Origin of the sequence: Lacinutrix himadriensis (genome assembly GCF_001418105.1) — a bacterium.
Lineage (GTDB): Bacteria > Bacteroidota > Bacteroidia > Flavobacteriales > Flavobacteriaceae > Oceanihabitans > Oceanihabitans himadriense.
Genome location: NZ_LIQI01000019.1, coordinates 346,028 through 403,698, shown reverse-complemented (window position 1 = coordinate 403,698; position 57,671 = coordinate 346,028). Strand labels below are relative to the sequence as shown.

Here is a 57,671-nt window from a genome sequence, read left to right as displayed (position 1 = left end):
AAAATACCAACATGAATATCTAAGTTGTTTATAGTGTTAATAACCAATTCTAAATCATCTTCAGTTACTAATTCTTCGTCATACATACGTTTTCCTAGTAAAAAACCTATCATGTAATTTTGAGTTGGTTTGCTTTTAATATATGCATTCAGGTTTTTGGGGATAGGTTTAATTAAAGATATAAATTCAGAACGGTCTTTAATAAAATAATATTCAGAGATTAATCTGTCAATAGGGTTTCGCAACAACATAAAAATATTATAGTTGTCATATTTGTTATAGTTTACGGGATTAAAAATGTCATTAGAATTTGATCGTTTTGTTTCATATAAAATATGACGATAATTAAAATCCGGCTTTGTTTGCCATTGGGTTTTATTCATCACACAATTTATGGTCGTGCCTCCAGTTTTAGGAATGTGAATAAAAATATTTTTTGAATGCATAGCAACTAAATTTAAAATTTAAAGATACTATTTTTTGAGTGATGAATATTTGTTGGTTTGCTTACCTTTGTTGCTATGCAATTAGAGCTTTCTTTTATTATTCCTGTGTACAATAGACCTCAAGAAATTGAGGAGCTTTTGCATAGCTTCACATTATTAAAAACCAATGTTAAGTATCAAGTAGTTATTGTTGAAGACGGTTCTACAATACCTTCTAAAGAGGTGGTAAGTAAATATGAAGACCAATTAGATATTGCATATTACTTTAAGTCCAATTCAGGTCCTGGGGATTCTAGAAATTTCGGTATGCAAAAAGCCACAGGAAACTATTTTATAATTCTAGATAGTGATTGTATTTTACCAGCAAACTATTTAAATGCTGTTGTTTCTAGTTTAGAAAAGGAATATGTAGCCTGTTTTGGTGGTCCAGATGCTGCAGATGCTTCTTTTTCAAACCTGCAAAAAGCAATTAATTTTGCAATGACTTCGTTTATTACCACAGGTGGAATTAGAGGAAATAAAAATAGTGTAGATAAATTTCAACCTAGAAGTTTTAATATGGGGATTTCTAAAGAAGCCTTTTTAAAAACTAAAGGATTTGGATCCATCCATCCGGGAGAAGATCCAGATTTGTCTATACGTTTATGGAAACTTGGTTATACAACCAAATTAATTCCAGAAGCTTATGTGTACCATAAAAGAAGAATTTCTTGGTCTAAATTTTATAAGCAAGTATTTAAATTTGGCATGGTAAGACCAATCCTTAATACTTGGCATCCACAAACAAAAAAGATAACATACTGGTTTCCTAGCCTTTTTAGTTTAGGTTTCATTCTTGCCGTAATTTTAAGTTTTTACCATTTTAAAGCATTACTATTTGTTTATGTTTTATACTTTGGTTTGGCATTTGTTTTAGCTATATTAAAAACAAAAAATATTATAATAGCAATACAGGCTATGCTAGCAATTTGTATTCAGTTTTTTGGTTATGGTTACGGTTTTATAAAATCGACGATACTTGTTGGTTTGTTAAACAAAAAACCAGAAGAACAATTCCCTGAATTATTTTTCAAGAAATAATGGTGAAAAAAATTAAATCAGAAATACTATCCTTTATAAAGACTAAGAAAATCAATATCTTTTTATTGTTTTTAGCTTTAGCTTTTGGAATTTTATTACTTACAAAATTATCTAAGAGTTATACAAATACCTTTGTTTTTACTATTGATAAAATTAATATTCCAGAAGAAGAAGTCATTATTAATGATAGTAGTCAAGTACTAGAAATTACTCTAAAAACGTTTGGTTTTGATTTGTTACAATACCATTTTTCGAAACCTAAAGTTAGTATTGATTTTTCGAAGCATATTGATAAAACAGATTCTGCGTATATCTGGAGCAAAAACAAAGCCTTTGCAGCATTACATAAACAGTTTAGTAAAAAGATAGAGTTGGTTAATATCGTTCCAGACAGTTTATGGTTTACTTATGATGTAAATGCAGTTAAAACAGTTCCTATTAAATTACTGTCTAAAATAAGTTATAGTCCTGGATATAATCTTACCAATACTATTGTTTTACAACCAGATTCTGTTAAAATTATTGGCGCAAAAGCCTTATTAGATAAAATAGATAAAATTGAAACAGATACTGTTGTTTTAACGAATGTAAAACAAGACATTTCAAAAATCACAAATTTAAAATTTCAAGGCTTAGACAAAGATTTAAAGTTTTCTGTCAATAAGGTTGGTTTTAAAGCTAAAGTTGAAAAATATACAGAAGGAACATTGCCAATTACGGTACAGATAATTAATGTGCCAATAGATGTTAAATTGAAGCACTTCCCAAAAAAAGTAAATGTATCGTATTATACAAGCTTGGCTAATTTTAATACTATAGAAGCTAAAGATTTTAGAGTAATTTGCGACTACAGTAAATTAGTAAAAGGGCAATCTTATTTAATACCAGAGCTCGATAAAATACCAGAATCTGTTAAGCATTCTAAAATCAAGCAAGATTATATAGAATTTATTATTGCAGAATAAACATCTATAAATAATATCGTATATGAAAATAGTTGGACTTACAGGAGGAATTGGTAGTGGTAAAACCACAGTAGCAAAAGAATTTAAAAAACTAGGCGTACCTATCTATATTGCAGATGATGAAGCCAAGAAACTCATGAATAGGTCTAAAGTGATTAGACGAAAGTTAATAGCGCTTTTTGGCGAAGATGCCTATAAAAACGATGAGCTCAACCGACCTTATTTAGCGAAAATTATTTTTAATGACCAATCTCTACTGCAAAAAATGAATGCCATTGTGCACCCAAAAGTGGCTAGTCATTTTAAAAGATGGTTAAAAAAACAAGATGCACCATACGTAATTAAAGAGGTTGCTATTCTATTTGAAAACGGAAGCTACAAGCAATGCGATTACATCATAACAGTTACTGCTACAATAGAAACGCGAATAGCACGTTTGTTAAAAAGAGATGAAACTACCGTGTCTAAAATTGAAGCTATTATGAAAAATCAATGGCAAGACGAAGACAAAATAGCATTGTCTCAATTCGTTATTCAGAATGATATTTTAGAAAACACTGTTATTCAGGTTCAAAAAACCCATAATCAACTACTTAAATCTATTATAACTCTATAATTTTAACATTTCTGTTAATGTAAGGTTAAAAGCGATAACACCTAAATGTTAAAATGTTAATTTTGACCAGATGAGCAAAAAACTATTCATCTTACTAATTATCTTAATGAGCTTATCGCTTATCGGAATTATTTCTGTACAGGCGTATTATATAAAAAACTCAATAGATAATAAAAAGGAGCAGTTTACATTTAATGTAAAAAAAGCATTGAGTTATACTACTGCTACGATAGAAAAGAATGAAATAGATAAGTATTACACTTTGTATCAAAAGCTTGCAGAACAAAAAAAGCAAGCAGATACGGTAGCAATTAGAAACTTATTTATAGTACAGCAAAATCAAAACACTAACGAAACGATAGTGTATAAAAGTGGAATTTTTGAAGAGAATTACGCATTGTCTTCCGCGTTCTTTGACATAGGTTTAGATAGAGATAGTATTAATATTCAAAAAATAATAAGCAACTCAGAAACCAAAATTTATTCTAATGCTAACGGAGCAGATATTGATTTAAATAGAAATCCAGTATTGAGTATTTCAAATTCTGGAAGACTTACCGAAGCCGAAAAAATAAATTTTGAAAAAGCTTCTAGAGTGATGATGAGTAGAGTGCCTATTCATCAAAGAGTATTAAAAAAACAACTGAATAGATTATTGAAAAAACAGCTTAGTGAAGATAATATTAATATCGATTTTCAATATGCTATTTATGATAATGATCTTGCAACAAAAGTGCATAGTGAATCTTTTGAATTACAAAACGCATCGACTTTTAGTGTACCAATTTTTGAAAATGAATTAAACGAAAATAATTATAGATTACTCGTTAATTTTCCGGAGCATAATAAATTTATTTGGTCTTCGGTAATTACCATGATGCTATTGTCTGTAATATTCACTTCGGTAATTATTATAGCTTACGCAAGTGCATTATTACAACTTTTTAAGCAACGTAAAATTTCGGAGATTAAAACAGATTTTATAAATAATATGACGCATGAGTTTAAAACACCAATTGCGACTATAAACTTGGCTTTAGACGCGATACGAAATCCGAAAATTATAGACGATAAAGAAAAAGTGCTACGTTATCTTGGAATGATAAAAGAAGAGAACAAACGCATGCATGCACAAGTAGAAAATGTGCTAAGAATATCTAAACTTGAAAAAAATGAATTAAACATTAGTAAGGAAAATGTAGACTTGCACGACCTAATAGAAGATGCAATTACACATGTCGCGTTAATTATTGAAGACAAGAAAGGTTTCTTGAAAACAAATTTAGCAGCAAATAAGACTTCGGTTTTAGCAAACGACACACATTTTACTAATGTAATCGTAAATATTTTGGATAATGCAATTAAGTATTCTCCAGAAGCACCAGAAATTGAAGTTTCTACAGAAAATGTAGGAGAAAATATTTTATTGAAAATTAAAGACCACGGAAGTGGTATGAGCAAAGTAGCTCAAAAACGTGTTTTTGAAAAATTTTATAGAGAACACACCGGAAATATACATAATGTAAAAGGTCATGGATTAGGTCTTGCGTATGTAAAAAGAATGATTGAAGATCATGAAGGTCATGTATCTGTAGAAAGTGAAAAAGACAAAGGAAGTACTTTTACCATAAGACTTCCGCTAATATCATAAAGCTATGAATGAACAACAAAAGAGGATATTACTAGTAGAAGACGATCCAAATTTCGGAATTGTTTTAAAAGATTATTTAATGATGAATGATTACGAAGTTACACATGCCAAAAATGGTATGGAAGGCTTTGAAAAATTTAAAAAAGACGACTTCGATTTATGTATCTTAGATGTAATGATGCCTTATAAAGATGGTTTTACGCTAGCAAAAGAAATACGAGAGAAAAATAAAGAAGTGCCAATCATTTTTTTAACTGCAAAAGCAATGAAAGAAGATGTGCTTAAAGGATATAAAGTTGGTGCAGACGATTATTTAAATAAACCTTTTGATAGTGAAGTGCTTTTAATGAAAATTAAAGCAATAATTCAACGTAAAGGTTCAGACACTGTTACAGATAGCAAACAATTTGAGTTTAAAATTGGAGGTTTTGATTTAAATTCTAAACTTCGTTTTTTAACCTATAATGGAGGAGATCAAGTAAAACTTTCTCCAAAAGAAAATGAGCTTTTACGCATGTTAGCTTTACATGAAAATGATTTAATGCCAAGAGAATTAGCGTTAACCAAAATTTGGAGAGACGATAATTACTTTACTTCTAGAAGTATGGATGTATATATCGCGAAGTTGCGTAAATATTTAAAACTAGACCCTAAAGTAGAAATACTAAATATTCATGGGGAAGGCTTTAGATTGGTAGTGAATACCGAAGCTTAAATTATAAGATATTAAGAATAAAAAAATCCAGCGTTTACGTTGGATTTTTTTTTGCTCTCTACTTTCTTAAAAAGGAGTATCATAATTTTTAAAATGAATTATTCTTCAGTTTTGAAATAATAACGCCAACCTCTTTTTCTTCAAATTTAGCGATGGCTTGTAATACAAATTTTAGGATTCTAGATTTTGGTGCTTTTATAACTTCAGATAATTTTAAAACTAGTACATCTATTTTAGCTATAGCTTCTGTATTCGTATTATTCCCTAAAGACCATAACAAATTAGCACTGTTCCATGCTTGTTGTCTTGCTTTTCGCATGCTGAAATCTATAATCTTCTCATCCGTATTTTTACCAATAATATCTAACAAAAACATAAGACGAGATACTTTGCTTAATCGGTCTTGCATTTCATTAACAATATTGAAAAGAATATCATTTACGGTGTTAAAGTCTTTTTCAATATCTATTAAATTTTCGCCTTGCATGGTTGCGCTAGTAGAAATGCTTAAATCTAAATTAATATGTGCATTCATGCCTAAGAGAATGTGCTGTAATATAGTAAGGCCTTCGCTTTTGGTATGAAACGCAAATTCCCAACATTTGCTTATTGGTTTATTATGGATGTAATTGTTATAGGGGTTTATTATGGATGTAATTGTTATAGGCATCTAAATAAAGGTTAGCAAAAGCAACGTCTAGTTTTTCTAGGCGTGTATTATCTTCAAAGTTTTGCAGTTGTATTTCTTTTAAAATTTCGGCAGTAGTTCTTCTGTAAATAAAGGCGAATAAGCCAATTCTATCATTATTAGCTATCGATTGCTCTATGATGATATCTAATTGATCTAGAACTTCTGGAATGGTGGTAGGACGCTGCATAGAATGGATTATTATGCAATTAAGATAATCAATTACCAATAATTAGTATTCCTTTTTATCTGTAGATTTTTCTATAGAGCTTGCATGGTCCTTAATTATATACCATTTTCCTTCTATTTTTTGAAGTGCATAACTAACATACATTCTATTAAAATATGGTTTTCCATCGCGTTCTGGTTCTTTATATACAATCTCTGTAATAGCGATACCAAAGGATTCTCCAATTTTGGTGTTTAATATTTTGGTTTCAAAAGTCCAAGGTGCTTGAACTGCAAACCAATCTTCATGGTATTTCATAAAGGCATCTACCGTATTTGTGATTTCGGTTTGAGGTAAAATAAGTTGCATGTTTCCTTCAGGAGAAAGTGTGCTTTTTAAGGCATTTAAGTCTTTATTGGATACCGCGTCTAAATGCTTTTGCATGGTTTCTACAAAAAACATTTCATTTTGTACTTCGTAATTTATAAGCGGATTTTTATGCTCTTTTTGAACACAAGAAAGAAAAAGTGAAAATATGAAAAGGGTAATATAGAATACCTTATTCTGGATGTATCTCATGGGTTACTTTTTTAATTATTGTTTCTAAATCCGATTCGTAGTCAAACCACAAGGTGTTTTCATTTCTTTTAAACCAGGTAAGTTGTCGTTTTGCAAATCTGCGAGAATTCTTTTTTATTTCGCTAATGGCGAATTCTAAAGTCCACGCTTCACTAAAATAATTAAAAATCTCTTTATAACCTACAGTATTTAAGGCGTTTAATTTTTGATAAGGCGTTAGCTCTTTTACCTCTTCTAATAAACCTTCTTCTAGCATGATGTCTACACGTTTATTTATACGGTTATAAATAATCTCACGATCTGCAGTTAAGCCTAAAGTAATGGTTTTAAAAGGTCTGTTATTTTTATCTTTATTTAAAAAAGAGGCATATGGTTTACCAGTACCAATACAAACCTCTAGAGCGCGAATAACACGTTGCGGATTCTTTAAAGCGATGGTATTATAGGTTTCTAGGTCTAAGTCCTTTAATTGTTCCTGAAGCGATTCTAAGCCTTCTTTTTCTAATTGCGCATTTAGTTTTTCTCGGATGCTTTTATCTACCTCTGGAAAATGATCTAAACCTTTGGTAACTGCGTCTACATATAAACCAGATCCACCAACCATAATCACCACATCATGATTTGTAAATAATGCTTCTAGTTTTTGTATCGCATCTTTTTCAAAAGCACCAACGCTATATGCGTCTTGAATAGATTTATGATGAATAAAATGATGGGGTGCTGCTGCTAATTCTAATGGAGTAGGTGCTGCAGTACCAATTTGCATTTCTTTAAAAAACTGTCTCGAGTCTGCCGAAATAATTTCGGTATTAAAATGTTTTGCGAGTTTAATGCTGAGGTTTGTTTTACCGATAGCAGTTGGACCTACAATAGAAATTAATGTTTTATGTGAAGTTGTTGGTTTGATAATTTGCTTATTTGCTGGTAAAGATACTTGTTATTAGTAATAAACAAAAGCGTTAAGGATGGAAGTGGCATCCTTTTTTGTTTATCAGAATATTACTGTACTTAAAATAGATTTAAAGGATAGCACAAAGCTTGTCTTAATGCTGCTTTAAAACAAAAAAGATATAACGGAAAGCCTGGTGCTACGAAGCCTTTGCGTAGTAGTAAACGCCCAGAAATTAGATATGTAAATTATGTCCGCAATTATAACAATACTCTGCCTTGTCTTTGTGTTTATCAGCTAAACAGTTTGCGCATATCTGCGAATTGACATCTACTTTTGAAGGATGTGTAGGCAATGGCGAAGCGGTATTAGGGTTTTTTAAAGGCTTGTCATCTTGCTTCGAATATTCTGCAGATACAATTCCTGTTGGTACCGCAATAATACCATAACCCATAATCATAATTAAGGAAGCAATTATTTGTCCTAACGGCGTTTGTGGTGTGATGTCTCCAAAACCAACGGTAGTAAGGGTTACAATACACCAATATACACTTTTAGGAATGTTGTCGAACCCATGTTCTTTTCCTTCAATTAAGTACATTACGGTTCCTAGAATTATTGTGATAATAATTACAGCAAGCATAAAAACCGAAATTTTTGCTCTACTGGCTTTTAATGCTGCAACCAAATGGTTAGATGCAGATAGAAAACGTACCAGTTTTAAAATTCTAAAAACACGTAATAATCGAATTGCTCTAAAGGCAACAAGTGCGTGTGTACCAACAAATATTAAGGATAGGTATTTTGGAATGGTGGACAGTAAATCGATAACCCCATAAAAACTAGTTACATATTTAATGGGTTGTTTTACCGAAACGATTCTTAGTATGTATTCTATGGAGAATAGGACAGTAATAATCCACTCTGAAATATTAAAAAACGTGTGATATTTTTCGTCTAGCGATTCTATGCTTTCTAGCATAACCAGAAGTATACTTGCTAGTATAGCAATAAGCAGTATAATATCGAATAGTTTTCCTTCGGGAGTATCTGCTTCATAAATAATTTCATGAACTTTTGCTCTCCAGGAACTATGTGGTTTTTTTTCAGGCATGTATCAAATGTACTAAAAAAGATTTATTACTTTCTTTTTAAAACAATTGTACTATTGTTTTGTATGTTCACAACAGTACTCATTATTTCTTTTAAATACGGATAAAACTCTTTAACGTATATTGCTCTATTAAAGTTAAGTTTAAAATACATTATAATTTCATTGTCTTTAACCGTAGTTTTAAAAACTAAAAGGCCTGCGTTTTCTGGTAATTTAACCGAAACATCTTTGGGCGTTTCTGCAATTTCGAAGGCGTCATCTATTGCTATTTTGTATGAGTATATAAAAGCATCTTTATAGCCAAAGTCTATGGGATACGATCTTTCTTGAAGTTTAAAAGGGTTTTCTTCAAAGAATTTAAAGAGGAAAGGATCTAGGTAAATGTTCTCCCCAATTTTATCTACTTCATAATTTATTTTAAAATTTTCTTTAAATTCTAAGCTGTTTGGTTCTGCTGTTTCGGCTTGATATTCGGAAATAGTAAAATTTTTATATTTTTCTATTAATTTGTTTTGATGTTGGTTAGCATTTTTAAAGAAAGATTTTTTTTCTGATAATGCATGATGGCCGGATGTTATATGGTTAACATCTCCTGTAATATTTAGCGCTTCATCTAAACTAATATTTACTCTGTATCTTGAATTAGATCTATATGCATCCTCAATATCTATCCATTTACTTCCATTTTTAAAATCTAAAAGTCTTCCATATTGATTTAAACATCTAAAAGGTAATTGACCAAAGTTTAAAAAGCTGTCGGTTGCATCTAAAAAATAGATTTTGTTGTTAATAGTAGCTTGTACAATTAAATAATTAAAATCGGAGATTACAGGAAAAACGGTTGTTGGTAATCCGTTTCTTCTAGTAGATAATAAAATGGGTTTTACTTGAATATTGTTTTGTTCTAGTAAATTATGAAGTAAGATATTAATCTCTGACGCACTACCAGATTTTACTTTTATTGCGTTTTTTATAGAAGTGTCACCAAAAAGATCATACTCTTGATTCCAGGTATACTTGTTTTTAACAGTTTCAAAAATAGCTTTTGCTTTTTTTAATGTGTCTGTCTGACTAAGAATAGATGCTTCTAAAATATCATTGGAAGGAACATTTTTATTAAGTTGCTTACCAATATTAGGATCTGATTTTATTTCTTTATCTGTAGTTTTCCAGTTTTTAGTAATATTGTCTATGCCTCCTTCAAAATCTCTGTATATTTTTAATTCATATTCAATTCTAGCAAGGTAATTATCCCTTGTTGTCATGTATTTTTCATCAATAAAAGCAGGGATATCTTTCATTACATATACATAATTTGAACAATTAGCACTTCCTCCATTTCCGGCTTTTAAACAATATTTTACAATCTCAGAAGTATTGGTCGTCAGTTTTTTTCCGCCTACAAGTTTTATGTTGTACTCGTAATTACCAGGAATACTTGCATGATATTCGCTATGTAATTTTGGTATCTCACTTTGAAAATTCCAACCTTTATATTTATATATGAAAGGAGATTCTAAAGTGTAAGAATACGTTAAAACAGATCCTTCCTTTATATTTGGAAAGGTGAACTTTATTATGGTATAATTATCATTGTATTTTTCTTCAAAAATGTCACTTTCTTTTAATTGAGTTTTAACAACCTTGTTATCAATCAAATTAGTTGTAGTAGCATTTATATTATTTATTTTAACCTTTTTATCATCACTATTGTACAAATAAATCGAGATGTTTGCATGGTCAAACCCTTTTCTGTTAAAAATTTTTAATTTTTGTTTAAACTCGGTATTTAGCTTAAAACTATGTTTGTCTACATAGCTATTTCCCAGTTCGTAAATAACTAATGCATTAGCTGTAGAATCTTTTTCAAATGTATTGGTTTCAAGGTCGCTTCTGCTTATAGCATAGTCATTTGATTGAAATTTTTGGGATTGTGCAAAAGTACTAACGGTAATAATAAAGAATAATAGCAGGTATGTACTTTTCATTTTAATCTAAAGTTAAAATTTTCACTCTTTTATTTCTCCTTAAATAGCTTTTAATAATATGCTGTGTGTCTTTATTATTTTCCATTGGCGTAATTATGGACTCTAGGACATTTATATTATTTATTTGATAGTTTAAATTGTAAAACCCGATACCTTTAAAAACACCATTTTGTATAAGTATTGCAGCACGTTCATCTACTTCACGACCTCTATCTACTATTACAATGTTCTCGTTAGTAAAAGCATTTTTATCTATAAGCTCTTGCACACGTTTGTTATATGTTTCTGGGTTTTCTTCTTGTACACAAGCACCTTCGCAGGTTTTTACGCTATAATTAAAACAGCTTGTTTTTGTTTCGTATAAGCCGGTAAGTTTCTGACAAAGATTGTACTCTTCCACGCGACTAAACATAAAACTTTTTGCACTTTGTCTATTGTTAAAAGTGGTTATTGGTTTTTTTCTACCATCGACTTTATCAATCTTTAGGTTGATGTAGCCTTTTTCATCTTCAAAGCTATAAAGTGCGTGTGTGAAAACCGTTTTTCTTAGTGCTTTGTTATAAATGGGCTTGTTTTGTTTTATGGCTTCGCTTTCTTTTAATAAAGCAACTAACTCGCTACCACAAGCTTCATAAGTTACTGTTGCAACTTGTAGTTGTATTTTTTTAGATTTATGCGAAGTACCCGTAAAATGCTGATTAACCCGTTTTCTAATATTCTTACTTTTACCAATGTAAATAATTTCGCCATCTTCTTTATGCATAAAATAAACGCCAGTTGTAGATGGTAAAATTTCAATAATATTTAAAAGTCTAGATTCTACTTGGTTTTTAGGTTCTTGTCGAATAGATTCTTGAATAATGTTTTTCTTCAAGTCTTTATCCAATAACATTTTAAATAGCTTCACAGTTGCAAAAGCATCTCCCGAAGCCCTGTGTCTGTCGGCAATAGGAATTCCTAAAGCTCTGGTTAGTTTTCCCAAGCTGTAAGAAGGTTGATCTGGAATAAGGTCTTTAGAAAGCTCTACCGTACAAAGTGTTTTTCGTTTAAATTCGAAACCTAAACGTCTAAATTCTGTACGTAAAATTCGGTAATCAAATTTAGCGTTATGTGCAACAAGAATAGTGCCTTCGGTAATTTCTACAATACGTTTTGCTACCTCGTAAAACTTAGGAGCATTACGTAACATATTACTGTTAATACCTGTTAGGTTGACTACAAATGGTTGTATTTCGCGCTCTGGATTTACTAAACTTATAAATTGATCTACCACTTCATGACCATCATATTTGTAAATGGCTATTTCTGTAATACCTTCTTCATTATACTTTCCACCAGTGGTTTCTATGTCTACTATTGTGTAAATAAGTGTATTTTTTTATTTGTTTTTCATTTATTCGATGTGTTAAAAACGAAAAACTAATTATTATAATTTCTGTCTCCAAAGATACTACTTCCAACACGAACCATCGTGCTTCCACAATTTATTGCTAATTTAAAATCGCCACTCATTCCCATAGAAATAGTAGTAAGTTTATGGTTTACTTTTTTTAAGTCTTCGAATATGGATTTTAATAGTTGAAATTCGCTTCGGATTTGTTCTTGGTCTTCGGTAAATGTAGCCATTCCCATAACGCCAATAACAGTAATGTTTTTTAATTCTGAAAATTCTGAAGATTGTAATATCTCGGAAGCTTCTGCTGCAGTCATTCCAAATTTAGAGTCTTCAGAAGCTATTTTTATTTGTAATAAACAGTCAATGTTTCTATCGTGTTTTGCTGCTTGTTTGTTTATTTCTTTTAGCGTTTTAAAGTTCTCTACACCATGAATTAAACGTACAAAATGCGCCATGTATTTAACCTTATTGCGTTGTACATGACCAATCATGTGCCAAGCAATGTCTTTTGGCATTTCGTCAAACTTATCTACCATATCCTGAATCTTGTTTTCGCCAAAAATGCGTTGACCGGCTTCATAGGCTTGCATAATGTCGCTTACAGGTTTGGTTTTAGAAACCGCAACAAGGGTTACGTTTTCTGGGACTTGTGATTGTATGTCTTGTAAATTTTTTGTGATGCTCATACTTATTTCCTGCGTTGACAGGAGTCTTATTAATGTTATTGACTTGTTTTATTAGTTCATGAGATTCCTCGACTGCGCTCGGAATGACAACTAGTGTCTTCTTACTTTTTATCTTTTGCTATAAAACTTAAAACTCATAAATAGTAACGCCACTTCTCAGTTTCGGTTCTATGTAGGTGCTTTTTGGAGGCATTTTTAAACCATCGTCTGCAATTTGTTTCATCTCTTTTATAGTAACAGGAACCATACCAAAACCAACGGCAAATTCGCCAGTATCAATGCTGCTTTTTAAATTGATGATATCTGTTTTTCCGTTTAGATACTTGATACGACTATCATTTCTTAAATCGTCGATACCTAAAATGGGCTGTAAAACTGTTTTATACAATAATTGCGCATCTAATGCATCTAACGAATTATTAAAATTGTAATTCGTTTTTCTTAAATATAACGAATAAAATTCGCCATCCAAATACATACTAAAATGATGTTTTTTACTTGGCTTGTATGGTATTATTCCTCTGTTTTCTATTCTAAAAGCAGTATCTAATTTTATTAAAAAGGCTTCTTTGCTTAAACCGTTTAAATCTTTAACCAATCTGTTGAACTCATGAATACGCAATTCAGATTCCGGAATTAAAAAGCTCATAAAAAAATTATAAGGTTCCGTGCCGTTATGCTTTGTATTACTTTCTTTTAAATCTTTACTTAATAAATACGAAGAAGAACAACGATGATGTCCATCTGCAATATAGATGGTTTCCATTTTTTGAAATTCTGTGGAAATGGTTTTAACTATTTTTGGATCTTCAATTTTCCAAAGATAATGTGTGTCTCTAAAGGTTGTGGTGAATTCATATTCTGCACGTTCCTTTTCTTTTTCTTTCAAAATAGAAGCAATAATTTTATTATCCGGATAGGTGAGTAATACTGGTTCTGCGTTAAAGCCAACGGTTTTTAAATAATCTTTAAAAATAGTCTCGCGAAACTCTAAAGTGTCTTCGTGTTTTTTTATAATGTCATTTTCGTAATCTTCAGCACTTGCAGCAGCTATAATACCATGAAAAACTTGATGTTCCCGATCTACAATTTTATAAATATAAAAGGATGGTTTTTTGTCTTGTACAAAAATATTGTCTTCTTTAAATTCGGAATAGCGATTTTTTACTAAGGTATAACGTTCTTCTCCCGTAATTTCATGCGCATACTTGTAGCCAGGATTTACAATATGTAAAAATGAAAACGGATTGTAATCTAATCGTGCCTCACGTTCTGCTTGTGTGTAGGTTTGGTACGAGCGTGATGCGACTAAACTTACTTTGTCACGAGTTGGACGAACGGCTTTAAAGGGGATTATTTTTGGCATAAATTTTAGTTTTCAGTCACAGTTTTCAGTCTCAGTAGCAGGACTGAGTGTGACTGTGACTACGACTGAAAGCTGCGACTGTTTTATTACTTAAGAAACTGCTTCGCAACATGCTCCGCTTTTCTACTCTCCGAGTAATCATAAAAACCTTCTCCAGATTTCACACCTAGTTTTCCAGCTCTTACCATATTTACTAATAAGGGACAAGGTGCGTATTTTGGGTTTTTAAATCCGTCATACATCACATTTAAAATAGAAAGACAAATATCTAGTCCAATAAAATCTGCTAATTGTAATGGTCCCATTGGATGCGCCATACCAAGTTTCATAACAGTATCAATTTCTTCTACTCCGGCAACACCATTGTATAGTGTTTCAATAGCCTCGTTAAGCATTGGCATTAAAATACGGTTTGCTACAAAACCAGGATAATCGTTTACTTCTGTTGGTGTCTTTCCTAGTTTTTTAGAAAGTTCCATGATAGTATTAGTCACTTCGTCACTGGTATTATAACCTCTTATAATCTCTACCAATTTCATAATTGGCACCGGATTCATAAAGTGCATACCAATTACTTTATCCGGACGATTAGTAACTGCAGCTATTTGTGTAATAGAAATAGAAGAAGTATTAGATGCTAAGATGGTATCTGCAGTACAAGCTTCGTCTAACTGTTTAAAAATATTAAGCTTTAAATCTACATTTTCTGTAGCTGCTTCTACAACAAGACTTGCGTTTTTAACACCTTCAGGAATACTAGTAAAAGTGGTGATGTTTCCTAAAGTTTCTGCCTTATCTTCTTCTGTAATTCTTTCTTTAGCAACCATTCTGTCTAAATTCTTAGCAATGGTATTTAAGCCTCTTTCTAGAGATGCTTCACTAATATCTATAAGTTGTACGTTAAATCCAGATTGTGCAAAAGTATGTGCAATACCATTTCCCATGGTTCCAGCTCCAATTACTGCTATGTTTTTCATAAAAAATAATTTTATTTTTTATTTCCGCGAAAGCGAAAATCTGTTAGTTTAATATTCCCATAAGGCTGCCAACTGACAGGAAGGAATGGGAAGCTGTTTATCATTAATTTCAAACTCCTCTTTCTTTTGATTTCTTTTAAAAGTGAAATCAAAATTCATTCTCCTCTTTAACTAAAGAGGAGAGCAAGTTTCAAGTTTGTTTTTCTAAAACTGATCGATAATCATGGTTGCAACACGTAATGCTTCGGTGCCATCATGTAAGGTTACAATTGGTTTTGTGTTGTTGTTTATAGCATCTGCAAAAGATTCTAATTCGTCAAGAATAGCATTGTTTCCTGCTACATCGGGATTATCGAAATAGATTTGTTTTTTAATACCTTCGGCATTTTGTAAAATCATATCGAAATCTCCTGGTTCTTTCGGAGCATCTTTCATTTTGACCACTTCACATTTCTTTTCTAAGAAGTCTACAGAAACATAAGCATCTCGTTGAAAGAAACGTGTTTTACGCATGTTTTTTAAAGAAATTCTACTTGCCGTTAAGTTAGCAACGCAACCATTTACAAACTCTATTCTTGCGTTTGCAATATCTGGAGTATCACTAATTACAGATACGCCACTTGCGCTAACGTGTTTTACTTTAGACTTTACAACACTTAAAATAATATCAATATCGTGAATCATTAAATCTAAAACCACAGGAACATCGGTACCACGAGGATTAAATTCTGCCAATCGATGTGTTTCAATAAACATGGGTTTATCTAGCATGTCTTTCACCGCTGTAAAAGCAGGATTAAATCGTTCTACATGGCCAACTTGTCCTTTTACACCATATTCGGCAACTAAAGTCCTAAGTGTTTCGGCTTCTTCTACCGTATTGGTTATTGGTTTTTCAATAAATATATGTTTGCCTTTAGCAATAGCTTGTCTAGCACAATCATAATGTGAAAGGGTAGGAGTTACAATATCTACAACGTCTACAGCTTCAATAAGTTTTTCAATAGAATTGAAATAAGTGTACCCAAACTCGGCAGCTACTTTTTTTGCGTTTTCTTCGTTGGCATCATAGAAACCTACAAGTTCATATTTGTCAGATTGTTGCAGTAATCTTAAATGAATTTTCCCAAGGTGACCAGCACCAAGAACTCCAGCTTTTAGCATTCTTTTACGTTTTTAACAAAAATAAGATATTTAATTTTTTAATTGTTAATTCTTAACATTCTTTTTAAAGGATTTCATTTTAAGAAAGCCTTAACTACCTTTTAACGAGAATTTGTGATTTGTGCGAAATCTATTGTTAAAACCTTGTACGTAAATATAGTGTACGACTTATAAGAGCACACATTGTTTCACTTAAAACATATAAAATCATGAAAAAATTAATCATAACATTAGGCGCAGTATTTTTTATAGCAACGACTATTTCTGCAAACAACGGAACACAAACGTTACAAGATAAAGACTTGAAAACAAAACTCGATAGATTTAGTAATAACTATAAAAAAGACATGTATTTGTGGGAAGTAGAAAGTAATTATGGAAAAGCAACTGGGTATTCGGTATCCCTTGAAAAAGCCAAAGAAATGATCGCTTTAGTTGGTAAAGAAGACGTTACAACGTACAAGATAATTGTATCCAATTAAAGTCATTTTTAATAAAAGGCAAAGCATCAAGTTGTTATAATTTGATGCTTTTTTTTGTCTTTTTATTCACCGTCTTTAAAATGTTTGTTTAATTTTAGCATTCTAAACTAACCCATTTTTTGAAAGACACATTTAAACACCAAGGATTAAGGCAAAAGCTAGTAGATGTTCTAGTTGCCAAAGGAATACAAGACAAACAAGTGCTAGCTGCTATTAGAAAAATACCACGACATTTGTTTATGGATTCTAGCTTTTTAGATCATGCATATCAAGATAAAGCATTTCCTATTGGAGCAGATCAAACTATTTCACAACCGTATACCGTAGCTTTTCAGTCGGAATTATTACAAATAAAACCTACCGATAAAGTTTTAGAAATTGGTACAGGAAGTGGTTATCAAACGGCCGTTTTGTGCGAATTGGGTGCCAAAGTGTATAGTATAGAAAGACAGCAAGAGCTTTTTAAAAAAACCTCTAAGTTTTTACCAAAATTGGGCTACCGACCAAAAAAACTAATTTTTGGAGATGGTTATAAAGGTTTAAAAGAAGAAGCGCCTTTTGCGAGTATTATTGTAACTGCAGGAGCTCCTTTTGTACCAAAACCTTTGTTAAGACAATTAGCTGTTGGCGGACGATTAGTAATTCCTGTAGGTGATGATGTACAAACCATGACTTTGTTTATAAGAAAAGGAGAAAAGGAATTTGAGAAATACGAATTTGGTGAGTTTCGTTTTGTGCCTTTATTAGAAGATAAGAATTAGTATTTCTATAATTTGGAAAACGAAACTATAGGAATACAATATAAATTTCCAAATAAGCTTCAGAAATTTATTTTTAAAGTGTAAAGGAAATAATTCAGAAGAAAAGTTTTAATAATTAAAAAGTAGTTAATTATTAAAGCTTTTTTTTATTCTGGCTAAGTCGCGTTTGTTATCATTGTCTTTCATGGTTTCTCGCTTATCATAAAGCTTTTTACCTTTTGCTAAAGCAACAACTAGCTTGGCTAAGCCTCTTTCATTTAAAAATAAACGTAACGGAACAATCGTTAAACCTTTAGTGTTTACTTCTTTTTCTAATTTTTTAAGTTCTCGCTTGTTTAATAAAAGCTTGCGTTCTGCTTTGGGAGCATGATTGTAGTAATTACCATAAACATATTCTTGTATGGTCATGTTAATTACAAATAGCTCTCCTTTATCATTAAACTCGCAAAAACTTTCTGCAATAGAAGCTTTACTATCTCTAATAGATTTTATTTCGGTTCCCGTTAAAACAATTCCAGCAGTGTACTTATCGAGTATCTCGTATTCGAATCTTGCTTTTTTGTTTTTTATGTTTACAGTGTTTTGCATGTTCGCCAAAATTACATAATTTAATTAAGTACTAAAATGTTATTAATTGATTAATTTTCCGACAACCTAAAGAAACTTATATTTCATGCAAAATTTAAAATACCTAATTGTAGTTTGTATCCTATTTATAGCTTGTAAAACCGAAAAAGTAGAAACTGCAAATTCTATTATTGATAAAGCCATTGAAGTAGCTGGAGGAGAAAAATTTGTAGATGCAGAAATAGTCTTTGATTTTAGAGATAAACAGTATACTGCTATTCGTAAAAATGAAATATATCAATACGAACGTGAGTTTAAAGATGCTACGCAGGTAATTCGTGACGTATTAAATAATGAAGGATTTAAAAGATTTATCAATAATGAAGAGGTTGTAGTTGCAGATACAATGTCAGTAAAATACGCAGCATCGGTAAATTCGGTACATTATTTTGCTTTATTACCTTACGGATTAAATGATGCTGCAGTAATTAAAGAAGATTTAGGGAGCGTTTCTATTAAAGGAAAAAACTACCATAAAATTAAAGTGACTTTTCAGCAAGAAGGTGGCGGAGAAGATTTTGAAGATGTCTTTTTATATTGGGTAAATACCGAAACGTATACCGTAGATTATTTAGCTTATTCCTATCAAGAAGCGTCTGGTGTTGGTATTCGTTTCCGCGAAGCGTATAATGTGCGAACTATAAACGGATTGCGTTTTGTGGATTATAACAATCTAAAGCCCAAAGACGAAAGCCTTAATCTTTTGGATACAGACAAGGCTTTTGAAGCTGGTAATTTAAAGCTACTTTCAAAAATTGAGCTTAAAAATATTACCGTAAAATAAATACTTAGGCTAGTTCTAAAGCTATTTCAATCATACCTTTAAAAGTAGTTTCTCTTTCTTTACTAGTGGTTGTTTCACCAGTTACTAGAGAATCTGAAATAGTAAGTATAGTAAGTGCTTTTGCGTTATGTTTAGCAGCAATGGTGTATAATCCTGCAGTTTCCATTTCTACACAAAGTACACCAAATTTGCTCCATTTTTTATAGGATTCAAAATCGTCTGCATAAAATTCATCACTAGTAAAAACATTTCCTGCTTTAATAGAAATATTTTTGTTTTTTGCGGCTTCTACTGCTTTTTGAAAAAGTTCAAAATCTGCGGTAGGCGCATAATCTGCACCTCCAAATCGAAGCTCATTAACTCCAGAATTAGAAGAAGCAGCCATGGCTAAAACCACATCTCTTATTTTAATATGTTTTTGGTATGAACCAGAACTTCCAACACGAATCAGGTTTTTAACACCAAACTGCGTAATAAGTTCATGTGCATAAATAGAAATACTTGGTACTCCCATTCCTGTTCCCATTACCGAAACACGTTTTCCTTGGTACGTTCCTGTATAGCCTAGCATTCCTCTTACTTCGTTAAAGCAAACAGGGTTTTCAAAAAAAGTTTCGGCAATCCATTTTGCACGTAAAGGATCTCCTGGTAATAAAATAGTTTCTGCGATATCGCCTTTGTTGGCTCCAATATGTATGCTCATCTAAATAAGTTGTAAAGTTAAAAGTATCTAAAGTACTTTAAGTTAATAATCTTTTTCTTCGGAAGTTGTTCCGGTTACAATTGCAATCCCGTTAGAGGTTCCTATTCTATCTACTCCAAGATGAATATATTCTAAAGCGGTTTTTGTATCTCTAATTCCTCCGGAAGCTTTTATTTTTGTTTTGCCATTTTCAATAACAGATTGCATTAGTTTAACATGATTAATTGTTGCGCCTCCAGTTCCAAATCCGGTAGAGGTTTTTATAAAATCAGCTCCAGCGTGAATGGCTAATGCACTTGCTTTTAAGATTTCAGAATCTTCCAAATAGCAAGTTTCTAATATTACTTTTAAAGTATGATCTGGCATCGCTTTTTTTACGGCTTCTATATCTTTAGAAACGGCATCAAAATCATTACTTTTTAAAAATCCAATATTTAAAACCATATCAATTTCATCTGCTCCATCTTTTAAAGCTTGTTTGGTTTCTGCTACTTTTGCAGCCGTACTCATGGCGCCCAAAGGGAAACCTATAACACTGCAAACTTTTACATCCGAGTTTTTTAGTGCTTCTTTCACTAAAGGAACATAACAAGAATTAACACAAACCGAAAAGAAATCGTGTTCTAAGGCTTCTTTACAAACTTGCATAATGTCTTCTTTTGTTGCTGTCGCTTTTAAAAGCGTATGATCTATATATTTGTTTAATTTCATTTTAGTAAGAATTTACTATAAAATTACTTCATTTTTTTTGAAAAATGAAGCGAGTTTAGAAGTAATATTGTTTTGTCAAAAAGAAAAAAAAAGAAAACTTCAGCCTATGACTTTTGTCATCTTTTAAGGTTTATTTCACTGTTAATTTTGTTTAAAATTTAAACCCAATTAATTATGAAAAAAATATTTATTACAGCTTTAATAGCATGTTTCGCTTTTATTTCAACCAACGCACAAGAGAATACTTCTATAGAAGATACCGGTTTTACAAAATTTCAACTTCGAGTGAGAGCTTTGGCTGTAGTGGCTAACGAATCTGCTACTATAGATGCCATTGGAGGAGATGTTAAAATAAAAAATGATTATGTTCCAGAATTAGATTTAACGTATTTCTTTACAAAAAATATTGCAGCAGAATTAATTTTAGCAACAACGCAACATGATGTGAAAGCAATATCTACAGCTGCTGGGGATATTCCTTTAGGTGATGTTAGATTATTACCTCCAACTTTAACGGTACAGTATCACTTTAATGGCGATATAGTACACCCTTATGTGGGAGCAGGTGTTAACTATACTTTGTTTTATGATGAAAATTCAGGACCTGTGGCAGATAAAGTAGAGTATGATAACGCTTTTGGTTTTGCTTTTCAATTAGGATTTGATTTTGATATTACCGACAAATGGTTCATTAATTTAGATGCGAAATACTTATTATTAAACACAGATGTAACAGTAAATGCTACTACAGCATTAGGAGCTACAGTTGGAGCAGATGTTGATATTAACCCTTTTATTGCAGGTGTTGGTATTGGTTATAGACTATTTTAATACTAATGATTTATTATAAAAGGTCGCTATATGCGGCCTTTTTTTTGTTAAAAATTAAATATATGAAAGGACTTGTATATATTTAAGCCTAAATGATAGTATATAATTATGCAAGATATAAATGCCGTTAAAGAATACGATTTAATTTGTGTTGGAGGAGGAATCATGAGTGCAACATTAGCACTTATTTCTAAGATTTTAAAACCAGACTTAAAAGTTTTAATTGTAGAACGATTAGATGCCGTTGCTCAAGAAAGTTCTGCAGCATGGAATAATGCAGGAACAGGACATTCGGCACTTTGTGAGTTGAATTATTGTCCCGAAAATGAAGATGGTTCTGTCGCTATTGAAAAAGCGATAAAAATCTGCGAACAGTTTGAGTTTTCTAAACAATTTTGGAGTTATCTAGTAGAAGAAGGTTTGCTTGAAAACCCGGAGGAGTTTATTTCTCCTGTACCACATCATAGTTGGGTTTTAGGAAAAGAAAATGCCGATTATTTAGAGCAACGTTTTCATAGTATGAAAGATCATTTTATGTTTAATACCATTCAGTTTACTCGGAATAGTAATAAAATGAGAGAATGGTTTCCGTTAATCATGCATAATAGAAATGAAGAGGAAATCATGGCTGCTTCTCGAATTGATAGAGGAACAGAAGTGAATTACGGAGCGCTTACAAAAGCCCTTTTTAAAATTCTAGAAACGAAATATAATACACCTGTACATTGCAATATGGAAGTGCAAGATGTCGATCCTAGTGCAGATATTGATTGGACTGTTGAAATAGAAAATCTTGAAACTAATGAAAAACATCATCTAGAATCGAAGCATGTTTTTATTGGAGCAGGAGGAGGAAGCTTACTGTTGTTACAAAAAGTGGAAATTGATGAAAAAGAAGGTTATGGCGGTTTTCCAATAAGTGGCGAATGGTTGGTTTGTAAAAATGAAGAGATTATAAAACAGCATAATGCAAAAGTATATAGTAAAGCGGGAATTGGTGATCCACCAATGTCTACACCGCATTTAGATACAAGATATATTGACGGTAAAAGGGAATTACTTTTTGGTCCTTTTGCTGGTTTTAGTCCAAAATTTTTAAAAGAAGGTTCTAATCTTGATTTGTTTAAATCGGTACAACTGGATAATATTTCGCCTTTATTGGGCGCATTCTGGCATAATTTACCTTTGACGAAGTATTTAATAGAACAAGTAACTTCTTCACATGAAGATAGAATGGATGCTTTACGGAAGTTTGTAAAAGATGCTAAAAGTGAAGATTGGGAAATTCTAGTTGCAGGACAACGTGTTCAAATCATTAAAAAAGATGCATTTGAAGGAGGTGTTTTACAATTTGGTACAGAAGTAGTAAGTAGTAAAGACGGAAGCATTACTTGTTTGTTAGGTGCTTCACCTGGAGCGTCTACAGCAACTTCAGTAATGTTAGAGGTTTTAGAAAAAGCATTCCCAGAAATATTGAATTCTTCCGAAGGGAAAAAATTAATAGGAAAAATAGTTCCTATGTGGAAGAAAGAGGTGGATGCGAAAACTTTTCAGCAACAGTTAGAAAAGTCTAAAAAAGCATTGAAGTTATAGATTTATTTAAATGCTTTCTATAATTTTACAAAAATTATTTTTATGAAAATTAAATGTGTTATTCTGTTTTTAGTATCATTAAGATGTTTTGGGCAATGTCCTCCTGAAGGTGTTTTGTCTTTTTCATCTCAAGCAGAAGTAGATGCCTTTTCTAGCAATTACCCAAGTTGTACAGAAGCAAGTTCCTTATCTTTTAATGGTGCAGATATAACAGATTTAAGTCCTTTATCTCAATTAACAACCGTTCAGCATTTAAGTATTTATAATACTAGTTTAACGAATTTAAATGGATTAGAAAATATAACAATAACCTATATCGATTTTGCCCCATGGATTTATATTTCAAATAATCCCTTTTTAACTAGTATTTCGACATTATCTAATTCTTCTGAATTTTTTGTTGATAATATTGAGATAAGTAATAACCCAGTTTTAAATTCATTAGAAGGTTTAGAATCGTTAACAGAATCAACAGAATTTTTTATATTTAATAATGATAGTCTTATAAATTTAAATGGATTAAACCTTACGGTTGGCTTTGGTACTTTAATTATAAGATACAATGATGGTCTAATAAATTTAGAAGGATTAGAAGAAAATACTTTTTCACAAGTTAACATTGAGAGTAATAATATGCTAACTAGCATAGAAGGATTTAATTCTATTAGTTATTTAGAAAATTTAACAATTATTGATAACCCAAATTTATCCATATGTAATATAGAAAGTATTTGTTCTTTTTTTCATAATGATTGGGATTCTAATGACCCTTATAGTGCAATGGTTGAGAATAACGCAGAAAACTGTAATAGTATTAATGAAATTTTACTTTCTTGTTCGGCAATTCCTTATAATGACAATTGTGAAAATGCCATACCAATTAATATTAATGAGCCAATTGAAGCTTATAATGATTTTGCAACAGAATCTACAAACATACCAAGTTGTAATAACACGGATAGATTAGATGTTTGGTTTCATTTTAATTTAACTATACCAACTGATATAGATATTCTTATAGATAATGGTTATAATATGCAATTATGGGAAGGTAATTGTGCTAATTTAAATCAGGTTCCAAATACTTGTTCGTTAAATGGATTACAGGATATTAGTATTAATGCAGATACAGGATATTATTTGCAAGTTTGGAGTGAAGTTACAGGAAGAAGGTTAAGCAATTTATTTAATGTAACGCTTCAGGAATCTTCTTTATCCGTTAATGATTTTTCAGATATTTATTTTTTAATGTATCCTAATCCGCTCAGGGAGGTTTTAAATTTTAAATCTGATATGAATGTAGATTTTATTGAAGTTTATAATCTTATTGGACAAAATGTGAAATCGATAACACCTAATACTTCTTTAGGACAACTGGATATGTCTGACTTAAATGCAGGTTTATATATTGTTAAAGTAAAAGTTAATAATAATTTAGCTACCTATAAAATTATAAAAGAATAATTAATTGGATATAAAAAAAAACAGCCTAAGTCTTTTAAAAAGACTTAGGCTGTTTTTCAACGAACCAAATTATTTTGTTTCGTATAAAAAAATCACATTTTGTTAGGCTGTTCCATTCTTAACCGAACCACCTCCCCTTTAGTAAAAGAATCGTGATGCTATGCATTTATATTTCCATGAGTTTTAAACCACGTATAAACCCCTGTTTTTTAGTGATTAAAGAGGGGGCGTAAATGCTGTTTTGTTAAATTTAGATATCTTGGTCATGCTAATCAATATATTTAAATTATGAAAAAATTAAAAAACTATTTAATTCCGCTATGCCTAATTCTTAGCGCAACAACTTCATTTGCACAACAAGATGTAGACACAGAAAGCAACCAAAGAGATAATGTAGTTATTGATGATTCCATTATAATAGGAAGTCAATGTGTAGGTCTAGACTGTGTAGATGGTGAAAACTTTGGATTTGATACGGTTAGGTTAAAGGAGAACAACCTAAGGATTCATTTTGATGACACTTCCGCTAGTGCCAGTTTTGCCGCTAATGATTGGAGAATTTCTATTAATGATACCGCTAATGGAGGTCTAAATTATTTTGCAATCGATGATGCTACAGCTGGAACCAATCCCTTTAGAATTTTAGCAGGAGCAGGAAACAATGCATTTTACTTAAATGCTTCTGGGAATTTAGGGCTAGGTACAGCAACACCTGCGGTAGAGTTACATGTTACAGATGGGGATACACCAACACTGCGTTTAGAACAAGATGGAGCAGTGGGATGGACTCCTCAAACTTGGGATGTTGCAGGTAATGAAGCCAACTTTTTTGTTAGAGACGTTACTAATGGTAGTGCTTTACCTTTTAGAATACAACCAGGAGCAGCTACAAGTTCTTTGTATATTGCTGCTACAGGTAATGTGAGTTTGGGAGATAATTCTCCTTCAGAGAAATTAGAAGTAAATGGTAATGCTGCAATTACTGGTAATGCATTTATTGCTGGTCAAGCAGGTATTGCTACGATAACTCCAGATGCCAATGCGTCTTTAGATTTGGCAGCAACCGACAAGGCTTTATTGTTAAATCGTTTAACAACCGCTAGTAGAACCGCTTTAGAAGCAACTGCTGTTGCAGGAATGTTAGTGTATGATACCGATGAAAATAAGACCTATTATTTTGATGGTACTGCTTGGGTAGATCCTTCTAGTGATAATCAAAATTTAGCTTCTGCATCTTTAGCAGATACACTTAACGGTTGCTATTGAAAACGGAACTCGTAGCTGTAGATTTAGCACCAATTTTAACACCTTTACAAACTGCGATTACAGATTTAGAAAATGTTAATACAGCACAACAAGCGCAAATTGATGCTTTAATGTCTCGTTTAGATGTTATTGAAGCTTGTGCTTGTGGTGGGACTTTAAGTATTGAAGATCCTTCTGGTGTTCCTTTAGATGAAAGCAATATTAGATTAAATCAAAATATTCCTAATCCATTTACAGCGAATACAACTATAGAGTATTTTATTCCAATGAAATACAATACTGCTAATATTCAAGTTGTTTCTGCTTTAGGTCAAGTAGTTTATGATATCCCTATTAACCAATTTGGAGAGGGGTTTGTTACATTATCTAAAAATAATATGCAATCCGCTGTTTATTTTTATACCCTTTATGTGGACGGGCAAAAAATAGCATCTAAGCGTTTAGTGGTAGATTAATATGTAGTTTGTAATTATAAAATAGGTTAAAAAAAAAACAGCGCTCGTCTTAAAAAAAGATTCGCGCTGTTTTTCAACTAACTAACCAACTTAATATGAAAACGTACTAATTATGAAGTTATTTTACGTTAACAATACTTTGTGATTTATTCCATATAAAAGTGTTTTTCTATACAGAATATCTCGTTTTATACTTCTTCGGCAACCAAACTGTTTTGGTTTCTAAAAACTAGTTCTCCATCAAAAGCATCTAACAGGATAATACTATCTGTAGTCACTTTTCCTCCTAAAATTTCTTTACTTAAAGCATTTAATACTTCTTTCTGAATTACTCGCTTTACAGGTCTTGCTCCATATTCTGGATTGTATCCTTTATCTGCTAAATAATTTATCGCTTCTTGTGTGGCATCAAATGTAATGCCTTGTTGTGCAATCATTTTAGTGATTCCTTTTAACTGTAAACCTACAATTTGAACAATGTTTTCTTTGCTTAAAGGCGTAAACATAATAGTGTCATCTATTCGGTTTAAAAACTCTGGTCTTACGGTTTGTTTTAGTAAAGCTAATACATCTACTTTTGCTGCTTCAATGGCAGAATCTACATCTTTGGTCGCTTCAAAACGCTCTTGAATTATCTGACTTCCCATGTTGGAGGTCATAATAATTATGGTGTTTTTAAAATCGGCAACACGACCTTTATTATCTGTTAATCTTCCTTCATCTAATACTTGTAATAGAATATTAAAAGTATCTGGATGCGCTTTTTCAATTTCGTCTAAAAGCACTACGGAATATGGTTTTCTTCTAACAGCTTCGGTAAGTTGACCGCCTTCATCATAACCAACATATCCTGGAGGTGCACCAACCAATCTGCTTACGGCATGACGTTCTTGGTATTCACTCATGTCTATTCTAGTCATCGCGCTTTCATCATCAAAAAGATATTCTGCTAACGCTTTTGCTAATTCTGTTTTACCAACTCCGGTAGTACCTAAAAATAAAAAGGTTCCTATTGGTTTTTCCGGATTTTGCAAACCAGCTCTTGAACGACGAACAGCATCACTAACTGCAACAATAGCCTCTTCTTGACCAACCACACGTTTGTGCAATTCATCTTCTAGTTTTAACAGTTTTTCACGATCACTTTGCAGCATTTTAGTAACCGGAATTCCTGTCCATTTTGCTACAACATCTGCAATATCTTCATAGGTGACCTCTTCTTTAATTAAAGAGCTTTCACTTTGATTTTCTTGCAATTCTTTTTGCAATTTTTCCAACTGCTCTTGTGCATCTTTAATTTTTCCGTAACGAATTTCCGCTACCTTACCGTAATCACCTTCTCGTTCTGCACGTTCTGCTTCTAGCTTAAATTCTTCAATATTAGATTTCGCTGTTTGAATATTATCTACAACATCTTTTTCGCTTTTCCATTGCGCGTAAATCTCGTTACGATCTTCTTTTAAATTTGCTAAGTCCGCACGTAATGCTTTTAATTTCGTTTCGTCTTTTTCACGTTTAATCGCTTCAATCTCAATTTCTAATTGCATGATTTTACGATCTAAAACATCTAATTCTTCTGGCTTAGAATTTATTTCCATACGTAATTTAGAAGCAGCTTCATCCATTAAATCAATGGCTTTGTCTGGTAAATAACGATTGGTAATATATCTTTCAGAAAGTTCTACTGCACCTATAATCGCTTCATCTTTAATACGTACTTTATGGTGTGTCTCATACTTTTCTTTTATTCCTCTCAAAATAGAAATAGCACTTTCGGTATCTGGTTCATTAACCATTACTTTTTGAAAACGACGCTCTAAAGCTTTGTCTTTTTCAAAGTATTTTTGGTATTCGTCTAACGTGGTTGCTCCAATAGCGCGAAGCTCACCACGAGCTAATGCAGGTTTTAAAATATTTGCGGCGTCCATTGCGCCTTGACCACCTCCAGCGCCAACAAGCGTGTGGATTTCATCAATAAAAAGAACAATGTTTCCGTCACTTTCTGTAACTTCTTTTATAACAGCTTTTAGTCTTTCTTCAAATTCTCCTTTAAATTTTGCTCCAGCAATTAATGCTCCCATATCTAGAGCAAAAATTTGCTTGTCAATTAAGTTTTCAGGAATATCGCCATCTACAATTCTGTGCGCTAAACCTTCCGCAATTGCTGTTTTACCAGTTCCTGGTTCTCCAACTAAAATGGGATTGTTTTTGGTTCTACGAGATAAAATTTGAAGTATTCTTCGTATTTCTTCATCACGACCAATTACTGGATCTAATTTTCCATCCTTGGCTAATTGGTTGAGGTTTTTTGCGTATTTGTTTAAAGAGTTGTAGGTTTCTTCCTGACTTTGAGAAGTCACTCGGTCTCCTTTTCGTAATTCTTCAATAGCAGCTTGTAAACCTTTTTCAGTAACACTTTGATCTTTTAAAACTTGGGCGATTTTGCTTTTAGATTTAAATATAGCCAGTATTAAATGCTCTATAGAAACATAATCATCGTTGCTTTTTTTAGCAATAATAGATGCTTCGTTTAAGGCTTTGTTAGCTTCTCGAGAAAGCATGATATCTCCACCAGAAACTTTTGAAAAGCTTTCCAACTCCTTATCTAATATTTGTTGGAGCATTGGGACGTTTACATTCAGCTTCTTTAATATAAAAGGTAAAACATTTTCGTCTACTTCAAAAATAGCTTTAAAAATGTGTTCGTTTTCAATTTGTTGATGACCATAACCTTGCGCAATTTGTTGTGCTTGTTGTATGGCTTCTTGTGATTTTATTGTATAATTGTTGAAGTTCATAGTTATGTTGTATTTTATGGTTTATTATAGGATGTTCATCTTATAATTTTTCTTTGATTCTGGTTTGTGTAAGTCAATTATCTTACCAATTTAACCTGTAAGACAAAATGACCGTTTTAGCAAATAATAAGATGACTTTTTGTCTGCTTCTGTAATAACAGTTACTTATAGTAAAGTTTGCGAAAATGTTTCGACATAAAGAATGATTAATATCATTAAATGGATATTAAAGTGTTTAATTTAAAATTAATGCCACTTTTGTGGAAGTGAAAAAATAAATTTCAATGAGTATATTAAAAAAAATATTTGGTGGCTCTAGTGAGCCAAAAGAAGAAAAAGTATTGCCTTGGATTCCTTTGAATGACATAGAGCAATTAAAACATATTACCGAAAAATCGAAAACAAAAACGCAGGTTATTTTTAAGCACTCTACACGTTGCGGAATTAGTAGAATGGTAATGAATCAATTTGTTGCTATGTATAATTTAACCGAAAAAGATTTAGATTTATACTATTTAGATTTATTGAATTATAGATCAATTTCGGATGAAGTAGGTGTTACATTCATGGTTATGCATGAGTCTCCGCAATTAATTGTAATCAAAAACGGTAACGTTGTAAATTATGCTTCTCATGGGGGAATTAATGATATAGATTTAAGTAAATTTGTGTAAAACGTTTCGTATGAAAAATGTATTACTATTAACTGCTGTCGTTTTATTTCTTTTAGGATGTGATAAACAAGAAAAACAGGATGCGTTGCCTTCTAATAATTGGCAGTCTATAAAGTGGAATAAAACCCTTAAAGATTCCTTAGATACAGGTGCAACCTATTTATCTGTATATTCTCAAGTGTATAGCACTACAGAACACAAAACACATGATTTAACAGCAACGGTTAGTATTAGAAACATTAATAAACGAGATACTATCTTTGTTAAAAATGCAAATTACTTCGATACTAAAGGGGATTTAATTAGAACGTATTTTAAAGACCCTATTTTTGTGAAACCTATGCAAACCATTGAGATTGTTATAGATGAAAAAGATAAATCTGGAGGAACTGGTGCCAATTTTGTTTTTGATTGGTTAGCACCAAAAAATGCACAAGAACCTTATTTTGAAGCCGTAATGATTACCACTTACGGCCAACAAGGTTTGTCTTTTACAACACAAGGAATTCCTATTAATGAGTAATCTGCTGATAATAGCATTCTGATTAAGTTAGTACTACATAGCCAAAACTACACAATGCAAGCGCGATTATAGATAAGGCTAGTTTGCTATTACTTTTTAAGTCTTTAAACGAAATAAGCAAAGCAATTGCCATCACTATCATACAGCCTACAAAATTTAACCATAAAAACGGAAGGTTTATCATTTCGTATTGGTTTAACATAAATAGTGCAATTACTAGTACTTGTGTAATTAAAGCAGCTACAAAAACCGCATTTGCTTTTACCGTTTTAAAGAAAAAGGCTAGGAGGAAAATCCCTAAAACATTTCCATAGAAAATGGAACCTATAATATTTACTAGCTGAATTAAATTTTCGGCAAGATTGGCTACACAGGCTACTCCAATAGCAATAATTCCCCAAGCTAATGTAAATAATCTAGAAGTTTTAACCATTTCTTCATCAGTCTTTTCACTAGTATTACGTTTGTATAAATCAATAGTAGTTGTGCTTGCTAATGCATTCAATTCACTAGAAGTACTAGACATTGCTGCACTTAAAATTACAGCCAATAGTAAACCTATTAATCCTCTTGGTAAGTTGTTTAAAATAAAGTGAATAAAGACGTAATCTTTATCGTTGCTTTCTACTTTTACTTGTTGCGCTTCTCCTGCTTTATCAATTAAAAGTTTCGCTTCGTTTCTAATATCATCACTTGCTTCATTGGCTAAATGAATGTAGCTTTTTAGTTGTTCACTTTCCGAATCTGTATACTTATTGATTAACGTTTGCTTGTCGTTAAATATTTTTTCTTGTTCTAGCTGAAGGGATTGATATTCGGCTGCATATTCCGAATTTAAAACCAGCTCTGTTGCTGTAGGATTAAAATTCATTGGTGCAGGATTGAATTGATAAAACACAAATACCATGACACCAACTAGTAAAATGAAGAATTGCATAGGTACTTTTAATAGACCATTAAAAATCAATCCTAATTGCATTTCTTTTAACGATTTACCAGACAAATATCGTTGTACCTGACTTTGGTCTGTACCAAAATACGAAAGCATTAAAAAGGTTCCTCCAATAATTCCAGACCAAAAGGTATAGCGATTATTTAAGTTGAAAGAAAAATCTAAGACTTCCATTTTTCCGCTAGCTCCAGCAATATCTAAAGCTTTAGAGAACGTAATATCTGCAGGAAGTTTGCTGATTATTAAAATAAAAGCGATCACCATTCCTGTGAAAATCACCACCATTTGATGCTTTTGTGTCACGTTTACAGCGCGTGTTCCTCCCGAAACGGTGTAAATAATTACTAGTACACCAATGATGATGTTTAGTAATAATAAATTCCAACCCAATACTGCAGATAGTATAATTGCAGGCGCAAAAATGGTAATTCCGGCTGCTAATCCTCGTTGTATTAAAAATAGAATAGCAGTTAGTGTTCTTGTTTTTAAATCGAATCTGGTTTCCAAAAATTCATACGCAGTATACACTTTCAGTTTGTGATAAAGCGGAATAAAAACCATGCAAATAACAACCATGGCTATTGGTAATCCAAAATAGAATTGCACAAAACCCATTCCGTCATTAAAAGCTTGACCAGGAGTAGAAAGAAAGGTAATCGCACTGGCTTGTGTTGCCATTACCGATAAACCGATAGTCCACCATTTAGAAGAATTCCCGCCTTTTAAAAAGTCTTGAACGTTTTTACTTCCGCGAGTTTGCCATGTTCCATAACCAACAATAAGTAATAAGGTGCTAATAAGTACAATCCAGTCTAATGTTTGCATAATTTAAAGTGCTTTGGTTATAAAGTAAAAAACTATGATATAGATTGCGTTGGCTACAAGTACTAGTGTGTACATGTTATTCCATTTGTATTTTTTCATATTGATGGATTTTGAAAGCGGTTGATTTAAGTTGTTCTCGATACTAAATTCTAAAAAAAGAATTTCACTCGAACTGACAATTACTGCCTTTTTGATCTAATGATCATTTAATTTTTTAATACGTTCTCTGTATTCATATTTTCTTTTCCAATACTTAACATATTAGCAAAAAGTCTATATGCGCCAGAAACTCCAGCAGGAAACTCTCTAAAGAAACTTAATCCTGTGTATATATAATACCCTTTACCGTGTTTTGCAACTAGCAAACTTCCTTTTTTTGCAGATTCTCCTTTGTCATGCATCGATAGAATAGGCGTGAACTCTTTAGACCATTTGTTTGGAAAATATAAACCACGTTCTTGTGTCCAACCTTCAAAATCATTTTCCGTTATTTTATTCGGAAAATTAAGTAATTCATGATTTGGTTCTAGTAAAGTTACTTTTGCATTTTCATCGGTTACACGATCTCGTGAAAGCTCTAAAGCAAACGGAGCAAGTTCTTCTGTTTTTAATCTGCGGTTGGTGTTGTATTGCACAATCATGTTCCCGCCATTAGCGACAAAATCAAACAAAGCTTTTTGCTTAAATTTTAAGGTTTCTACGGTGTTGTATGCTCTAATACCTACAACTACAGCATCAAATCTACTTAATGTTTCGGCATTAATATCCTCTGGTTTTATGGTGATTACGTTATAGCCAATTTGCTGTAAACTTTCAGGAACCACATCTCCAGCACCTTCAATGTATGCAATATTTTCTCCTCTTTTCTGAATGTCTAAACGTACCACTTTGCTTTCGCTTGGTAATAAAACCGTTTGAAACGGAATATGATCATAGTCCATTTCTATAAGCTCTTTGGTATATGTATTATTTCCAACATGTACCATTGGCGTTATTAATCCTTCACTCTGATTTTTAGGAGGAATAACGGTAAATACTACGGTTTGTTCTTGACCTTTATATGCGATGGAAATTTTTTGCTTCTCCGGAAAAACACTCCAGTCTTTTGGATGTGCAATTTCTACAAAACCTTCTAAGTTGTCTTTTCCCGCTTTAATAATTACAGGGATTTCTTTTTGTGCGTCGTTTTCAAAAATGATTACTTTTTCTGCGATTTTTGCGGAAGCTTCGGTAATTATTTCAAAAGGTTTGTATACTTCTCCTTTTACAGGATCGTTGGTTTTGTATACAATAGGTTTGGTGAAATTAATAGCAATATTGTTTATGCTTAAACCAAAAGTAACATTAAAATAACGAGGTGTTTCTGGTTTACCAATCAGACTTTTATCGTCTACTTGATACATACCAAGTGTTCCTTTTTTTGTTAACCAATATGGTGTTGTTGGTTCTTGATCTGCTTTTACGGTAAAAGATTTTTTAAGTGCTACTTTTTCGTTTTTAGCTAAAACTTGCGTTTCTAAAACAGAAGCATCGTTATTAATCTGTAATGTTTTTAATTGTATGTTTTCAGCAGCTCTATTAATAAGTTCTAGATCTAAATTAACCGTTTCGTTTGCTGTTGCATGATTGCTTTCTGCAACGGCTTCTAAATATAATCCTGCACAATTATAGATGAGGTTTTTAATTTCTTCCGTTTTAATATTCTTCCAATGGGTGTCTTCTAATTTTTCAATTAAAGAATATGCTTTCAATAATTCTGGAATAGAAGCAGAAGGGTTGGTAAAATCGAAATCTTTTTCTACTTGGTATAAAATATTTCCTATTGCTGTTCCGCCTTTAACACGATTCCATGTGGTATCAATTCCTTCAAAAATATTTGATTTATCCGAAGGCATTTCCCCTTTAATCAATTCAATATATTCCATTTGACTACCACGAGTTCCTGTGTTACCAAAACCTTGTGATTTATGCTGACTTCTACTCAATGAAGCAATTTCGGTATTACTCAATCCGCTAGAAGCGTAATATGCACCAATATCAAATTGTAAATGTTTGCTTTTATCTGCTTTGTCAAATTTTTCTTGACTTCCATAAAACCACCAAGAAGTATTAAAAAACACACGTTGTGCTTGCCATAAACCAGCGTCTTTTAGTTGACTGGTGTACTTGGTATTATCATTTGTAATATCAAAAGCCTCTAAGCTTAACATTGCAGAACTGGTATGGTGACCATGTGTAGAACCTGGGCTTCTGTGATCAAAACGATTAATAATAATGTCTGGTTTAAATTGACGGATAGCCAAAACAACATCGCTTAACACTTCTTCTTTGTTCCAAATAGCCAAAGTTTCGTCTGGATGTTTCGAATAGCCAAAATCGTTTGCTCTTGTAAAACGTTGTTCGCCACCATCTATATTTCTGGCAGTAAGTAATTCTTGGGTTCTAATTACACCAAGAAGTTCTCTAATTTCTGGGCCAATTAGGTTTTGTCCGCCATCACCACGAGTTAACGATAAGTAAGCTGTTCTTGCTTTTACATGGTTTGCCATATACGAGATTAAGCGTGTGTTTTCGTCGTCTGGATGCGCGGCAACATATAAAACAGATCCTAAAAAATTCAGCTTTTTTATAGACTCAAAAATCTGAGAAGCATTTGGTTTTTTAGGTTGTTGTGCTAGTAAGTTGGAAATGGTGAAAAAAGAAATGAAAAAATAGAGTAGTAGCTTGCGCATGATTATAGTTGGTTTAAGAGCCAAATATAAAAAAGATACGAGCGTAAGAACGGGTTTTAATGTTTATTTAACTTAATATTTAGATAAGATCTGAGCCGTGTTCAAAATCTTCAATAGCATCTTTTTGTAATAACGTAACGGCCTTTTGTAAAATAAGATTGTTAGGGTACGTTACCAAATCCCCATTGTCTTGTCTAAGGTGTAATTGAAATGCTCTAATGTCTTCAATAATGGCTACTATTGGGAAATCTTTATCGTGTATTTGAATTTTATCACCGACCTTATAAGGAAAAGAGAAAAACATAATTACTCCAGAAGTAATATTGCTTAAAATAGACCAAATTGCAAATAAAGCAATACCAATAACTGCAAAAACAGAAGAAAATACTAGTGCAAGTTCTTCTAATTGCGCACCAAAAATAAAAGCTAAAATAAGTGCGAAAACAAAGAATAATGTAACCGAAGAATATCTAATAATTAAATGAATACGCGCATCATTGATACCCGATTTTCTTCCGATTTTACGAATAGAAATCTTCTGAATCATCCAAATAATTATAAAGACTCCTAATAGAATTAAGGAATTAATTAATTGGTCGTTATAGGTGGTAAAAAAATCTTTCATAATCTTTAATAAAGCGCAAAGATAAATTAGATTTCGTTCTTAAAAACAAAAAAAGAGGTTAGTTTACAATTTCTAATAAAGTTTGATAGACTAAATGAAGCGGTAAACCCATTACATTATAATGAGAACCTTCAATTTTAGTAATTGCGATATAGCCAATCCAATCTTGAATACCGTAAGCACCTGCTTTATCGTAAGGTTTAAAGTTATCTAGATAGTAATTTATTTCTTCGTCAGTTAATTCTTTAAAGGTAACTTTAGTAACATTACTTACTGTTTTTTGCGAAGTTGTAGTAGTAAAACAAACCGATGTAATTACTTCGTGTGTTGCGTTACTTAAGGCTTTTAATATTTGAAAAGCTTCATCTTTATCTCTAGGTTTTCCTAGAGCGTTCTCGTTTTGCCAAACAATAGTGTCACTAGTAACTAAAATATCTTTGTCTTGTAAATCTGCTTTAAAAGGAAGGGCTTTTAGTTGTGCTAGATAATCTGTAATTTCAAAATGACGAAGTTTCTTAGGGTATTCTTCAACAACAGGTTTTAATTGGATAGTGAAATCTAGGTCTAAGTCTGAGAAAAACTTTTGTCTTCTTGGCGAAGCGGAAGCAAGAATTAGATTGTAATTTTTAAGTTTTTCTTTTAGCATTATACTTTAGTTTGAGTCTCTAAATTTAAAGTTTTTTCCGTTTCTGAAGCATATTTAACTAGCAACCAAGTCCCGAAAATAAGATTAAGTCCAAGATACAATAAACCAAAGATTAAAAGTTTTTTTGCATCAGAATTAAATGTTTTAAATTCACTTAATTCCGAAGCTAAAGCAAATAACATATACACGTTTACTAGATTAATGATACTACCTAGTATTATTCCTGTGATTCTATTTTTGCTATACACTAGGAATGCTAAAAGTAGTAACAGACTTATGGCAACCCAATTAAAAGTATTAGATGTAAGTGTCCAATAATAGATTATAGAAAAGAAGAAATAAATTTCTGGTATATATGATTTTATCGTTTTCATTATTTTAAAATTAAAGGATAAAGTAGCATGGAGAGCATTCCGATAAGCATAACAAACTTTAAAAGAATACTTATGTTTGTGTAGTCTTTTTTTGTTTTAGCTGAAAATATTTTTATGCTAATATAAATTAGCGGAGCTACTATTAATACTAAGAAGTAGGCAACCGCAATTTCTTGTTTATATAAAAAATTAGTGATGTAAAATATAACAGCAACTATAGGGAATAAGGAAAGAATAAAGAGGATTTTATTCGTGCGATCTCTTCCAATAGCAATGGGCAATGTGTTCATCTGTGCTTTGTAATCTCCATCGATATCTTCCATGTCTTTAACCATTTCGCGAATAAGATTTATAATAAATGCGAAAAGAGCGTAGTCTAAAACAATTTTAAAAAAAGTTAATTGTGCTTCTTTGTTGGAAGGTGTAATCGCAGGAAGTAAATCAAAAATACTGACAATAATTAAGCTTAAAGCGACTAAGGCAGAAATAACAAGATTACCAATAAAAGGCAATTGTTTTAAATAGGAAGCATAAATGTAAAGTAGTGCTGAAATAATCACGAATAAGGTAAAAAACGGACTTTTACCAACCATATGCGATAAGCAAAAACCGAGTCCGACACCAATAATATTAAGTGTGAAAAACAAGTTGTAGGCCGTTTTTTCTGAAATGCTTTTGCCTACAATTACACGCTCTGGTTTGTTAACTAAATCGGTTTCTACATCATAAATATCATTTATAATATTTCCTGCTGCAGCCAAACATAATGTGGCTAAAATTAAAACCAAAATACCTACGCCATTTAATGTAATGGTAACTCCAAAAGGTTCGAAAAGCGCATATTTAATTAATAATTGCACCAAGGCAATCATAATTAAGTTTTTCCAGCGAATGAGTTTTAAAATGTTTTGCATTTATTTTAAGTAAAAATTAAAAAGGAATAATTAAAAAAGGCCGCGAATACACGAATTTTTAATTTTTTGAACACTGATTACTAAACCCTAATCATACTTCGCATCAAAGCTACCATTCCATTTACCTTGCACTTTTAATACTTGCTCAATAACATCACGAACAGCACCTTTCCCGCCGTTTTTATGTGAAATATACTTCGAAATAGCTTTAATTTCTGGAACAGCATCTTGCGGACAACAAGGCAGACCAACCAATTTCATAACCGGGAAATCCGGTATGTCATCTCCCATATATAAAGTATTTTCTAATTTTAAGTCATGCTTTTCTAGGTAATCGTTAAGCTGCTCAATTTTATTATGTGCGCCAAGGTAAACATCGGTAAGGCCTAAATTCTCTAAACGTTTTCTAACGCCTTCATTACTTCCTCCAGAAATAATACATACAGGATATCCTTTGTCTACTGCGGTTTTTAAAGCATAACCATCTTTAATATTCATGGTTCTTAGCATTTCGCCATCGGTGGTAACGGTTACTGTTCCGTCGGTAAGTACGCCATCTACATCAAAAATAAATGTAGTGATTTGGTTTAGGTATTCTTTATAGCTTTTATCTTCCATTTTATTTATTTTTTTTCTGGCTTCGCTTTTGGTTTCACGAAAGTGCCATGTGTTTGTTGTATTGATTTAGTCAGCAATTCGTAAACTTCTTTGTGATGTTTATCGGTTAGCGCTTTTAAATGTTTTTTTATTGTCTTTTTGTCGTTGCGTTTTGCAGGACCGGTTTGTGCTAAAAACGGAGAAACCTCGTCTAGTTTTCTAGCCGTTTCTTTAATTAATGGTTTTAATATTTCAAACTCAGCACCTTGAGATTCTGTGATTTCATGTGCTAGTCTGTAAATTTGATTGGTAAAATTATTTACAAAAACAGCAGCCAAATGCAAAGCAGCACGTTGATCACTATTTACTTTGTGTGGCTGACTCCCAATAGCTTTTGCTAATTTTTTTAAAATAGGAAGGTCTTCTTTATTTTTTAAAGCTTCTAAACACAAAGGAACATCTGAAAAATCTACATTAGCAGCTTTGCTAAACGTTTGCAACGGATAGAAAACACCGCGTTTGTGTTTTTTGTCAATAGCATATAAGCTAACACTACCAGAAGTATGCACCACTAATCTGTTTTCAAACGGAAGTTGGGTAGATAAATCGGCGACAGCATCATCACTTACGGCTAAAATGTAAATATCAGCTACTACTAAATCATTTAAATTATCTGTAATTGCAACTTTGGTTTTGTGCTTTTCAATGGTTCTTAAGTTTCTATTATACCATTGCTTTACAGTTACTTCTTCCGCATTTGTAAAAGCCTTAAATAAATGTGTTGCTACATTTCCTGCTCCAAGTAATACTACGTTAATCATTTTGCTAAAATAATAAGAATAATCAATTACTAATTAAGAATATTTAATTCCTTTTTTCAAAATAAAGACTTAATTTCGAATACATGAATAAATCCGATATAAATACTCGAGAAGATATCTTTTTGCTAGTTTCTAATTTTTATGAAAAAGTTAGAGCAGAAGAAACGCTTGGTCCGTTTTTTAATGAAACCATTAAAGACTGGGAAGCACATTTAAACCATTTAACTACTTTTTGGGAAACGAGTCTTTTTATGACTAGAAAATTAGAGGAAAAGTATCGTGGTAATCCTTTGGAAGCACATGTTAAAGTGGATAAACAGTTTAACCATACTATCGATAATCTGCACTTTGGTATCTGGTTAAATTTATGGTATCAAACCTTAGACGAATTATTTGAAGGTGAAATTGCAGATAATGCAAAACGAAGAGCGCGAAAAATGGGTACCTTTATGTATATGAATATTTTTTCTGCTCGGAAAAAAGAATAAGTTAAAAACGAAGCATAATTTAACACAATATTTGTTTCGTTTAGACTTTTAAATAAACAAAAATCCGTAAATTTGCACGAGCAAAAAAAAGCTTGTGATTATGCTAAAGAAACTCTCCAATATTCTGTTCTCAACCAGACTAACTGCTATTCTTTTTATTTTATTTGCAACAGCTATGGCTGTTGGTACTTTTATGGATGCGGGAATGGATACCTCACCAACACCTTACAGTAGAAATTTAATATATAATACGTGGTGGTTTGAAGGAATCATGTTGTTCTTTGTTATTAATTTTGTTGGAAACATTTTTAGATTCCGATTATATAAAAAGGAAAAATGGGCAACTTTAGTACTGCATTTATCTTTCATATTTATATTATTAGGTGCTTTTATTACGCGCTATGCGAGTTTTGAAGGAATGATGCCAATTCGTGAAGGCGCTACCGAAAACAAATTCTTATCCCAAAAAACATATATAACAACCTATATTGATGGAGACTACGAAATAGACGGTGTACCACAACGACTACCAGTAGAACGTGACGTAGATTTTTCGCCACGTTTAGAAAATAGTTTTGAAGTAAATACTCATTATAATAACCAACCGGTTAGCATCGAATTAGAGAAGTTTATTGGTGGCGCAGAAGAAGATATTGTTCCTAGTGAGAATGGAGAAGAATATCTTAAAATTGTAGAAGCAGGAAGTGATGGCCCACATAATCATTTTTTAAAATCAGGAGAAGTACAAAGTATTCATAATGTGCTAATAGCTCTAAATAAACCTACAAAGGGTGCTATAAATATTACACAAGATGGTAATCGATTAAATATTCATTCTCCATTTGAAGGAGAGTACCTAACCATGGCAACCATGGAATCAGGAAAATTGATAAAGGACAGTTTACAACCATTAGTTTTACGTTCTCGTTATGTTATTGGTAGTATGCAAATGGTTTTTCCTAAGCCTGTGGTTAAGGGGGAATTTGATATTGTGAAAAAGTCGGAAATGTTTAAAGGAGATGAAGATGGTATCGTTTTAAAAGTAACTGCAAATGGGGAAACAAAAAGAGTAGGACTTCTTGGTGGACCATATAAAAACAATGCCTTTAAGCAAGTTAAAATAGGAGGTTTAGACTTCGCGTTCCGTTATGGAGCAAAGGTTTTAGAGCTTCCTTTTAATATTAAGTTAAACGATTTTATTGCAGAACGTTATCCTGGTACAGAAAGAAGTTATTCTTCTTATGCTAGTGAAGTAACGGTTTTAGATGAAAAAGAAGGTGATTTTGATTATAGAATTTATATGAATAATATTCTAAATCATGGTGGTTATAAGTTCTTTCAATCGAACTTCGATCCAGATGAAAAAGGAACGATTCTCTCTGTAAATCATGATTTTTGGGGAACATGGATTACCTATTTGGGTTACTTCTTACTGTACTTTGGTATGATAGCTATATTCTTTTCTAAAGGATCTAGATTTGGAGACTTAAGAAGACATTTAGATAAGATTAAAACGAAGAAAGCAAAACTACTTTCTGTAGTGTTTCTGTGTTTTGCAATGCAGACTTTTGCACAGGAAGAACAGCATCAAGCACCAACACCAGCACAAATAGATTCTATCTTAATTGCTAATGCGACACCAAAAGAACATGCAGATAAATTTGGACGATTAGTTATTCAGGATTTAAGTGGTCGTATGATGCCAATGAACACCTACGCATCGGAGTTAGTTAGAAAAATACACCATAGCGAAACCTATGCAGGATTAACACCTAATCAAATTTTACTTTCTATAAGTGAGAGTCCGTTACTTTGGTATAATGTTCCAATTATATACCTAAAGGCAATGAAAACAGATTCGCTTAAAACGATTTTAGGTATTCCGAAGGAGAAAGATTATGCAACTATTGTAGATTTCTTTGACGAAAACTTAAGCTATAAGTTGAATCCGTATTTAGAAGATGCATATAAAACGAAATCACCAAACGGGTATCAAAAAGAATTAAAGTTAGCCGATCAACGCGCAACTGTTTTGTCTAATGCAATTGAAGGATTAACATTAAAAATATTTCCAATTCCGGAAGACGATAATAATAAATGGATCTCTCCTTTAGAATATAGAAAAGAAGGGTATAAAGAAAAGATTACAGATTCCCTTTACGGAAACTTTGTAAATTCTGGATTTTCAGCTTATTTATTTACTTTAAATAAAGCAAAACAATCTGGAGATTATACCGAAGCTGAAAAATTACTAGAATCCTTTAATAAAACACAGCATAAATACGGAAGTGCGATAATGCTTAGTGATAATAAAATAAGCGCGGAGATTAACTATAACAAATACAATGTTTTTAAAAATCTATATAGATATTATCTGTTAGCAGGATTCTTAATGTTTGTATTTTTAATCACGCAAATATTAAGTAGTAAAAGAAAAGGTATTGATGTTGCTGTTAAAATTAGTAAATGGCTAATTATCGCTTTATTCATAATTCACACGGTTGGTTTAATAGCACGTTGGTATATTTCTGGTCATGCACCTTGGAGTGACACTTATGAAACCATGTTATATGTAGCTTGGTCTGCCATGTTATTTGGTTTGTTCTTTGGAAGAAAAAGTGATTTAACGATTGCTTCTACAGCTTTTGTAGCATCTATTATTTTATTCTTTGCACACCAAAACTGGTTAGATCCTGCTATTGCAAACTTACAACCCGTTTTAAATAGTTACTGGTTAATGATACACGTATCTATTATTGTTGCTAGTTACGGACCATTTGTTCTAGGAATGATTTTAGGGATCGTTTCTCTTATTTTAATGATTGCAACTACAGATAAGAATAAAGAAAAAATGTTAATCAACATCAAAGAGTTAACCATTATTAATGAAATGGCTTTAACTGTTGGTTTAGTGATGCTTACTATCGGAAACTTTCTTGGTGGTATGTGGGCAAACGAAAGTTGGGGTAGATATTGGGGTTGGGATCCTAAAGAAACGTGGGCTTTAATTAGTATTATGGTGTATGCGTTTGTGTTACACATGCGTATAGTTCCTGGACTTCGTGGTCGTTTCGGATTTAATTTAATGTCTATAATTGCTTTTGCTAGTATTATGATGACTTATTTTGGAGTGAACTTTTATCTTGCAGGATTACACTCTTATGCTAGTGGAGATCAGGTGATGAGCGTTAAAATTATAGGGATCTCATGTGTAATTGTCGCTTTACTTGGTTTCTTTGCATATCGAAAGTATGCTAAGTTTTATAAAAAATAGCGGTAAGAGGCTAAGGGATTGGCTTTCTTCGGTTTATTTTATTTAAATATGGGGTAGTATGGCTTGCCGTATTACCCCATATTTACATAGTTGATTTTAAGTTTTTACTTTATTTGCCGGAATAAAGTCTTCGTTAATGATGAAGTAGTACGTGCCTTCGTAATGATGCAATTTAGTTGCATAGCAATAACCTGTAACGTCTTTTTAAAAAGAGATCCAATCCATAATTTCTCAGAAATTTTTATGTCTTAATAATTAGCGTTATTAAGCTGCAGAGTTGTGTGATTTTATGAGAGGTTCCGTTTTTTTAATTTAAAAGGAATCGATTTGTTTCTGTTCTAAATGGATATATTTGCAGTTTTAAATAATAGAAAGATGAAATTTATAAAAGAGTTTAAAGAGTTTGCCGTAAAAGGTAATATGATGGATATGGCAATCGGTATTATTATTGGTGCGTCTTTTAATAAAGTAATAGATGTACTGGTGAAGAAGGTGATGATGCCACCTTTGTCTTTAATGACGGATGGTTTAAACTTTCAGGATAAAAAATACATACTTCGTGATGCCATTGTAAACTCCGAAGGAGTCATTACAACCAATGAGGTTGCAATGGAATATGGAACTTTCTTTGAAGTCTCTCTGGATTTTTTAATAGTAGGAATAACCGTGTTTTTGGTGGTTAAGGCCATGAATCGATTGCGCACCAAGTCACACGATGAAAAAGACACAACTGTGGCTACTCCTAAAGATATTCAGCTTTTAGCAAAGCTTACCGATTTAATGGAGGAACAAAATAAATTACTAAAAGCTACTAAAAATTAAGGTAGTTTAATTGGCTCTTTGTCTAAGTTAAGATCATCAAGCATGTCTTGTGTGAATTTGTAATGACCACGACGTGTAATTACTTTAAATCTGTCGTCTTTCATTCTAGATAGAACATCTAAGAAACGCCATTTAGATTTTAAAAGTGTAGGTTCTTCACTTTTTAAACCAATTTCAAAATAGTGCTTTCTTCCAGCTTTCTCTGCTACAATGTCTGGAGTTATTGAAGAATCAACACCTTTACTTTTTTTAGTATAAGATTTTGGTGTTTCATAACCTTCAACATCTGCTTGAATATTATCAAAGCCTTTGTTTTCTAAGTATAAAATACTCTCCTTTAAAAATTCTAAATTTACTTGTTTGTCTGCTGCTGTCATAACGTGCAAGATACAAAAAAATAATAAATAACACCTAATGTATAATAAAAATATTAAAATATAAACTACTAATAAACAGGTGTTTAAGGTTTTGTTTTTTGTTGGAATTGGATGCGTAAACAATAAAAATAATGGTTAAAACTTTAATATTTAGAGGAGTATGTGCTTATTGTTCCAGTAGATTTAAAAACTTGCGAAGTAGATAATGAGGCACTAAAATGAGTTTGTTTTTTCTATTTCTCCGGATTTTAATTTTAGAAAGATATCACCAATTCGGACTCTTACTAAACGCAAGGTTGGATAGCCAACAGCGGCAGTCATTTTTCGTACTTGCCTAAACTTACCTTCGGTTAGTGTTATAGAAACCCATGACATTGGTCCGTGTCGCGCATCTCTAACTTTTCTATCGGCAAAAGGAAAGTCGCCTATAGTAATCACAGCTCTTACTTTACAAGGTTTGGTATTGTATTTTGTGCCGTTTATTCCAATTTCTACTCCTTCTTGTAGCTGTTTTATCGCTTGCTCCGTAATTATTCCATCTACTTGGGCGTAATATTCTTTCTCAACTTTAGCGCTTCGGATGGATTCACTAACTTTTCCGTTAGTAGTTAAAAATAATAAGCCTTCTGAGTTTTCGTCTAATCTACCAATAGCCATCGTTCCTTCTGGAAAATCGTACAATTCGCCTAGTAAGCGTTTATTCTTCCTTTTATTTTGGTTGTTTATTAACTGACTTAAAAAACCATAAGGTTTATGTAATATAAAGTGGTGATGTTGGATTAATGCATTCAAAATAACAGTAGTTTTATATAAAAAGCAATTTAGTTACTTTATTTATAATACTTAAATTAAAAATTATTTTAAATTTACACATGCCAAAACCTAAAGGACAAAAAAACACGAAAAATAAAGCGAAGCACTCCAAGCTAATCGCTAGAAAAGTGAATAAGCAAAAAGCTGAAAAAGCGCTACGTAAAGAACGTCTTAAAGAAATTATCCAACGTGCTAAAGAAGGAAGTACAGATTAAAGTGATTTTTCCATGTATACTTTATAAATAAGGAGTTGGTTTATCCGGTCGTTTAACACAATTTTTCCATAACTTTATAGCACTAAAAAGTACTATAATTATGCAACATGAAAAGTTAGGGATCAATACCATTTGTACGCATGTTGGTGAAACGCCAGATGAACAGTTTAAAGGCGCTGTATCGCCAATGTTTATGTCTACCTCGTATGAGTTTATGGATGTGGATGTTAAGCGTTATCCAAGATACTTCAATACACCAAATCAAGAATATTTGTCTAAGAAAATTGCAGCTTTAGAGCACACAGAAGCTGCTATGATTTTTGGATCCGGAATGGCTGCTATTAGCACCGTTCTGCTTACTTTCTTGAAAGCTGGAGATCATGTGGTGGTACAAAATGATATTTATGGAGGAACAAGAAACCTTATTGAAAAGCATTTTGAGAGTTATAATATCTCATTCACTTTTACGAAAGATTTAAAAATCACTTCATTTGCAGCGTGTATACAGCCAAATACCAAACTTATTTATATTGAAACGCCTTCTAATCCGCTTTTAAAATTAGTAGATATGAAAGCGGTTGCAACTTTAGCAAAATCGGAAAAAGTATTATCTGTAATCGATAATACTTTTGCTAGCCCTATTATACAAAACCCAATTGATTTTGGAATCGATATTGTTTTGCATAGTGCAACCAAGTATTTTGGTGGTCATAGTGATATTTGTGCTGGAGCAGTTGCAGGTACCCAAGCTCATATAGATACTATTTGGCAAACGGGAATTGCGCTTGGCGGAAGTCTGAGTGATTTTACCGTTTGGATGCTAGAACGAAGTATGAAAACCTTAGCCATTCGTGTAAAAGCACAACAACGAAATGCAAGAAAATTAGCCAAGTTTTTAGATGCACATAAAGCTATTGAAAAAGTATATTATCCGGGTTTAAAGAGTCATGAGAATCATGCCTTAGCAAAAAAACAAATGAAAGGTTTTGGTGCGATGCTTTCTTTCGAATTAAAAAAAGACATAGATGCAGAAGTGTTTTTAAAAGCATTAACGCTTATAAAACCTTCTATGAGTTTGGCAGGAATAGAAAGTACCATGTTATTACCTTCTAAAACCTCCCATTCTTTATTAACTGCCGAAGCTAGAAAAGAACAAGGAATAAAAGATGGACTGATTCGTTTTTCTGTTGGAATCGAATCTAAAAAAGATTTGATAGCGGATATCGAACAAGCTATAAACAAAACAAAAAATGCATAAAAAAAACAAACATAGTAAAGGGTACGATTTTGAAACACTATTGAAGGAGTTTCCAAAACTAGAACCTTTTGTCTTTACTAATACCCACGGAACACAAACGATTGATTTCGCGAATCCGGAAGGAGTAAAAATACTGAATAAAGCATTACTTAAAAGTTATTATAATATAGATTATTGGGAGTTTGCAGATGCGCATTTATGTCCGCCAATCCCTGGTCGTGTAGATTATATACATCATTTAGCAGCGCTTTTAAAACCATATAATTTCAAAAGTGAAATACAGGCTTTAGATATTGGTACAGGAGCGACTTGTATTTATCCTTTGCTTGGTTTTGCAGAATATAATTGGCGCTTTGTAGGAACAGATGTAGAAAACGCTTCCTTGAAAAACGCACAAAAAATTATAGACAAAAATAAGTTAAGTGATAACATTACTTTACGTTTTCAAAAGGACAAGGCGCAAATTTTAAATGGCATTTTAAAACCGGAAGACACTTTTATGGTTAGTATGTGTAATCCTCCTTTTTATAAAGACGAAGAAGAGGCTCTAGAAGCGACACAACGAAAACTAAAAGGTCTTGGGAATGAAGGAAAACAAGTAGTTAGAAATTTTAGCGGTACCGCAAGTGAACTTTGGTTTACAGGAGGAGAAAAAGCTTTTTTACATACCTATTTATATGAAAGCTCTTTACATAAAAGCAATTGCTTTTGGTTTACAAGTTTAGTTTCTAATAAAGCCTTGGTGAAATCGATGCAGAAATCACTTAAGAAATTAGGAGCAACAGAAGTAAAGGTGATTAATATGCAGCTTGGTAATAAAATAAGTAGAGTAGTGGCTTGGACTTTTTTAACAGAAGAAGATAAAAAAGACTGGTTGTTGTAGTTAGAACAACAAGTTAATGAAGCTTTTGTTGATTAACGTGAGATTTAGATTTTCTGTAATCGGTTAGGATACTAATTCCTATTTGAATACGATTAAAATTCTTTTTTCTAATATGATGTTTTAAATAATCCATCTGTAGTTGTGTGTTTTTAAACAGGCGAAAACCAGCTCCAATGAAAAAACGATTTTCATGAAAAGCTTGATCCTGAAAATTAACAAAAGGTTCTTCTTTTATACCAAGGAATAGCGTTTTATTGATGTTATATTTTAAACTAAATCGATAACGTAATCTATTTTGCAATTCGTTTTTATCAGCTAATTGCAAAAAGCGTTGCTCTAGTCTAAAGCGATGCTGTACATTAAAAGCACCAAGTTTATGCTTATAATTGTATTGTTCATAGATTCTATTTTCTGTTGTATTGGGACGATTGTCTTCATCAAAAACACTATCAATATCTAAGTACGCATAAGCAATACTAAGGGTTTGATTCTGTTTAAGATGGTAATTTCCGGAAAGGCTAGTGAAAATTAAATTATAATTGGATATAGGTTCATAGAACCGTAGCTCGGCATATGTGGTTACACTAATTTTTTCTGTGAATCTATGGTTAATTCCTAGCGTATACCAAGAACCTAAGTAGTCTTCAGAAGTTTTTTGAGGAAACAATTGTGTTGGAACGAATAAGGCAAAAAGTAGTACGAATAGGGTGGTTTTTATAATCATGGAAAAAAAATAAAAAAGCCCATTTCTGGGCTCTTTTTAGTTATGATACTATTAAATATGTTCCTTTAAGTGATGGTGTTCATCAATTAATGGACCTCCTTCAATTATTTGTTCGGAAGCTTCACTCGCAAATTTTTCAAAATTTAAATGGAATGAATGTGCTAATTGAATCGATTTGCTGATATAAGCTCCTTTGTCAGTCCAAGTATTCATTGGGTCTAATAATTCTACAGGTACATTCGGACACGTTTTTGGCATGAATAATCCAAAAATTGGATGTTGAGAATAATCTACATTATCTAGATCTCCATTTAGGATTGCAGTAATCATAGCTCTAGTGTATTTTAATTTAATACGAGAACCAACGCCGTAAGGACCGCCACTCCAGCCTGTATTTATTAGCCAAACGTTAACGCCAGCATCTTGCATTTTTTTGCTTAGCATTTCAGCATATACTGTTGGGTGTAATGGCATAAATGGTTCTCCAAAACACGCAGAGAAAGAAGGTACAGGTTCTGTGATACCAGCTTCTGTTCCTGCAACTTTAGCGGTATATCCTGAAATAAAGTGATATGCTGCTTGACCTGGAGTTAATTTAGATACTGGAGGTAATACTCCAAAAGCATCCGCTGTTAGGAAAAATATATTTGTAGGATTCTTAGCGTAGGATGGTTTTTGAATATTATCAATATGATAAATAGGGTAACTTACACGTGTATTTTGTGTGATACTACTGTCCATATAGTCAATTTCATCATTGTCTTTAAAAACTACATTTTCAAGAATAGCTCCTGGTTTAATAGCTCTAAAAATATCTGGTTCTTTTTCTTCGGAAAGATCAATAGCTTTAGCATAACATCCGCCTTCAAAATTAAAGATGTTATTATCTGCTGTCCAGCCATGCTCATCATCACCAATTAGTTTACGATTAGGGTCTGCAGATAACGTTGTTTTCCCTGTGCCAGATAATCCAAAAAATATAGCAGTATCACCAGCTTCTCCAACATTAGCAGAACAGTGCATTGGTAAAACGTCCTTTTCAACAGGAAGAATAAAGTTTAAAGAAGAGAAAATACCTTTTTTTATTTCTCCAGTATATCCAGATCCTCCAATTAAAGCTATTTTTTTTGAAAAATTAAGTACAGAAAAATTACCTTGACGTAATCCAACAGCTTTAGGGTCTTTTGCTTCGTAACCAGGAGCACAAAGTACTAACCAATCTTCTTTGAAATTTTCTAATTCAGACTCATCAGAACGTAAAAACATATTGTAGGCAAACATGTTTGACCAAGGATATTCGGTAACGGTTCTCACATTTGTTTTGTATTCTGGATCTGCACATACATAAGCATCTCTTACATAGATTTCTTTACCGCTGAGATATTTTGTGATTTCAGATTGTAAATATTCAAAATTTTCAGGAGAGATAGGTTTGTTTGTTTTTCCCCACCAAACGCGATTTTTTGTATAATCATCTTTTACAATAAATCGATCTTGAGGTGAGCGTCCCGTATATTTTCCAGTGTTAATCGCTAATGTCCCGTTAGCAGTTTCTTTACCCATTCCTTTTTCAATAGTAATGGCTTGTAATTTTTCAGGGGAAAGATTCCAATGTGCATTGGTGTCTTTAATTCCGTACTTTGTTAGATCTCTTGTTTTCATAATCGGTTGTTTTAATGTATTGTTCCAGATGTAAAAATGTTAAAAAGGCCAAAATAATGGCACTAGTATTAATGATGTTATTAAGAAGAGTAGCAGCAATGGAGCTCCTACTTTTAAGTAATCCATGAATTTATATCCACCAGCTGTCATTACCATAGCATTTGTTGTTGTGCCAACAGGAGTTAGAAATGCGGTGGATGCACTAATAGCTACTATAATCATAAAGGGAGCAGCAGAAAGGTTTAGAGAATTTGCGGTAAGAATTGCTATAGGTGCCATTAATACAGCTGTAGCTGAATTATTAATAACCTGACTAAAGGATGTGGTTAATAGAAAAATACCTCCTAGTAGTACAATAGGATGTAAAGCTCCTAAAGTGTTAACAAGTCCATTGGCTATTAGCTCTGCTGTTCCTGTTTTTTGTAAAGCAACTCCCATAGGTATCATAGCAGCAATCATAATAACACTCACCCAACTAATACCTTTATATGCTTTGGCCATTGGAACACAGCCAGTGATTAATACAATGCCGGCAGAAATTAATGCCGCAATCGATCCAGGTACAAGTTTAAATACCAATAAAACAATCATTAACATTAAAGATAATAACGCGATATAAGATTTAAGGGTAATATTAGTTACGGTCTTAACCATGCCTTCCGGACTGCCACAAATTACGATATGTTCATGATGTTTCTTTAAATCGTCAATAGCACTCCATTCTCCTCTAATTAAAAAAGAATCCCCCGCTCTTACTGTAATTTCTCGTTCTGTTAGCGGTTTTGAGTTACGGGAAGCAGCCATTAATTGTACATTATATCTATCAAAAAAGTGAATAGATTTTATTTGTTTTCCAACTAAAGAAGATTGAGGTGTTACCAATATTTCCGTCATACCAACTTCTCTATTAATCAGATTGGTTCTTAGCTCATTTGCAATAGGTTTTAAAGGTAAAAGCCCTAGTCTTAAACTAATCATTAATGCATTTATAGCCTGCGTTTCTCCCTTTACTGTTATGATATCATGATACAAGAATTCTGTATCCTCTGTTGGAAGTTCAATATAAGGGTCCTTTCCTTTAAGACGGTTAGGGTGTCTTCTCTTAATACGAAGTATAGATACACCATATTTATTTTCAAAATCCCAATCTCCTAATTTAGTATTTAATAATGGCGATACAGATCTTACTCTTAATCTATAATATTCACCATCTACTTGATAAGCTTCAATCCATTTATGAAGCGTATTACTTATATCTACAGGTTTATTATTCGTTTTGTTATCAGGTAAAAGTCTATGTCCGATAAATTTAAAATAGAGAAGTGTTATTAGTAATAACGGAATACCTATTAAACTAAATTCAAAGAAAGAGAAACCTTCAAGCCCACTTTCTATCATGGCGTTATTTACTATAATATTTGGAGGTGTTCCTGTTAGTGTTAATAAGCCTCCGGTATTAGAGCCAAAGGCAACGGGCATTAATAATTTAGAGGGCAATGTTCCAATACTCCAAGCAGAAGCTATGGTTACTGGCATTAGTGTTGCTACTGTTCCTGTATTACTTACTACTCCAGAAAGTAGTCCCGAACCTAATGTGGTTATTAGTAAAAGTTTCGTTTTACTTTTACCAGCCATTTTTATAAATTTTTCACCAGCCAAAGCTGTCCAGCCAGTTTGCGATAATCCTTCTCCAATAATAAATAAAGCAGCAATCATAATAACAGTCGGATTACTAAAACCGCTTAGTGTTTCTGTTAAGTTTAAAATACCAAAAAGAAATAAACTTAACATTGATAGTAATGCGATAATATCTGGTGTAAATTTGCCCCAAATAAATAAGGCGATGGTGATAATAAGAATTGCTATCATTAAAGTCATAATTACTAAAAATTCATTGTATTTAATTATGGAATAAAGGTATAGTCATTAGAAAGTAATATTTATGACTATTATCATACTTCGAAGTATTGCAAATTTTATAATTTTGACTATTCTTTATTAAGAATTCTTTAATTTATTTCAAACAATAATGATTGCTAGTTAAAAAGAAAGCGGTTATCTGTCTTCTTTTTAATATTTTTGATATTCAGAAAAACGAAAAACACATATGAAACTAGATATATTAGCTTTTGGTGCGCATCCAGATGATGTAGAATTAGGTTGTGGTGGTACTATTGCAAAAGAAATTAAAAAAGGAAAAAAGGTTGGTATCGTAGATTTAACGCGAGGTGAACTAGGAACTCGAGGTACAGCAGCAACTAGAAAACAAGAAGCTACCAATGCGGCTAAGATTTTAGGAGTTGCTGTGCGTGAAAATCTTGGTTTTGCGGATGGTTTTTTTATTAATAACAGACAGCATCAATTAGAGATTATAAAGATGATACGTAAGTATCAGCCAGAAATTATTTTATGTAATGCTATTGACGATAGGCATATAGATCACGGTAAGGGGAGTCAGCTGGTAAGTGATGCGTGCTTTTTAAGCGGATTGATAAAGATTGAAACCGAAGTCGATGGAAGCCTACAAAAGCAATGGAGACCAAAGCAGGTATACCATTATATACAATGGAAAAATATAGAGCCAGACTTTGTAGTTGATATTTCTGAGTCTATAGAAACTAAGATAGCATCTGTTTTAGCGTACCAAACACAGTTTTTTGATGTGAACAGTAAAGAGCCTGAAACACCTATTTCGAGTAGAAACTTTACAGATAGTGTAGATTATAGAGCTAGAGACCTAGGAAGATTGGTTGGAGTAGCACATGCAGAAGGCTTTACCACAGAGCGTTATGCGGCTGTAGAAAGTTTGTTTGATTTAAAGTAAAAATTTTGCAAAAAAATCTTTGCAGTAATTACTAAATAATTTACATTTGCACTCGCATTCTTAAAGAATGTTTTTATGGTGATTGTAGCTCAGTTGGTTAGAGCATCGGTTTGTGGTACCGAGGGTCGCGGGTTCGAATCCCGTCTTTCACCCAAAAGCAAAAGCTTCTCTTTTTAAGAGGAGCTTTTTTTGTATGTATAGATTCCTTTTTTTATTAACTATTAAAATTCACATAAAATGAAGAAAACAACGATACTCATAGTTCTAGTCCTTATGGTGGCTTCCTTTTGTAATGCGCAGGAAATGACGTTTAAAAGGCATTCCTTTACAGGATATACATTTTATGAGGATGGAAATAAATTAGCGCTTAACGAATTAATTGAAAAAGTAGAAACGAATGCCGAAGTTTTACATTTGGTAAGAAGTGCAAAGTCTAAAAGTATATTTGCTACGGTTATTAGTTTTTCTGGTGGAGCTTTAATTGGGTGGCCAATTGGAGAAGCCATTAGTGGAGGTGATCCCAATTGGGTACTTGCAGGAATAGGAGCAGGATTGGCTATTGTTGCAATTCCTCTTGGATCCAGTGCTGATAAAGATGCGAATAAAGCGGTGGAGTTATATAATGCCACCTTAAATGCCACGTCTTATAAAACGTTTAAACCGGAATATCAAATTATAGCCAATGGTACCGGAATAGGATTGGCGATGCGTTTTTAGTTTTTATAAAAACAGAGAAAAAAAAAGAGTTATAAATTAAAAATTTATAACTCTTTTTTTTTTTTGCGTTAGTGATAGTAACGGCATCCTTTTTACTTTTCCTGTAAAAAGATATAGTGGATAGCGCGGTACTACGTAGCTTTTTTAGCGTAGTAGTGAACGCCCAACTTCGCTAAAGCTTCGTTGGACAAGCCGAAATACTAATTTGCTTTATCTACTTTTATTCTGTCTTTACGATTTGCTAATTCCCAAGCGGTATAGAAAATTAAACGGGTTCTGTTTTCTAATAAATCGTATTCAATTTTGTCTGGTGTATCACTTGGTTTGTGATAATCTGCGTGTGTTCCATTAAAATAAAAGATTACAGGAATGTTGTTTTTTGCAAAGTTGTAGTGGTCACTTCTGTAGTAAAAACGGTTTGGATCATTATCATCATTAAAAGTGTAATCTAAATCGATGTTACAGTATTTGGTATTCATTTCTTCGGAAATGTTGTGTAATTCGGTACTTAATTTATCGCTACCAATTAGGTAAAGATAGTTTCTGTTGGTCTTTTCACGTTTCGGATCTGTACGACCAATCATGTCTATGTTTAAATCGGCAACCGTATTTGCTAAAGGAAAAATTGGATCTTGGTCTGTGTAATATTTAGAACCGAGTAAGCCTTTTTCTTCTCCTGTTACGTGTAAAAACACGATAGAACGTTTTGGTCCTTGTCCGTTTTCTACTGCTTTTTGAAATGCTTCTGCAATTTCTAACATAGCCACAGTACCAGAACCGTCATCATCTGCGCCATTGTATATTTCACCATCTTTAATACCTTCATGATCTAAATGTGCAGATACTACTACATATTCTTCTGGTTTTTCACTTCCTTTAATGATGGCTACCACATTTTCAGATTCGAAAGTATTGGAAGCATTTTTATAATTAAATTCAATAGCGCTATTTAGTGTTTCTGTTTTGTCTGAAGTATCAATAGTGCTATGAATTGCTTTTGCTAAATCGGTATTTATAATGAAGTAGTATAGATCTTTTGGTGGTTCTACTAAAGACATTCTACCATGACTACCTCCAAATCTTTTGGCAACAAAACTGTAAGCGTCTGGATTATAGAACAAAACGGCTTTTGCGCCTTTGTTTTCTGCAACCTCACGTTTGGCTACAAATTCTTGTCTTAGATTAGACCATTTTGAAGTTTCATCAGTTCCGGAAATCGTATAGTTTCCATCGCTGTTTTTCGGTTCTCCAGCTTTAAAAAGAACGACTTTACCTTTTACATCTAAATTGGTATAGCTTGAGAATTTTTCATCATCAATACCATAACCAACATATATTATCTCTTTTGCATTAAAGGTGCCATCTGGACTAGAAATCACAGATACGTAGTCTTCAATATTTGTAAATGATTTTCCGTTTACTAATAAATCTATTGCTGGTGTACTTAATGTTTGTAAAGGAACTTCTTGAAAGTAATCGTTATTGGGTAATGCCGAAGGAATCCCTAAGCTTACATAATGATTTTTTAAATATTCTACTGCTTTCTTTTGTCCGGGATCTCCTGTGTTTCTACCTTCAAATTCATCGGAAGCATAGGTGTAAAGCGCCTCTTTAAGTTCTGCGGAAGTAATGCTATTACCATAGGCAGTAACCTCTAGAGCTTTTTTGCTATTTGTTGCTGTTTTGTTTTGCGAAGACCCACAAGAAAATAGTATTGTAGATATCCCAAAAAGGAATAACAGTTTTTTCATAAGATTGTGTTTTAATAGAATGAGTTGGTTTTGTTGCGTAATTTTATAAAAGTAATCTACTATATTACGAAAAAGCCAAATAATAGTGGGAATAATTAAAAAGGTTTATTAAAATTTTAACAACTAAATTTTAAAAATCACTATTCATTAATAGCTTGTTTTCTTGATTAGCAAGTTGCCAAGCAGTCGCAAAGATGAGTTTTGTTCTTTTTTCTAAGACAGCATAATTTATTTTATCTGGAGTGTCTGTTGGTTTGTGGTAGTCTTCGTGTTCTCCGTTAAAATAAAATATGACAGGAATATTGTGTTTTGCAAAGGTATAATGATCGCTTCTGTAGTAGTATCTGTTACTATCATCTTCACTGTTATACTTATATTCTAAATGTAAATTGGTGGTAGTGCTGTTTACTTTTTCGCTAACATAATGTAGCTCTTTGCTTAATCTATCTGCACCAATAATATATATGTAGTTCGGGTTATTTCTATGAAAAGGATCTATTCTTCCTATCATATCTATATTGAGATTAGCAATCGTGTTTTCTAATGTAAAGATTGGGTTTTTGGTATAGAATAGGGATCCTTGTAATCCGATTTCTTCAGCAGTTAAATGTAAAAAAAGGATGCTTCTTTTCGGTCTAAAACCTTCTAATTCTGCTTTTCTAAATGCTTTTGCAATTTCTAGTATAGCAACCGAACCAGAACCATTATCATCTGCTCCAAAATGTATTTCATCATTCTCTATTCCTAAATGGTCTAGATGTCCGGAGATAATAAGTACTTCTTCTGGTTTTTCACTTCCTTCAATATATGCTAATACGTTTTCGGATGTGTTTGTGCCTTCTGGTAAAAAGTCTTCTGGAATGGTTTGAAAGTATGTAGAATCTGCAATTGGCGAAGCTATGCCTTCCGATTTATAAAAATCTGCTAAAAAATTGGATGCTTTTTTTTGCCCTTCTTCACCGGTTGCACGACCTTGAAAATCACTAGATGCAAATTGGTATAGCTTTGTTTTTAATGCTTCCGAAGTAATTGATGCAGCATATTTTTTTGCTAAATCACCATCAATGATGTCAATACTTTCTTTAAGGTTTTTAATTTTTGTAGCGTATTTTTTTTCTGCGCAAGAGCCCATCAGTATAAAGGCAGAAAGTAAAAAGTACATCTTCATAAATTAATAAATTTTTGAACCTCAAATATATACAAAATTTGATAAGGATTATTCAGATAAATCTAAACCTTCTAATTCTTCAATAGCTTTGTCTTCTGCTTCTTGTACGCGAATTTCTGGTTCTATTTTAATATCAGATAAATCTAAATCTTCTAATTCTTCAATGGCGTTATCTTCTGCTTTTTGTTCACGAACTTCTAATTCTTTCGTATCACCAACTTCGGTTTCGCTAAAAATAGCTTTATAGGTAGAAAGACATAAAGAGATTATGGTTAGTAAAAAGACTAACTGTACCGCTTTTTTAGATTCGTTTTCCTTTTTAGATAAATAGAAGGCTGCTAAGCCAAAAGCTAAAGCAGCTAATGCAGGAATGAATGCCATATTAAATAAAGGCAAAGAAGATAAAACAACTGCAATTATAGCTGCAATGATACCTAAGATTATAAATAATTTTCTCATAACTATTTTAGTTTTTTAAACCTGTTGCCGATTTTATTTTAAGTTCTCCACTACCAACTGCAACTCTAAATTTTGCATATACCGGTATTTTATTTTCGTCTGCCGTTAGCCAAAGTATGTTGGCGTTATTTCCTTTTAAAACGTCTTTGCCACTAATGCTAATCGCTAGTTTGTAGCATTCTTTTTTACCAATGTTAGTGTTGATGGTTTCTTTTCCTAAAAGGGTAAAAGAAATTCTTGTTTCTTCATTATCGAATAATACTTTAAAAGAATCGGATGCTCCAACAGGTGCTTTATGGATGTCTAAATTTCTAATATGGTAAATGGTAGTTACCAAATCTTTCGTTCCTGGATTTATTTTTACTACATCATTTCTATCCCAAAAACCAGAATCAAAATTCTTGCTTTTTTGTCTTCTTAAACTTTTTACCGTATTTGATTTATGATTGAAAGTATATTTCACAAATTTGTAATGCCCGCCTTCATCAATATCTCTTTGGTATAAGTAAGGAGTAAGTGTTTTTGGATTTACATAACTTTCGTAGATGTCACGAATTTTAAAAAAATTATCCCATTTGCTATAGGTCGTTGCTGTGCATTTTAAACGTAGCAATGTAGCGGAAGAAGTTTTCACTTCACTAGTTTCCATGCGCACCTCTGCAAGATCTGTTAATAAACCAGACATATTATAAGATGCTGTAAAACTTAATTTTTCACCAGCTTGAAACGCATTGTTTTGTGCAAACGAAACGGCGCTTATGCTAAGTAAAAGGACTGCGATTATTTTTTTCATAAATTCTAAAAATTTTTCAAATATACAAGATTGTAACATTAATTATGCCGAAGCTTATACCTTAACCACTTTTTATGTGTTTTATTTTAAAAGATCTGTTTAAAATTTCAAGGTTGTTTTATTTCGGGCCGCTCGATTGCGCTTGTCTATGGCGAGAGATGGTAAAGATAAAGAGCAATCAAGGAAAATAGGTGTCACGGATTGCAAATCCGCGCTATCGGGATAACGCGGATTTGCAATCCGTGATCTGTTACCACAATCGTAAGTAATAAAGAGCATTGTTTTTGATGCACTTTTAATATTTATAAAAAAGCCATATCGCGGATTTGCAATCCGTGCCTATAAGTTGTCGTCCAGATTTTTAATAAATTTTAATTTCTTCTGTAAATGATCAAAGCGAGTAGGAGTAACTACTTCTAACCGATAACGCGGATTTGCAATCCGTGATTCATGACCATAAGAGTAAGTAAAGTAATAAAGCGCTTCATTTTTTATGCTTTTTATCTTTTTATAAAATTTCTTAAATTGTATAAAAACAATTATGTCTACAAAATATAAAGCAACAATGGCAGAAACAGGCTATTTTGTAACAATTACAACAGTAGGTTGGATAGATGTTTTTACACGGTTAAAACAACGTTATGTAATTATAAACGCTTTAGATTATTGTCAGAAACAAAAAGGATTGGAGATTTACGCCTATTGTGTTATGTCCAATCATATACATATGCTATGTAAAGCAAAAGAAGGTTATTTATTATCTAATATCATGCGTGATTTTAAAAAGTATACGTCA

At 32.3% G+C, this 57,671-nt stretch carries 57 protein-coding genes and 1 tRNA gene (2 of these 58 running past the window's edge); 25 read left to right on the top strand and 33 right to left on the bottom strand.

The genetic code is table 11. From position 1 onward, the window contains the following. On the bottom strand, positions 1 to 446 hold the beginning of the coding sequence (locus AMD28_RS07470; protein ID WP_055443526.1) for a sulfotransferase family 2 domain-containing protein. It extends 661 nt beyond the left edge of the window; 446 of the gene's 1,107 nt are visible here — the first part of the coding sequence; its start codon is at positions 444 to 446; the stop codon falls past the left edge of the window. A gap of 75 nt (positions 447 to 521) precedes the next feature. On the opposite strand from AMD28_RS07470, the gene AMD28_RS07465 reads away from it, so the two are divergent. The 5 genes from AMD28_RS07465 (at position 522) to AMD28_RS07445 (ending at position 5,473) form a co-directional block, all read left to right on the top strand. Next, positions 522 to 1,526: a glycosyltransferase family 2 protein gene (locus AMD28_RS07465; protein ID WP_055443584.1), complete on the top strand. Its 1,005-nt coding sequence runs from the start codon at positions 522 to 524 to the stop codon at positions 1,524 to 1,526. Then, positions 1,526 to 2,491 carry a CdaR family protein gene (locus AMD28_RS07460; protein WP_055443525.1) on the top strand — a complete coding sequence of 322 codons (966 nt, stop codon included), beginning with the start codon at positions 1,526 to 1,528 and terminating at the stop codon, positions 2,489 to 2,491. Before AMD28_RS07465 ends, AMD28_RS07460 begins: the two co-directional genes overlap by 1 nt. A gap of 22 nt (positions 2,492 to 2,513) precedes the next feature. Next, entirely contained in the window at positions 2,514 to 3,107 is a 594-nt protein-coding gene (gene coaE, locus AMD28_RS07455) for a dephospho-CoA kinase (RefSeq protein WP_055443524.1), read from the top strand. A gap of 70 nt (positions 3,108 to 3,177) precedes the next feature. Further along, positions 3,178 to 4,758: a sensor histidine kinase gene (locus AMD28_RS07450; RefSeq protein ID WP_055443523.1), complete on the top strand. Its 1,581-nt coding sequence runs from the start codon at positions 3,178 to 3,180 to the stop codon at positions 4,756 to 4,758. A gap of 4 nt (positions 4,759 to 4,762) precedes the next feature. Continuing rightward, entirely contained in the window at positions 4,763 to 5,473 is a 711-nt protein-coding gene (locus AMD28_RS07445; RefSeq protein ID WP_055443522.1) for a response regulator transcription factor, read from the top strand. Positions 5,474 to 5,561: 88 nt separating this feature from the next. Here AMD28_RS07445 and AMD28_RS07440 read toward each other — a convergent pair whose 3' ends face one another. The 11 genes from AMD28_RS07440 to AMD28_RS07390 form a co-directional block, all read right to left on the bottom strand. Continuing rightward, positions 5,562 to 6,143 carry a DUF5995 family protein gene (locus AMD28_RS07440; protein WP_152975562.1) on the bottom strand — a complete coding sequence of 194 codons (582 nt, stop codon included), beginning with the start codon at positions 6,141 to 6,143 and terminating at the stop codon, positions 5,562 to 5,564. Continuing rightward, complete coding sequence (locus AMD28_RS19020; RefSeq protein ID WP_055443520.1) at positions 6,106 to 6,351, bottom strand: DUF5995 family protein; 246 nt, start codon at positions 6,349 to 6,351, stop codon at positions 6,106 to 6,108. The genes AMD28_RS07440 and AMD28_RS19020 overlap by 38 nt, the downstream gene beginning before the upstream one ends. 42 nt (positions 6,352 to 6,393) lie before the next feature. Beyond that, positions 6,394 to 6,909, bottom strand: a complete 516-nt coding sequence (locus AMD28_RS07430; RefSeq protein WP_055443519.1) for a YybH family protein — start codon at positions 6,907 to 6,909, stop codon at positions 6,394 to 6,396. After that, complete coding sequence (gene miaA / locus AMD28_RS07425) at positions 6,890 to 7,816, bottom strand: tRNA (adenosine(37)-N6)-dimethylallyltransferase MiaA (protein ID WP_055443518.1); 927 nt, start codon at positions 7,814 to 7,816, stop codon at positions 6,890 to 6,892. The genes AMD28_RS07430 and miaA overlap by 20 nt, the downstream gene beginning before the upstream one ends. 217 nt (positions 7,817 to 8,033) lie before the next feature. Continuing rightward, positions 8,034 to 8,912 carry an ion transporter gene (locus tag AMD28_RS07420; RefSeq protein WP_055443517.1) on the bottom strand — a complete coding sequence of 293 codons (879 nt, stop codon included), beginning with the start codon at positions 8,910 to 8,912 and terminating at the stop codon, positions 8,034 to 8,036. Between the two features lie 26 nt (positions 8,913 to 8,938). Continuing rightward, complete coding sequence (locus tag AMD28_RS07415; RefSeq protein ID WP_055443516.1) at positions 8,939 to 10,900, bottom strand: DUF3857 domain-containing protein; 1,962 nt, start codon at positions 10,898 to 10,900, stop codon at positions 8,939 to 8,941. Between the two features lies 1 nt (position 10,901). Beyond that, the gene (locus tag AMD28_RS07410) at positions 10,902 to 12,266 is read right to left on the bottom strand and encodes an exonuclease domain-containing protein (RefSeq protein ID WP_055443515.1); all 1,365 of its coding nucleotides are present in this window, start codon (positions 12,264 to 12,266) and stop codon (positions 10,902 to 10,904) included. Positions 12,267 to 12,319: 53 nt separating this feature from the next. Beyond that, positions 12,320 to 12,982 (bottom strand): YggS family pyridoxal phosphate-dependent enzyme, encoded by a 663-nt coding sequence (locus tag AMD28_RS07405; RefSeq protein WP_055443514.1) that lies wholly within the window; start codon positions 12,980 to 12,982, stop codon positions 12,320 to 12,322. Positions 12,983 to 13,109: 127 nt separating this feature from the next. Next, the gene (locus AMD28_RS07400; protein ID WP_055443513.1) at positions 13,110 to 14,348 is read right to left on the bottom strand and encodes a DUF1015 domain-containing protein; all 1,239 of its coding nucleotides are present in this window, start codon (positions 14,346 to 14,348) and stop codon (positions 13,110 to 13,112) included. Between the two features lie 86 nt (positions 14,349 to 14,434). Next, complete coding sequence (locus tag AMD28_RS07395) at positions 14,435 to 15,325, bottom strand: 3-hydroxyacyl-CoA dehydrogenase family protein (protein WP_055443512.1); 891 nt, start codon at positions 15,323 to 15,325, stop codon at positions 14,435 to 14,437. A gap of 204 nt (positions 15,326 to 15,529) precedes the next feature. Continuing rightward, positions 15,530 to 16,489: a Gfo/Idh/MocA family protein gene (locus tag AMD28_RS07390; protein WP_055443511.1), complete on the bottom strand. Its 960-nt coding sequence runs from the start codon at positions 16,487 to 16,489 to the stop codon at positions 15,530 to 15,532. Positions 16,490 to 16,698: 209 nt separating this feature from the next. Here AMD28_RS07390 and AMD28_RS07385 point away from each other — a divergent pair, with 209 nt between their 5' ends. Both AMD28_RS07385 and AMD28_RS07380 read left to right on the top strand, forming a co-directional pair. Beyond that, positions 16,699 to 16,971: a hypothetical protein gene (locus AMD28_RS07385; RefSeq protein WP_055443510.1), complete on the top strand. Its 273-nt coding sequence runs from the start codon at positions 16,699 to 16,701 to the stop codon at positions 16,969 to 16,971. Between the two features lie 119 nt (positions 16,972 to 17,090). Then, positions 17,091 to 17,732 carry a protein-L-isoaspartate(D-aspartate) O-methyltransferase gene (locus tag AMD28_RS07380; protein ID WP_055443509.1) on the top strand — a complete coding sequence of 214 codons (642 nt, stop codon included), beginning with the start codon at positions 17,091 to 17,093 and terminating at the stop codon, positions 17,730 to 17,732. Between the two features lie 126 nt (positions 17,733 to 17,858). On the opposite strand, the gene smpB is transcribed toward AMD28_RS07380, so the two are convergent. Next, positions 17,859 to 18,320: an SsrA-binding protein SmpB gene (gene smpB / locus AMD28_RS07375; protein ID WP_055443508.1), complete on the bottom strand. Its 462-nt coding sequence runs from the start codon at positions 18,318 to 18,320 to the stop codon at positions 17,859 to 17,861. A gap of 85 nt (positions 18,321 to 18,405) precedes the next feature. On the opposite strand from smpB, the gene AMD28_RS07370 reads away from it, so the two are divergent. Next, positions 18,406 to 19,143 (top strand): DUF6503 family protein, encoded by a 738-nt coding sequence (locus AMD28_RS07370; protein WP_055443507.1) that lies wholly within the window; start codon positions 18,406 to 18,408, stop codon positions 19,141 to 19,143. Between the two features lie 4 nt (positions 19,144 to 19,147). On the opposite strand, the gene deoD is transcribed toward AMD28_RS07370, so the two are convergent. Both deoD and deoC read right to left on the bottom strand, forming a co-directional pair. Continuing rightward, positions 19,148 to 19,846 carry a purine-nucleoside phosphorylase gene (deoD, locus tag AMD28_RS07365; RefSeq protein WP_055443506.1) on the bottom strand — a complete coding sequence of 233 codons (699 nt, stop codon included), beginning with the start codon at positions 19,844 to 19,846 and terminating at the stop codon, positions 19,148 to 19,150. A gap of 42 nt (positions 19,847 to 19,888) precedes the next feature. Next, positions 19,889 to 20,557, bottom strand: coding sequence for a deoxyribose-phosphate aldolase (gene deoC / locus AMD28_RS07360; protein ID WP_055443505.1), 669 nt, complete (start codon positions 20,555 to 20,557; stop codon positions 19,889 to 19,891). Between the two features lie 174 nt (positions 20,558 to 20,731). On the opposite strand from deoC, the gene AMD28_RS07355 reads away from it, so the two are divergent. From AMD28_RS07355 to AMD28_RS07335, 5 genes are all read left to right on the top strand, one after another. Next, the gene (locus AMD28_RS07355; RefSeq protein ID WP_055443504.1) at positions 20,732 to 21,388 is read left to right on the top strand and encodes an OmpW/AlkL family protein; all 657 of its coding nucleotides are present in this window, start codon (positions 20,732 to 20,734) and stop codon (positions 21,386 to 21,388) included. Positions 21,389 to 21,496: 108 nt separating this feature from the next. Next, entirely contained in the window at positions 21,497 to 22,981 is a 1,485-nt protein-coding gene (gene mqo, locus AMD28_RS07350) for a malate dehydrogenase (quinone) (protein WP_055443503.1), read from the top strand. A 42-nt stretch (positions 22,982 to 23,023) separates the two neighbouring features. Further along, entirely contained in the window at positions 23,024 to 24,445 is a 1,422-nt protein-coding gene (locus AMD28_RS07345; RefSeq protein ID WP_055443502.1) for a T9SS type A sorting domain-containing protein, read from the top strand. A 288-nt stretch (positions 24,446 to 24,733) separates the two neighbouring features. Beyond that, on the top strand, positions 24,734 to 25,711 hold the full coding sequence (locus AMD28_RS07340) for a hypothetical protein (RefSeq protein WP_055443501.1): 978 nt from the start codon (positions 24,734 to 24,736) through the stop codon (positions 25,709 to 25,711). After that, positions 25,708 to 26,166: a T9SS type A sorting domain-containing protein gene (locus AMD28_RS07335; RefSeq protein ID WP_055443500.1), complete on the top strand. Its 459-nt coding sequence runs from the start codon at positions 25,708 to 25,710 to the stop codon at positions 26,164 to 26,166. Before AMD28_RS07340 ends, AMD28_RS07335 begins: the two co-directional genes overlap by 4 nt. 188 nt (positions 26,167 to 26,354) lie before the next feature. On the opposite strand, the gene clpB is transcribed toward AMD28_RS07335, so the two are convergent. Beyond that, on the bottom strand, positions 26,355 to 28,964 hold the full coding sequence (gene clpB / locus AMD28_RS07330) for an ATP-dependent chaperone ClpB (protein WP_055443499.1): 2,610 nt from the start codon (positions 28,962 to 28,964) through the stop codon (positions 26,355 to 26,357). A gap of 284 nt (positions 28,965 to 29,248) precedes the next feature. On the opposite strand from clpB, the gene ytxJ reads away from it, so the two are divergent. Continuing rightward, positions 29,249 to 29,638: a bacillithiol system redox-active protein YtxJ gene (ytxJ, locus tag AMD28_RS07325; RefSeq protein ID WP_055443498.1), complete on the top strand. Its 390-nt coding sequence runs from the start codon at positions 29,249 to 29,251 to the stop codon at positions 29,636 to 29,638. Positions 29,639 to 29,648: 10 nt separating this feature from the next. Beyond that, positions 29,649 to 30,161: a DUF3124 domain-containing protein gene (locus tag AMD28_RS07320; RefSeq protein ID WP_055443497.1), complete on the top strand. Its 513-nt coding sequence runs from the start codon at positions 29,649 to 29,651 to the stop codon at positions 30,159 to 30,161. 22 nt (positions 30,162 to 30,183) lie between these two features. Here AMD28_RS07320 and AMD28_RS07315 read toward each other — a convergent pair whose 3' ends face one another. The 8 genes from AMD28_RS07315 to AMD28_RS07280 form a co-directional block, all read right to left on the bottom strand. Then, positions 30,184 to 31,938, bottom strand: coding sequence for a sodium:solute symporter family protein (locus tag AMD28_RS07315; protein ID WP_055443496.1), 1,755 nt, complete (start codon positions 31,936 to 31,938; stop codon positions 30,184 to 30,186). Between the two features lie 206 nt (positions 31,939 to 32,144). Beyond that, positions 32,145 to 34,670: a PIG-L family deacetylase gene (locus AMD28_RS07310; RefSeq protein WP_055443495.1), complete on the bottom strand. Its 2,526-nt coding sequence runs from the start codon at positions 34,668 to 34,670 to the stop codon at positions 32,145 to 32,147. Positions 34,671 to 34,749: 79 nt separating this feature from the next. Next, the gene (locus AMD28_RS07305) at positions 34,750 to 35,295 is read right to left on the bottom strand and encodes a mechanosensitive ion channel domain-containing protein (RefSeq protein ID WP_055443494.1); all 546 of its coding nucleotides are present in this window, start codon (positions 35,293 to 35,295) and stop codon (positions 34,750 to 34,752) included. A gap of 58 nt (positions 35,296 to 35,353) precedes the next feature. Then, positions 35,354 to 35,941: a Maf-like protein gene (locus tag AMD28_RS07300; protein WP_055443493.1), complete on the bottom strand. Its 588-nt coding sequence runs from the start codon at positions 35,939 to 35,941 to the stop codon at positions 35,354 to 35,356. Continuing rightward, positions 35,941 to 36,315: a hypothetical protein gene (locus AMD28_RS07295; RefSeq protein ID WP_055443492.1), complete on the bottom strand. Its 375-nt coding sequence runs from the start codon at positions 36,313 to 36,315 to the stop codon at positions 35,941 to 35,943. Before AMD28_RS07295 ends, AMD28_RS07300 begins: the two co-directional genes overlap by 1 nt. Next, positions 36,315 to 37,229, bottom strand: coding sequence for a geranylgeranylglycerol-phosphate geranylgeranyltransferase (locus AMD28_RS07290; protein WP_083478257.1), 915 nt, complete (start codon positions 37,227 to 37,229; stop codon positions 36,315 to 36,317). Before AMD28_RS07290 ends, AMD28_RS07295 begins: the two co-directional genes overlap by 1 nt. 87 nt (positions 37,230 to 37,316) lie before the next feature. Beyond that, on the bottom strand, positions 37,317 to 37,847 hold the full coding sequence (locus AMD28_RS07285) for a KdsC family phosphatase (RefSeq protein WP_055443491.1): 531 nt from the start codon (positions 37,845 to 37,847) through the stop codon (positions 37,317 to 37,319). 5 nt (positions 37,848 to 37,852) lie between these two features. After that, on the bottom strand, positions 37,853 to 38,647 hold the full coding sequence (locus AMD28_RS07280) for a Rossmann-like and DUF2520 domain-containing protein (RefSeq protein ID WP_055443490.1): 795 nt from the start codon (positions 38,645 to 38,647) through the stop codon (positions 37,853 to 37,855). 83 nt (positions 38,648 to 38,730) lie between these two features. Between AMD28_RS07280 and AMD28_RS07275 the strand changes: the two genes are divergently transcribed. The 3 genes from AMD28_RS07275 (at position 38,731) to mscL (ending at position 43,231) form a co-directional block, all read left to right on the top strand. Continuing rightward, positions 38,731 to 39,135, top strand: a complete 405-nt coding sequence (locus tag AMD28_RS07275; protein WP_055443489.1) for a group III truncated hemoglobin — start codon at positions 38,731 to 38,733, stop codon at positions 39,133 to 39,135. Positions 39,136 to 39,235: 100 nt separating this feature from the next. Continuing rightward, positions 39,236 to 42,409 carry a cytochrome c biogenesis protein CcsA gene (locus AMD28_RS07270; RefSeq protein WP_055443488.1) on the top strand — a complete coding sequence of 1,058 codons (3,174 nt, stop codon included), beginning with the start codon at positions 39,236 to 39,238 and terminating at the stop codon, positions 42,407 to 42,409. A 375-nt stretch (positions 42,410 to 42,784) separates the two neighbouring features. Then, positions 42,785 to 43,231 carry a large conductance mechanosensitive channel protein MscL gene (gene mscL / locus AMD28_RS07265; RefSeq protein WP_055443582.1) on the top strand — a complete coding sequence of 149 codons (447 nt, stop codon included), beginning with the start codon at positions 42,785 to 42,787 and terminating at the stop codon, positions 43,229 to 43,231. Here the strand turns inward: mscL and AMD28_RS07260 are convergent. After that, positions 43,228 to 43,608 carry a hypothetical protein gene (locus AMD28_RS07260; RefSeq protein WP_055443487.1) on the bottom strand — a complete coding sequence of 127 codons (381 nt, stop codon included), beginning with the start codon at positions 43,606 to 43,608 and terminating at the stop codon, positions 43,228 to 43,230. The two genes, mscL and AMD28_RS07260, sit on opposite strands and share 4 nt — an antisense overlap. Positions 43,609 to 43,821: 213 nt before the next feature. Next, positions 43,822 to 44,400 (bottom strand): pseudouridine synthase, encoded by a 579-nt coding sequence (locus AMD28_RS07255; RefSeq protein ID WP_241492456.1) that lies wholly within the window; start codon positions 44,398 to 44,400, stop codon positions 43,822 to 43,824. 80 nt (positions 44,401 to 44,480) lie between these two features. On the opposite strand from AMD28_RS07255, the gene AMD28_RS18710 reads away from it, so the two are divergent. From AMD28_RS18710 to rlmF, 3 genes are all read left to right on the top strand, one after another. Beyond that, positions 44,481 to 44,636 (top strand): hypothetical protein, encoded by a 156-nt coding sequence (locus AMD28_RS18710; RefSeq protein WP_162838501.1) that lies wholly within the window; start codon positions 44,481 to 44,483, stop codon positions 44,634 to 44,636. 100 nt (positions 44,637 to 44,736) lie between these two features. Then, the gene (locus AMD28_RS07250) at positions 44,737 to 45,894 is read left to right on the top strand and encodes a trans-sulfuration enzyme family protein (protein WP_055443486.1); all 1,158 of its coding nucleotides are present in this window, start codon (positions 44,737 to 44,739) and stop codon (positions 45,892 to 45,894) included. Further along, positions 45,887 to 46,777 (top strand): 23S rRNA (adenine(1618)-N(6))-methyltransferase RlmF, encoded by an 891-nt coding sequence (gene rlmF, locus AMD28_RS07245; RefSeq protein ID WP_055443485.1) that lies wholly within the window; start codon positions 45,887 to 45,889, stop codon positions 46,775 to 46,777. Before AMD28_RS07250 ends, rlmF begins: the two co-directional genes overlap by 8 nt. Before the next feature lie 13 nt (positions 46,778 to 46,790). Here rlmF and AMD28_RS07240 read toward each other — a convergent pair whose 3' ends face one another. From AMD28_RS07240 to AMD28_RS07230, 3 genes are read right to left on the bottom strand one after another with little or no spacing between them, the layout of a single operon-like run. Then, the gene (locus tag AMD28_RS07240; RefSeq protein ID WP_055443484.1) at positions 46,791 to 47,501 is read right to left on the bottom strand and encodes a DUF2490 domain-containing protein; all 711 of its coding nucleotides are present in this window, start codon (positions 47,499 to 47,501) and stop codon (positions 46,791 to 46,793) included. 51 nt (positions 47,502 to 47,552) lie between these two features. Then, positions 47,553 to 49,163 carry a phosphoenolpyruvate carboxykinase (ATP) gene (pckA, locus tag AMD28_RS07235; protein ID WP_055443483.1) on the bottom strand — a complete coding sequence of 537 codons (1,611 nt, stop codon included), beginning with the start codon at positions 49,161 to 49,163 and terminating at the stop codon, positions 47,553 to 47,555. A gap of 39 nt (positions 49,164 to 49,202) precedes the next feature. Then, entirely contained in the window at positions 49,203 to 51,032 is a 1,830-nt protein-coding gene (locus tag AMD28_RS07230; RefSeq protein WP_241492454.1) for an SLC13 family permease, read from the bottom strand. A 238-nt stretch (positions 51,033 to 51,270) separates the two neighbouring features. Here AMD28_RS07230 and bshB1 point away from each other — a divergent pair, with 238 nt between their 5' ends. From bshB1 to AMD28_RS07215, 3 genes are all read left to right on the top strand, one after another. Further along, on the top strand, positions 51,271 to 51,987 hold the full coding sequence (gene bshB1 / locus AMD28_RS07225) for a bacillithiol biosynthesis deacetylase BshB1 (RefSeq protein WP_055443481.1): 717 nt from the start codon (positions 51,271 to 51,273) through the stop codon (positions 51,985 to 51,987). Positions 51,988 to 52,064: 77 nt separating this feature from the next. Further along, positions 52,065 to 52,140: transfer RNA gene (locus AMD28_RS07220), tRNA-His, on the top strand. Positions 52,141 to 52,224: 84 nt separating this feature from the next. Next, complete coding sequence (locus AMD28_RS07215; protein ID WP_152975561.1) at positions 52,225 to 52,704, top strand: hypothetical protein; 480 nt, start codon at positions 52,225 to 52,227, stop codon at positions 52,702 to 52,704. Positions 52,705 to 52,904: 200 nt separating this feature from the next. Here AMD28_RS07215 and AMD28_RS07210 read toward each other — a convergent pair whose 3' ends face one another. The 4 genes from AMD28_RS07210 to AMD28_RS07195 form a co-directional block, all read right to left on the bottom strand. After that, positions 52,905 to 54,455, bottom strand: coding sequence for a M28 family peptidase (locus AMD28_RS07210; RefSeq protein ID WP_055443479.1), 1,551 nt, complete (start codon positions 54,453 to 54,455; stop codon positions 52,905 to 52,907). A 130-nt stretch (positions 54,456 to 54,585) separates the two neighbouring features. Next, on the bottom strand, positions 54,586 to 55,623 hold the full coding sequence (locus AMD28_RS07205; RefSeq protein ID WP_055443478.1) for a M28 family metallopeptidase: 1,038 nt from the start codon (positions 55,621 to 55,623) through the stop codon (positions 54,586 to 54,588). Between the two features lie 48 nt (positions 55,624 to 55,671). Further along, positions 55,672 to 56,082, bottom strand: a complete 411-nt coding sequence (locus AMD28_RS07200; protein ID WP_193787279.1) for an FUSC family protein — start codon at positions 56,080 to 56,082, stop codon at positions 55,672 to 55,674. A 7-nt stretch (positions 56,083 to 56,089) separates the two neighbouring features. Continuing rightward, positions 56,090 to 56,875, bottom strand: a complete 786-nt coding sequence (locus AMD28_RS07195; RefSeq protein WP_055443477.1) for a DUF3108 domain-containing protein — start codon at positions 56,873 to 56,875, stop codon at positions 56,090 to 56,092. Positions 56,876 to 57,416: 541 nt separating this feature from the next. On the opposite strand from AMD28_RS07195, the gene AMD28_RS07190 reads away from it, so the two are divergent. Then, a protein-coding gene (locus AMD28_RS07190) for an REP-associated tyrosine transposase (RefSeq protein ID WP_055443476.1) crosses the window boundary here: on the top strand, positions 57,417 to 57,671 show its 5' end (the start). The gene runs 300 nt beyond the window's last position; 255 of the gene's 555 nt are visible here — the first part of the coding sequence; the start codon lies at positions 57,417 to 57,419; the stop codon falls past the right edge of the window.

Excerpts from the sequence above, each read along its gene's own strand:
- pckA (WP_055443483.1), bottom strand. The coding sequence starts at position 49,163 with ATGAAAACAAGAGATCTAACAAAGTACGGAATTAAAGACACCAATGCA.
- AMD28_RS07310 (WP_055443495.1), bottom strand. The coding sequence starts at position 34,670 with ATGCGCAAGCTACTACTCTATTTTTTCATTTCTTTTTTCACCATTTCC.
- AMD28_RS07400 (WP_055443513.1), bottom strand. The coding sequence starts at position 14,348 with ATGCCAAAAATAATCCCCTTTAAAGCCGTTCGTCCAACTCGTGACAAA.
- AMD28_RS07285 (WP_055443491.1), bottom strand. The coding sequence starts at position 37,847 with ATGGAAGATAAAAGCTATAAAGAATACCTAAACCAAATCACTACATTT.
- AMD28_RS07305 (WP_055443494.1), bottom strand. The coding sequence starts at position 35,295 with ATGAAAGATTTTTTTACCACCTATAACGACCAATTAATTAATTCCTTA.
- AMD28_RS07270 (WP_055443488.1), top strand. The coding sequence starts at position 39,236 with ATGCTAAAGAAACTCTCCAATATTCTGTTCTCAACCAGACTAACTGCT.
- rlmF (WP_055443485.1), top strand. The coding sequence starts at position 45,887 with ATGCATAAAAAAAACAAACATAGTAAAGGGTACGATTTTGAAACACTA.
- AMD28_RS07370 (WP_055443507.1), top strand. The coding sequence starts at position 18,406 with ATGCAAAATTTAAAATACCTAATTGTAGTTTGTATCCTATTTATAGCT.
- AMD28_RS07290 (WP_083478257.1), bottom strand. The coding sequence starts at position 37,229 with ATGCAAAACATTTTAAAACTCATTCGCTGGAAAAACTTAATTATGATT.
- AMD28_RS07430 (WP_055443519.1), bottom strand. The coding sequence starts at position 6,909 with ATGAGATACATCCAGAATAAGGTATTCTATATTACCCTTTTCATATTT.
- AMD28_RS07340 (WP_055443501.1), top strand. The coding sequence starts at position 24,734 with ATGAAAAAATTAAAAAACTATTTAATTCCGCTATGCCTAATTCTTAGC.
- deoC (WP_055443505.1), bottom strand. The coding sequence starts at position 20,557 with ATGAAATTAAACAAATATATAGATCATACGCTTTTAAAAGCGACAGCA.
- clpB (WP_055443499.1), bottom strand. The coding sequence starts at position 28,964 with ATGAACTTCAACAATTATACAATAAAATCACAAGAAGCCATACAACAA.
- AMD28_RS07445 (WP_055443522.1), top strand. The coding sequence starts at position 4,763 with ATGAATGAACAACAAAAGAGGATATTACTAGTAGAAGACGATCCAAAT.
- AMD28_RS07315 (WP_055443496.1), bottom strand. The coding sequence starts at position 31,938 with ATGCAAACATTAGACTGGATTGTACTTATTAGCACCTTATTACTTATT.
- ytxJ (WP_055443498.1), top strand. The coding sequence starts at position 29,249 with ATGAGTATATTAAAAAAAATATTTGGTGGCTCTAGTGAGCCAAAAGAA.
- AMD28_RS07390 (WP_055443511.1), bottom strand. The coding sequence starts at position 16,489 with ATGCTAAAAGCTGGAGTTCTTGGTGCTGGTCACCTTGGGAAAATTCAT.
- smpB (WP_055443508.1), bottom strand. The coding sequence starts at position 18,320 with ATGCAAAACACTGTAAACATAAAAAACAAAAAAGCAAGATTCGAATAC.
- AMD28_RS07405 (WP_055443514.1), bottom strand. The coding sequence starts at position 12,982 with ATGAGCATCACAAAAAATTTACAAGACATACAATCACAAGTCCCAGAA.
- mscL (WP_055443582.1), top strand. The coding sequence starts at position 42,785 with ATGAAATTTATAAAAGAGTTTAAAGAGTTTGCCGTAAAAGGTAATATG.
- AMD28_RS07345 (WP_055443502.1), top strand. The coding sequence starts at position 23,024 with ATGAAAATTAAATGTGTTATTCTGTTTTTAGTATCATTAAGATGTTTT.
- AMD28_RS07460 (WP_055443525.1), top strand. The coding sequence starts at position 1,526 with ATGGTGAAAAAAATTAAATCAGAAATACTATCCTTTATAAAGACTAAG.
- AMD28_RS07275 (WP_055443489.1), top strand. The coding sequence starts at position 38,731 with ATGAATAAATCCGATATAAATACTCGAGAAGATATCTTTTTGCTAGTT.
- AMD28_RS07465 (WP_055443584.1), top strand. The coding sequence starts at position 522 with ATGCAATTAGAGCTTTCTTTTATTATTCCTGTGTACAATAGACCTCAA.
- AMD28_RS07205 (WP_055443478.1), bottom strand. The coding sequence starts at position 55,623 with ATGAAGATGTACTTTTTACTTTCTGCCTTTATACTGATGGGCTCTTGC.
- AMD28_RS07395 (WP_055443512.1), bottom strand. The coding sequence starts at position 15,325 with ATGAAAAACATAGCAGTAATTGGAGCTGGAACCATGGGAAATGGTATT.
- AMD28_RS07260 (WP_055443487.1), bottom strand. The coding sequence starts at position 43,608 with ATGACAGCAGCAGACAAACAAGTAAATTTAGAATTTTTAAAGGAGAGT.
- AMD28_RS18710 (WP_162838501.1), top strand. The coding sequence starts at position 44,481 with ATGCCAAAACCTAAAGGACAAAAAAACACGAAAAATAAAGCGAAGCAC.
- AMD28_RS19020 (WP_055443520.1), bottom strand. The coding sequence starts at position 6,351 with ATGCAGCGTCCTACCACCATTCCAGAAGTTCTAGATCAATTAGATATC.
- AMD28_RS07295 (WP_055443492.1), bottom strand. The coding sequence starts at position 36,315 with ATGAAAACGATAAAATCATATATACCAGAAATTTATTTCTTCTTTTCT.
- AMD28_RS07250 (WP_055443486.1), top strand. The coding sequence starts at position 44,737 with ATGCAACATGAAAAGTTAGGGATCAATACCATTTGTACGCATGTTGGT.
- AMD28_RS07450 (WP_055443523.1), top strand. The coding sequence starts at position 3,178 with ATGAGCAAAAAACTATTCATCTTACTAATTATCTTAATGAGCTTATCG.
- AMD28_RS07230 (WP_241492454.1), bottom strand. The coding sequence starts at position 51,032 with ATGATAGCAATTCTTATTATCACCATCGCCTTATTTATTTGGGGCAAA.
- AMD28_RS07215 (WP_152975561.1), top strand. The coding sequence starts at position 52,225 with ATGAAGAAAACAACGATACTCATAGTTCTAGTCCTTATGGTGGCTTCC.
- bshB1 (WP_055443481.1), top strand. The coding sequence starts at position 51,271 with ATGAAACTAGATATATTAGCTTTTGGTGCGCATCCAGATGATGTAGAA.
- AMD28_RS07440 (WP_152975562.1), bottom strand. The coding sequence starts at position 6,143 with ATGCCTATAACAATTACATCCATAATAAACCCCTATAACAATTACATC.
- AMD28_RS07280 (WP_055443490.1), bottom strand. The coding sequence starts at position 38,647 with ATGATTAACGTAGTATTACTTGGAGCAGGAAATGTAGCAACACATTTA.
- AMD28_RS07385 (WP_055443510.1), top strand. The coding sequence starts at position 16,699 with ATGAAAAAATTAATCATAACATTAGGCGCAGTATTTTTTATAGCAACG.
- AMD28_RS07210 (WP_055443479.1), bottom strand. The coding sequence starts at position 54,455 with ATGAAAAAACTGTTATTCCTTTTTGGGATATCTACAATACTATTTTCT.
- mqo (WP_055443503.1), top strand. The coding sequence starts at position 21,497 with ATGCAAGATATAAATGCCGTTAAAGAATACGATTTAATTTGTGTTGGA.
- AMD28_RS07420 (WP_055443517.1), bottom strand. The coding sequence starts at position 8,912 with ATGCCTGAAAAAAAACCACATAGTTCCTGGAGAGCAAAAGTTCATGAA.
- AMD28_RS07195 (WP_055443477.1), bottom strand. The coding sequence starts at position 56,875 with ATGAAAAAAATAATCGCAGTCCTTTTACTTAGCATAAGCGCCGTTTCG.
- AMD28_RS07240 (WP_055443484.1), bottom strand. The coding sequence starts at position 47,501 with ATGATTATAAAAACCACCCTATTCGTACTACTTTTTGCCTTATTCGTT.
- AMD28_RS07200 (WP_193787279.1), bottom strand. The coding sequence starts at position 56,082 with ATGAGAAAATTATTTATAATCTTAGGTATCATTGCAGCTATAATTGCA.
- AMD28_RS07320 (WP_055443497.1), top strand. The coding sequence starts at position 29,649 with ATGAAAAATGTATTACTATTAACTGCTGTCGTTTTATTTCTTTTAGGA.
- AMD28_RS07415 (WP_055443516.1), bottom strand. The coding sequence starts at position 10,900 with ATGAAAAGTACATACCTGCTATTATTCTTTATTATTACCGTTAGTACT.
- AMD28_RS07355 (WP_055443504.1), top strand. The coding sequence starts at position 20,732 with ATGAAAAAAATATTTATTACAGCTTTAATAGCATGTTTCGCTTTTATT.
- AMD28_RS07300 (WP_055443493.1), bottom strand. The coding sequence starts at position 35,941 with ATGCTAAAAGAAAAACTTAAAAATTACAATCTAATTCTTGCTTCCGCT.
- deoD (WP_055443506.1), bottom strand. The coding sequence starts at position 19,846 with ATGAGCATACATATTGGAGCCAACAAAGGCGATATCGCAGAAACTATT.
- coaE (WP_055443524.1), top strand. The coding sequence starts at position 2,514 with ATGAAAATAGTTGGACTTACAGGAGGAATTGGTAGTGGTAAAACCACA.